The sequence below is a fragment of the Vagococcus proximus genome, assembly GCF_029143285.1.
Lineage (GTDB): Bacteria > Bacillota > Bacilli > Lactobacillales > Vagococcaceae > Vagococcus_D > Vagococcus_D proximus.
On record NZ_JAPDSH010000005.1, the window covers coordinates 115,343 to 173,013 of the forward strand.

The 57,671-nt window shown below is 34.9% G+C and carries 58 protein-coding genes (2 of these 58 running past the window's edge); 47 read left to right on the forward strand and 11 right to left on the reverse strand.

Annotated features, from left to right (window positions below; all coding sequences use genetic code 11):
• The 13 genes from OL233_RS07705 to OL233_RS07765 all read left to right on the forward strand — a co-directional run.
• Nucleotides 1-177, forward strand: partial view of a 1-propanol dehydrogenase PduQ gene (locus tag OL233_RS07705; protein WP_275471753.1) — the final stretch only. Its footprint begins 960 nt before the window's first position; 177 of the gene's 1,137 nt are visible here — the last part of the coding sequence; its start codon lies off the left edge, out of view; the stop codon is at nucleotides 175-177.
• Nucleotides 177-779 (forward strand): hypothetical protein, encoded by a 603-nt coding sequence (locus tag OL233_RS07710; protein ID WP_275471754.1) that lies wholly within the window; start codon nucleotides 177-179, stop codon nucleotides 777-779. The genes OL233_RS07705 and OL233_RS07710 overlap by 1 nt, the downstream gene beginning before the upstream one ends.
• Before the next feature lie 2 nt (nucleotides 780-781).
• Entirely contained in the window at nucleotides 782-1,627 is an 846-nt protein-coding gene (gene eutJ / locus OL233_RS07715) for an ethanolamine utilization protein EutJ (RefSeq protein WP_275471755.1), read from the forward strand.
• A gap of 15 nt (nucleotides 1,628-1,642) precedes the next feature.
• The gene (locus OL233_RS07720) at nucleotides 1,643-1,936 is read left to right on the forward strand and encodes a BMC domain protein (protein ID WP_275471756.1); all 294 of its coding nucleotides are present in this window, start codon (nucleotides 1,643-1,645) and stop codon (nucleotides 1,934-1,936) included.
• The gene (locus OL233_RS07725) at nucleotides 1,930-2,193 is read left to right on the forward strand and encodes a EutN/CcmL family microcompartment protein (RefSeq protein WP_275471757.1); all 264 of its coding nucleotides are present in this window, start codon (nucleotides 1,930-1,932) and stop codon (nucleotides 2,191-2,193) included. The genes OL233_RS07720 and OL233_RS07725 overlap by 7 nt, the downstream gene beginning before the upstream one ends.
• Nucleotides 2,194-2,221: 28 nt before the next feature.
• Nucleotides 2,222-2,809 (forward strand): cupin domain-containing protein, encoded by a 588-nt coding sequence (locus tag OL233_RS07730; protein WP_275471758.1) that lies wholly within the window; start codon nucleotides 2,222-2,224, stop codon nucleotides 2,807-2,809.
• A gap of 22 nt (nucleotides 2,810-2,831) precedes the next feature.
• The gene (locus tag OL233_RS07735; RefSeq protein ID WP_275471759.1) at nucleotides 2,832-3,425 is read left to right on the forward strand and encodes a BMC domain-containing protein; all 594 of its coding nucleotides are present in this window, start codon (nucleotides 2,832-2,834) and stop codon (nucleotides 3,423-3,425) included.
• Between the two features lie 19 nt (nucleotides 3,426-3,444).
• The gene (locus tag OL233_RS07740) at nucleotides 3,445-4,968 is read left to right on the forward strand and encodes an acetaldehyde dehydrogenase (acetylating) (RefSeq protein WP_275471760.1); all 1,524 of its coding nucleotides are present in this window, start codon (nucleotides 3,445-3,447) and stop codon (nucleotides 4,966-4,968) included.
• Between the two features lie 15 nt (nucleotides 4,969-4,983).
• Nucleotides 4,984-5,613 (forward strand): phosphate propanoyltransferase, encoded by a 630-nt coding sequence (gene pduL / locus OL233_RS07745; protein ID WP_275471761.1) that lies wholly within the window; start codon nucleotides 4,984-4,986, stop codon nucleotides 5,611-5,613.
• A 30-nt stretch (nucleotides 5,614-5,643) separates the two neighbouring features.
• Nucleotides 5,644-5,925: a BMC domain-containing protein gene (locus tag OL233_RS07750; RefSeq protein ID WP_275471762.1), complete on the forward strand. Its 282-nt coding sequence runs from the start codon at nucleotides 5,644-5,646 to the stop codon at nucleotides 5,923-5,925.
• A 70-nt stretch (nucleotides 5,926-5,995) separates the two neighbouring features.
• The gene (gene nox / locus OL233_RS07755) at nucleotides 5,996-7,327 is read left to right on the forward strand and encodes a H2O-forming NADH oxidase (protein ID WP_275471763.1); all 1,332 of its coding nucleotides are present in this window, start codon (nucleotides 5,996-5,998) and stop codon (nucleotides 7,325-7,327) included.
• A 109-nt stretch (nucleotides 7,328-7,436) separates the two neighbouring features.
• Nucleotides 7,437-7,868, forward strand: coding sequence for a hypothetical protein (locus OL233_RS07760; protein ID WP_275471764.1), 432 nt, complete (start codon nucleotides 7,437-7,439; stop codon nucleotides 7,866-7,868).
• A 211-nt stretch (nucleotides 7,869-8,079) separates the two neighbouring features.
• A complete protein-coding gene (locus OL233_RS07765; RefSeq protein WP_275471765.1) occupies nucleotides 8,080-8,691 on the forward strand; it encodes a Type 1 glutamine amidotransferase-like domain-containing protein in 612 nt (203 codons plus the stop codon).
• Nucleotides 8,692-8,762: 71 nt separating this feature from the next.
• Here the strand turns inward: OL233_RS07765 and OL233_RS07770 are convergent, their stop codons facing one another.
• The 3 genes from OL233_RS07770 to OL233_RS07780 all read right to left on the reverse strand — a co-directional run bounded on the left by OL233_RS07770 (nucleotide 8,763) and on the right by OL233_RS07780 (nucleotide 10,095).
• Nucleotides 8,763-9,119 carry an MmcQ/YjbR family DNA-binding protein gene (locus OL233_RS07770; RefSeq protein ID WP_275471766.1) on the reverse strand — a complete coding sequence of 119 codons (357 nt, stop codon included), beginning with the start codon at nucleotides 9,117-9,119 and terminating at the stop codon, nucleotides 8,763-8,765.
• A 70-nt stretch (nucleotides 9,120-9,189) separates the two neighbouring features.
• A complete protein-coding gene (locus OL233_RS07775) occupies nucleotides 9,190-9,630 on the reverse strand; it encodes a GNAT family N-acetyltransferase (RefSeq protein WP_275471767.1) in 441 nt (146 codons plus the stop codon).
• Nucleotides 9,631-9,654: 24 nt separating this feature from the next.
• On the reverse strand, nucleotides 9,655-10,095 hold the full coding sequence (locus OL233_RS07780; protein WP_275471768.1) for a MarR family winged helix-turn-helix transcriptional regulator: 441 nt from the start codon (nucleotides 10,093-10,095) through the stop codon (nucleotides 9,655-9,657).
• Nucleotides 10,096-10,333: 238 nt separating this feature from the next.
• On the opposite strand from OL233_RS07780, the gene OL233_RS07785 reads away from it, so the two are divergent.
• Nucleotides 10,334-11,590, forward strand: coding sequence for a hypothetical protein (locus tag OL233_RS07785; RefSeq protein ID WP_275471769.1), 1,257 nt, complete (start codon nucleotides 10,334-10,336; stop codon nucleotides 11,588-11,590).
• 54 nt (nucleotides 11,591-11,644) lie between these two features.
• On the opposite strand, the gene OL233_RS07790 is transcribed toward OL233_RS07785, so the two are convergent.
• Nucleotides 11,645-11,908 carry a hypothetical protein gene (locus OL233_RS07790; protein WP_275471770.1) on the reverse strand — a complete coding sequence of 88 codons (264 nt, stop codon included), beginning with the start codon at nucleotides 11,906-11,908 and terminating at the stop codon, nucleotides 11,645-11,647.
• Between the two features lie 60 nt (nucleotides 11,909-11,968).
• Nucleotides 11,969-13,444, reverse strand: coding sequence for a hypothetical protein (locus OL233_RS07795; RefSeq protein ID WP_275471771.1), 1,476 nt, complete (start codon nucleotides 13,442-13,444; stop codon nucleotides 11,969-11,971).
• Between the two features lie 277 nt (nucleotides 13,445-13,721).
• On the opposite strand from OL233_RS07795, the gene OL233_RS07800 reads away from it, so the two are divergent.
• From OL233_RS07800 to OL233_RS07815, 4 genes are all read left to right on the forward strand, one after another.
• Nucleotides 13,722-14,843 carry a DUF6287 domain-containing protein gene (locus tag OL233_RS07800; RefSeq protein ID WP_275471772.1) on the forward strand — a complete coding sequence of 374 codons (1,122 nt, stop codon included), beginning with the start codon at nucleotides 13,722-13,724 and terminating at the stop codon, nucleotides 14,841-14,843.
• 20 nt (nucleotides 14,844-14,863) lie between these two features.
• Nucleotides 14,864-15,706 (forward strand): hypothetical protein, encoded by an 843-nt coding sequence (locus OL233_RS07805; protein ID WP_275471773.1) that lies wholly within the window; start codon nucleotides 14,864-14,866, stop codon nucleotides 15,704-15,706.
• A gap of 211 nt (nucleotides 15,707-15,917) precedes the next feature.
• Entirely contained in the window at nucleotides 15,918-16,424 is a 507-nt protein-coding gene (locus OL233_RS07810) for a CD3072 family TudS-related putative desulfidase (RefSeq protein ID WP_367618498.1), read from the forward strand.
• The gene (locus OL233_RS07815) at nucleotides 16,411-16,971 is read left to right on the forward strand and encodes a CD3073 family putative ECF transporter S component (protein ID WP_275471775.1); all 561 of its coding nucleotides are present in this window, start codon (nucleotides 16,411-16,413) and stop codon (nucleotides 16,969-16,971) included. The genes OL233_RS07810 and OL233_RS07815 overlap by 14 nt, the downstream gene beginning before the upstream one ends.
• 40 nt (nucleotides 16,972-17,011) lie before the next feature.
• Here OL233_RS07815 and OL233_RS07820 read toward each other — a convergent pair whose 3' ends face one another.
• Both OL233_RS07820 and OL233_RS07825 read right to left on the reverse strand, forming a co-directional pair.
• The gene (locus OL233_RS07820; RefSeq protein WP_275471776.1) at nucleotides 17,012-18,343 is read right to left on the reverse strand and encodes a YjiH family protein; all 1,332 of its coding nucleotides are present in this window, start codon (nucleotides 18,341-18,343) and stop codon (nucleotides 17,012-17,014) included.
• Nucleotides 18,344-18,351: 8 nt separating this feature from the next.
• Nucleotides 18,352-19,269 (reverse strand): L-lactate dehydrogenase, encoded by a 918-nt coding sequence (locus OL233_RS07825; protein WP_275471777.1) that lies wholly within the window; start codon nucleotides 19,267-19,269, stop codon nucleotides 18,352-18,354.
• Nucleotides 19,270-19,416: 147 nt separating this feature from the next.
• On the opposite strand from OL233_RS07825, the gene OL233_RS07830 reads away from it, so the two are divergent.
• A complete protein-coding gene (locus tag OL233_RS07830; protein WP_275471778.1) occupies nucleotides 19,417-20,157 on the forward strand; it encodes an IclR family transcriptional regulator in 741 nt (246 codons plus the stop codon).
• A gap of 529 nt (nucleotides 20,158-20,686) precedes the next feature.
• On the opposite strand, the gene OL233_RS07835 is transcribed toward OL233_RS07830, so the two are convergent.
• Nucleotides 20,687-21,910, reverse strand: coding sequence for a serine hydrolase domain-containing protein (locus OL233_RS07835; protein WP_275471779.1), 1,224 nt, complete (start codon nucleotides 21,908-21,910; stop codon nucleotides 20,687-20,689).
• 157 nt (nucleotides 21,911-22,067) lie between these two features.
• Nucleotides 22,068-23,018: a helix-turn-helix transcriptional regulator gene (locus tag OL233_RS07840; RefSeq protein WP_275471780.1), complete on the reverse strand. Its 951-nt coding sequence runs from the start codon at nucleotides 23,016-23,018 to the stop codon at nucleotides 22,068-22,070.
• Between the two features lie 118 nt (nucleotides 23,019-23,136).
• Between OL233_RS07840 and OL233_RS07845 the strand changes: the two genes are divergently transcribed.
• From OL233_RS07845 to OL233_RS07855, 3 genes are read left to right on the forward strand one after another with little or no spacing between them, the layout of a single operon-like run.
• Entirely contained in the window at nucleotides 23,137-24,387 is a 1,251-nt protein-coding gene (locus OL233_RS07845) for a hypothetical protein (RefSeq protein WP_275471781.1), read from the forward strand.
• A 20-nt stretch (nucleotides 24,388-24,407) separates the two neighbouring features.
• Nucleotides 24,408-24,827, forward strand: coding sequence for a hypothetical protein (locus OL233_RS07850; RefSeq protein WP_275471782.1), 420 nt, complete (start codon nucleotides 24,408-24,410; stop codon nucleotides 24,825-24,827).
• Nucleotides 24,828-24,848: 21 nt separating this feature from the next.
• Nucleotides 24,849-25,568, forward strand: a complete 720-nt coding sequence (locus OL233_RS07855; RefSeq protein WP_275471783.1) for a hypothetical protein — start codon at nucleotides 24,849-24,851, stop codon at nucleotides 25,566-25,568.
• Nucleotides 25,569-25,585: 17 nt separating this feature from the next.
• On the opposite strand, the gene OL233_RS07860 is transcribed toward OL233_RS07855, so the two are convergent.
• Entirely contained in the window at nucleotides 25,586-25,993 is a 408-nt protein-coding gene (locus OL233_RS07860; RefSeq protein WP_275471784.1) for a GNAT family N-acetyltransferase, read from the reverse strand.
• Nucleotides 25,994-26,154: 161 nt separating this feature from the next.
• On the opposite strand from OL233_RS07860, the gene OL233_RS07865 reads away from it, so the two are divergent.
• From OL233_RS07865 to OL233_RS07975, 23 genes are all read left to right on the forward strand, one after another.
• Nucleotides 26,155-27,228 carry an ABC transporter permease gene (locus OL233_RS07865; protein WP_275471785.1) on the forward strand — a complete coding sequence of 358 codons (1,074 nt, stop codon included), beginning with the start codon at nucleotides 26,155-26,157 and terminating at the stop codon, nucleotides 27,226-27,228.
• A gap of 4 nt (nucleotides 27,229-27,232) precedes the next feature.
• Nucleotides 27,233-27,907 (forward strand): ABC transporter ATP-binding protein, encoded by a 675-nt coding sequence (locus OL233_RS07870; protein ID WP_275471786.1) that lies wholly within the window; start codon nucleotides 27,233-27,235, stop codon nucleotides 27,905-27,907.
• A 57-nt stretch (nucleotides 27,908-27,964) separates the two neighbouring features.
• Nucleotides 27,965-28,543 (forward strand): TetR/AcrR family transcriptional regulator, encoded by a 579-nt coding sequence (locus OL233_RS07875; protein WP_275471787.1) that lies wholly within the window; start codon nucleotides 27,965-27,967, stop codon nucleotides 28,541-28,543.
• 457 nt (nucleotides 28,544-29,000) lie between these two features.
• On the forward strand, nucleotides 29,001-32,462 hold the full coding sequence (locus OL233_RS07880; protein WP_275471788.1) for an L-type lectin-domain containing protein: 3,462 nt from the start codon (nucleotides 29,001-29,003) through the stop codon (nucleotides 32,460-32,462).
• Entirely contained in the window at nucleotides 32,449-32,832 is a 384-nt protein-coding gene (locus OL233_RS07885) for an EF2685/EF0750 family sortase-dependent surface protein (protein ID WP_275471789.1), read from the forward strand. The genes OL233_RS07880 and OL233_RS07885 overlap by 14 nt, the downstream gene beginning before the upstream one ends.
• A gap of 2 nt (nucleotides 32,833-32,834) precedes the next feature.
• Complete coding sequence (locus OL233_RS07890) at nucleotides 32,835-33,644, forward strand: WxL domain-containing protein (RefSeq protein ID WP_275471790.1); 810 nt, start codon at nucleotides 32,835-32,837, stop codon at nucleotides 33,642-33,644.
• Nucleotides 33,645-33,692: 48 nt separating this feature from the next.
• Nucleotides 33,693-34,721, forward strand: a complete 1,029-nt coding sequence (locus OL233_RS07895) for a DUF3324 domain-containing protein (RefSeq protein ID WP_275471791.1) — start codon at nucleotides 33,693-33,695, stop codon at nucleotides 34,719-34,721.
• Between the two features lie 222 nt (nucleotides 34,722-34,943).
• Nucleotides 34,944-35,924, forward strand: coding sequence for an acetylxylan esterase (locus OL233_RS07900; RefSeq protein WP_275471792.1), 981 nt, complete (start codon nucleotides 34,944-34,946; stop codon nucleotides 35,922-35,924).
• Nucleotides 35,921-36,622 (forward strand): N-acetylmannosamine-6-phosphate 2-epimerase, encoded by a 702-nt coding sequence (locus OL233_RS07905; RefSeq protein ID WP_275471793.1) that lies wholly within the window; start codon nucleotides 35,921-35,923, stop codon nucleotides 36,620-36,622. The genes OL233_RS07900 and OL233_RS07905 overlap by 4 nt, the downstream gene beginning before the upstream one ends.
• A gap of 83 nt (nucleotides 36,623-36,705) precedes the next feature.
• Nucleotides 36,706-38,019, forward strand: a complete 1,314-nt coding sequence (locus tag OL233_RS07910) for an extracellular solute-binding protein (RefSeq protein ID WP_275471794.1) — start codon at nucleotides 36,706-36,708, stop codon at nucleotides 38,017-38,019.
• Nucleotides 38,020-38,113: 94 nt separating this feature from the next.
• Complete coding sequence (locus tag OL233_RS07915) at nucleotides 38,114-39,001, forward strand: carbohydrate ABC transporter permease (protein WP_275471795.1); 888 nt, start codon at nucleotides 38,114-38,116, stop codon at nucleotides 38,999-39,001.
• Between the two features lie 68 nt (nucleotides 39,002-39,069).
• The gene (locus OL233_RS07920) at nucleotides 39,070-39,900 is read left to right on the forward strand and encodes a carbohydrate ABC transporter permease (protein WP_275471796.1); all 831 of its coding nucleotides are present in this window, start codon (nucleotides 39,070-39,072) and stop codon (nucleotides 39,898-39,900) included.
• A gap of 29 nt (nucleotides 39,901-39,929) precedes the next feature.
• A complete protein-coding gene (locus tag OL233_RS07925; RefSeq protein WP_275471797.1) occupies nucleotides 39,930-40,574 on the forward strand; it encodes a YesL family protein in 645 nt (214 codons plus the stop codon).
• 146 nt (nucleotides 40,575-40,720) lie between these two features.
• Nucleotides 40,721-43,450: a sialidase domain-containing protein gene (locus tag OL233_RS07930; protein WP_275471798.1), complete on the forward strand. Its 2,730-nt coding sequence runs from the start codon at nucleotides 40,721-40,723 to the stop codon at nucleotides 43,448-43,450.
• Nucleotides 43,451-43,466: 16 nt separating this feature from the next.
• Nucleotides 43,467-43,709, forward strand: a complete 243-nt coding sequence (locus tag OL233_RS07935) for a hypothetical protein (RefSeq protein ID WP_275471799.1) — start codon at nucleotides 43,467-43,469, stop codon at nucleotides 43,707-43,709.
• Nucleotides 43,706-44,257, forward strand: a complete 552-nt coding sequence (locus OL233_RS07940) for a signal peptidase I (RefSeq protein WP_275471800.1) — start codon at nucleotides 43,706-43,708, stop codon at nucleotides 44,255-44,257. Before OL233_RS07935 ends, OL233_RS07940 begins: the two co-directional genes overlap by 4 nt.
• Nucleotides 44,247-44,924 carry a TasA family protein gene (locus OL233_RS07945; protein WP_275471801.1) on the forward strand — a complete coding sequence of 226 codons (678 nt, stop codon included), beginning with the start codon at nucleotides 44,247-44,249 and terminating at the stop codon, nucleotides 44,922-44,924. Before OL233_RS07940 ends, OL233_RS07945 begins: the two co-directional genes overlap by 11 nt.
• A 117-nt stretch (nucleotides 44,925-45,041) precedes the next feature.
• Nucleotides 45,042-45,701 carry an HD domain-containing protein gene (locus OL233_RS07950; RefSeq protein WP_275471802.1) on the forward strand — a complete coding sequence of 220 codons (660 nt, stop codon included), beginning with the start codon at nucleotides 45,042-45,044 and terminating at the stop codon, nucleotides 45,699-45,701.
• Between the two features lie 586 nt (nucleotides 45,702-46,287).
• Nucleotides 46,288-46,800: a signal peptidase I gene (locus OL233_RS07955; protein WP_275471803.1), complete on the forward strand. Its 513-nt coding sequence runs from the start codon at nucleotides 46,288-46,290 to the stop codon at nucleotides 46,798-46,800.
• Nucleotides 46,801-46,835: 35 nt separating this feature from the next.
• Nucleotides 46,836-47,906 (forward strand): BsaA family SipW-dependent biofilm matrix protein, encoded by a 1,071-nt coding sequence (locus OL233_RS07960; protein ID WP_275471804.1) that lies wholly within the window; start codon nucleotides 46,836-46,838, stop codon nucleotides 47,904-47,906.
• 76 nt (nucleotides 47,907-47,982) lie between these two features.
• Nucleotides 47,983-48,636, forward strand: a complete 654-nt coding sequence (locus OL233_RS07965) for an LPXTG cell wall anchor domain-containing protein (protein WP_275471805.1) — start codon at nucleotides 47,983-47,985, stop codon at nucleotides 48,634-48,636.
• Between the two features lie 66 nt (nucleotides 48,637-48,702).
• Entirely contained in the window at nucleotides 48,703-49,365 is a 663-nt protein-coding gene (locus OL233_RS07970; RefSeq protein WP_275471806.1) for a hypothetical protein, read from the forward strand.
• 15 nt (nucleotides 49,366-49,380) lie between these two features.
• Nucleotides 49,381-52,977 (forward strand): RCC1 domain-containing protein, encoded by a 3,597-nt coding sequence (locus OL233_RS07975; protein ID WP_275471807.1) that lies wholly within the window; start codon nucleotides 49,381-49,383, stop codon nucleotides 52,975-52,977.
• 47 nt (nucleotides 52,978-53,024) lie between these two features.
• Here the strand turns inward: OL233_RS07975 and OL233_RS07980 are convergent, their stop codons facing one another.
• Nucleotides 53,025-53,594: an ROK family protein gene (locus tag OL233_RS07980; RefSeq protein ID WP_275471820.1), complete on the reverse strand. Its 570-nt coding sequence runs from the start codon at nucleotides 53,592-53,594 to the stop codon at nucleotides 53,025-53,027.
• A gap of 330 nt (nucleotides 53,595-53,924) precedes the next feature.
• Here OL233_RS07980 and OL233_RS07985 point away from each other — a divergent pair, with 330 nt between their 5' ends.
• Both OL233_RS07985 and OL233_RS07990 read left to right on the forward strand, forming a co-directional pair.
• A complete protein-coding gene (locus tag OL233_RS07985; protein ID WP_275471808.1) occupies nucleotides 53,925-57,137 on the forward strand; it encodes a YfhO family protein in 3,213 nt (1,070 codons plus the stop codon).
• A 23-nt stretch (nucleotides 57,138-57,160) separates the two neighbouring features.
• A protein-coding gene (locus OL233_RS07990; protein WP_275471809.1) for a glycoside hydrolase family protein crosses the window boundary here: on the forward strand, nucleotides 57,161-57,671 show its 5' portion. The gene runs 1,013 nt beyond the window's last position; only the first 511 of its 1,524 coding nucleotides appear in the window; its start codon is at nucleotides 57,161-57,163; the stop codon falls past the right edge of the window.

A 57,671-nucleotide genomic window follows, 5' to 3' on the forward strand; every position in this document is an offset into this window, starting at 1 on the left:
ATGGGTATTCCAAAATACATTAACGACTGTTCTGTGGATATGACAGACTTCATTAATGAAATTCCAGAAATGGCCCGATTGGCAATGGCAGACACGTGTACGTTAACAAATCCAAGAGTACCGACTGAAAAAGAGTTAGAAAAAATCTATCTTAGTTTATGCCAGGGGGGAGTTTAGTGAAATTTATTACAGAAATCGACTTACGCAATGAATTTCGAAAAAATCCATTTGAAACCTACTACTTAAATGACTCAGATAGGTTAACGTCAGAAGCGAGACAGTTTTTAAATGATAGGCATGTAACGATTACAAGAGAAGACCAAGTGACAGAGGTTGAGGAGAATCACTCAAACAGTGAGACAGAAACGTGTCAGACGGATGATGTAACTCGAAGTAAATGCCCTTGGGAAATGCGCGCTCTTGTTTTATATGCCGAATTCTTAGAAGTGATACTTTTAGCTAAGGAAAGTCAGGCACACCTCTGTGAAGAACTTTATTCGATGAGTTTAGTAATCAAGCAAGTTTCAGTTTTAGACTCAGTTCAGGAAGTTCAGCTTAATTATGCGGAACTTCCTGAAGGGAATAGACTGGATGCCATAACTTTAGCTCATCTCTTTAGTGAGAATGGTTCCTTGACAGTCCGCTTGTTTAAGTTAGAAGTAGCTATTAGGGCATTCAAAGAAGAATTCCAAAATGATTTACAGGCAGAACAGGTCGGACAATTAGAAAGAATAGGCTCAAGGTTAAGAGTTTTAATGGCACAATTGATAGGAGAGTAACTATGAAAAAATCCAATTATGATCTGTCACAATACGATCAATTCATCCAGACATTTGAAAAAGTAATCAAGACACCTAAACAAACAAACACAACGACTTACTATACAGGGGTTGATTTAGGAACAGCTTGTGTTGTATTAGCAGTTTTAGATGACTCGGGAGAGCCAGTAGCAGGCGCTTATGAATACGCAGATGTTGTAAGAGATGGGATGGTTGTTGATTATATAGGAGCCATTGAAATCGTAACGAGGCTAAAAAAATCGATTGAAGCGAACTTAGGTTGTGAGCTGCTTTATGCGGCGTCTGCTATACCACCTGGTACGGATTTACTTGATTCAGGCGCGATTAAAAATGTGATTGAAGCGTCAGGATTTGAGTTGGTTAGTTTACTGGATGAGCCTACAGCGGCCAATCAGTTATTGTCTATCCAAAATGGTGCTGTCGTTGATATTGGTGGCGGTACAACGGGTATTTCAGTAGTTGTAGAGGGTGAGGTTGTTAAGGTTGCCGATGAAGCGACAGGCGGCACTCATTTTTCACTGGTTGTATCGGGCTCCTATGGCATGACATTTGACGAAGCAGAGTTGTACAAACGAAGTGAAAAAAATCATAAAGAATTATTAACTGTTTTAAAACCAGTTATTGAGAAAATTGCATCTATTATTGATAGACAAATAATGGGTCATCAAGTGGAAGAGGTTTACCTTGTTGGAGGGACGGCTTGTTTAACAGGAATGGAAACGATTATTGAAAAATCTTTAGGGATTCCAACCTTTAAACCAATCAATCCAATGTTTGTCACACCGCTTGGCATTGCTAAAAATTGTTACAATAAGCAACTAAATTAAAAGGAGGCGCGTATCATGGATTGTCGAATTATTAAGGCTCCAGGAGAAAATACATTAGCAATATTAAATCGTAGAAAAGGGTCTAGAGGTGATATTGAAAAGCCAGGAGCGGTTGGACTTGTCCAAGGAAGATTGATCGAGATGGTGTGCGCCTCTGATATTGCTGAAAAAGCAGTCGGTGTCATTGTTGAAGATATTAAAGGAACGTGCCCCCAGAATATGATTATGCTGGCAATTTTTGGTGATGTAGCCTCTGTGACAGCTGCGATAGAGCAAATTAAGTTGAAAGAGAAGAAGCAGGAATGGTAATAGCTGAATTAATTGATACCGTTTGGGCGACACGCAAATCTGAACAACTTAATGGCCTAAAGTTTATGCTAGCTGAAATAAAAGGTGGGACAAACGAAGGTGAACGTCTAGTCGTATGTGATGTCATAGGAGCAGGGATTGGCGATAGAGTACTTGTGACAACCGGTTCTAGTGCAAGGCGCATGCTAGAGGATGATTTGATTCCTGTTGATGCAGCCGTTATTGGCATTATAGATGAAAGTTGTGAGTCTGTTTAAGGATGACGAAAAGGAAATGAGGATGTCCATGAAACGATTAATTTGTTATACAGATATTGAAGAAGCTCATACTAAAGGTGAAAACTATCTCATAATAAATGACGACACGATTGTGACACCTTTAGCTAAAGATTTAATTGAGGAGTATGAGTTGGAAGTACGATATGAACAAGCTTCTTATGAAGAGGAAGAATCATTAGGGTTAAATTTTTCCAAAGAAACCTTGATTGAACTGCTAAGAAAAGTATTAACAGAAGGAACTGAACTAGCATCAAATTTTGAGTATGAGGCACATGAAAATGGTTTAAAAGTGATTAAGGGTGATACGGTTCGACTAGAAAAGATGGCTACTGGTGAGTCTGTTTATTCGCAACAATTAGTTAGTGAAGGCGCAACTAATGCAGGAATAGTGGAGATGAAGGAGACATCAGTTGATCGGGTACTTGAAAATAATGAGATTAATTATGTTAGTTCAGGTAGTCTAACCATTCAAATAGACGGAAAGGAGTATCAGGCAAAAGCGGGGGATACGATTTATATTCCTAAAAAATCATGCATAACATGGAGTGTTCCTGAGCAGGCCAACCTTTTTTATGTGACCTGTCCTACTAATTAAAATGAGAGAAATTAAGGAGTAGATGATGAAAGAAGCAATTGGATTAATAGAAACGATGGGAATCATTGCGGCGATAGAAGCTAGTGATGTCATGTTAAAAACGTCTAATGTCAAGCTGATCAACAAGGAAATCGTTAAGGGTGGTTTAGTCACGGTTGTCATAACGGGTGATGTAGGTGCTGTGAAGACGGCTGTTGATTCAGCAGTTGCTGCTGTCACAAATTTAGGAACGGGTCTTTTACTGAGCTCTCATGTGATACCTAGACCAGATAGAAGTATCGACTGTCTTTTACCTAAAGAAAAAAAAGAGGATGAGACAATCTCAGATAGTTTACCAAAACCTATTGAAGAAGTCGGCTATCAAGAGAGTGATAAAGAAGAGACGATTGACAGTGTTGAGAAGTCAGGTGACTTGTCTCAAGAAACGCTAAGGGATTTTCTAAAAGATGAGAAGGATGAGTTGGTAAAAGAGTATTTACTCAATCAAACCGTTGCAGAACTTAGAGAATATGCAAAACAATACACTGATTTTGTAATTGAAAGAAAACACTTATACCGAACGCCTAAGGTTGAATTAGTCGAGGCTATTATGACGTTTTTAAGGGATAAGCAATAATTGAAATGGGGAAGTGTGAATGGTGAAATTAGATAAAGATTTATGTTCTATTCAAGAAGCTCGAGATTTGGCCGAAAAAGGGAAAGTTGCTGCAAATGAACTTGCTCAATTTTCTAGTGAACAAATAGATAAGATTTTAGTAAGTATGAGAGATGCCGCTGAGAAGCATGCCGTTTCTCTAGCTAAATGGGCAGTGACGGAAACTGGATTTGGTAAAGTTGAAGATAAAGCTTATAAAAATCATGCTGCGTCTAAATTGTTATACGACGAAATAAAAGATCAACAAACAATTGGTATTATTGATGAAAATAAGGAAAAAGGAACGATGGATGTAGCTGAACCAGTTGGTTTAGTTTTAGGAATTGTACCATCTACAAATCCAACCTCAACTGCGATTTTCAAAGCGATGATTGCAATAAAATCAAGAAATGCGATTGTATTTGCCCCACACCCAACTGCTGCAGAGTGTACAAAAATGGCAGCGGATATTATGAACCGTGCAGCGGTTGAAGCAGGAGCACCAGAGAATAGTATCAGTTGTGTCTCAACGCCAACGATGGCTTCTACTAACGAATTGCTTCATTCGCCACATATTTCGTTGATTATTGCGACAGGTGGACCGGGCATGGTTAAAGCAGCCTATAGTTCTGGGAAACCAGCAATCGGCGTCGGGGCAGGAAACTCACCAGCCTATATTGAATCGACAGCTGATATTAAAAAAGCGGTCGCAACGATTATTGCAAGTAAGACATTTGATAATGGAACGATTTGTGCTTCGGAGCAATCTATTGTTTGTGAAAGAAGAAATGAAGCGGAAGTTATCAGAGAATTTGAAGCGCAAGGCGGCTACTTTATGTCCGAAGAAGAGACGGATAAAGTGTGTCAACTCTTGTTCAAAGCAGGTAATGCGATGAACGCCAAATTTGTAGGTCGCACGGCTCAAGTCATTGCGGATGCAGCGAATATATCTATTCCTGCAAACACAAAAGTATTAATTGGTCGCCAAGGTGGGGTAGGACCGAAGTACCCATTATCTTTTGAAAAACTAACAACAGTCTTAGGGTTCTACGTTGTAGAAGACTGGGAAGAAGCGTGTCAGTTAAGTATTGAGTTACTCCAAAATGGGATAGGTCATACGATGAGTATTCATACAACGGATCAAGAGATGGTGATGAGGTTTGCAGCAAAACCTGCTTCTCGAATTTTAGTAAATACTGGGGGAAGCCAAGGTGGGACAGGAATTAGTACAGGATTACCGATTTCTTTCACATTAGGTTGTGGTACAAGCGGTGGTAGTTCTGTTTCTGATAATGTCAGCCCTAAAAATTTATTAAATATTAAAAAAGTAGCCTATGGTTTGAAAGATGTCACAACGCTTGTTCAAGATGATTCATCATTTAAACAAACAATGGGGTCTTGTCAAAACGAACAAAAAGTTTTAGAAAAATGCGTAGAAGAACTAGGAAACAGCTCTAAAGATCAAATTGATATGGCAGAATTAACAGAAGTTGTTCGCAACGTATTGATGGGGATGAAAAATTAGTAAAGAGGTTAAAGAATGGAAAATTATGAAGAGTTATTAAATTGTATTGTGAAAGAGATACAAAAAAAATCAACTAAAACTTCTGTACCAGTAGGAATTTCGAATCGTCACATTCATTTATCTCATGGCGCACTAACGAAGCTATTTGGTCAAGGGTATGAGTTAACTGAATTGAAGCCATTATCTCAAACAGGACAATTTGCTTGTAAGGAATGTCTAACATTATGCGGTCCAAAAGGTGTTATTGAGAAGGTAAGAGTGCTGGGACCAGTTCGAAAGGACACACAAGTTGAAATTTTGATGTCTGATTCGTTTAAATTAGGGATAAAAGGTGACGTGCGATTATCAGGAGATATCGCTGATACACCTGGGTTAACCTTGGTAGGTCCAAAGGGATCATACGAGTTAGATAAAGGTGTGATTGTCGCTGAAAGACACATCCACATGGCTCCTGCAGATGCAGTAGCATTTCAGGTTAAGGACGGAGAAAAAGTTGGTTTGAAAGTACCTGGTACTAGAGGTGGGATACTAGACAACGTCTCTATTCGTGTAGATGACAGCTTTACACTTGAGTGTCATTTGGATACAGAAGAAGCAAATGCAATGGGAATTACTCCAGGTTTAAACTTGGAGATAATAAAATAATTATACTAACTATTATAGGAGGAAATAAAAATGAAATCAGATGCACTAGGAATGGTTGAAACTAAAGGATTAATCGGATCAATTGAGGCGGCAGACGCAATGGTCAAAGCTGCAAATGTTACATTAGTAGGGAAAGAACTTGTAGGTGGCGGTATTGTGACAGTTATGGTTCGTGGTGATGTAGGTGCGGTTAAAGCTTCTACTGATGCAGGTGCTGCAGCAGCACAACGTGTAGGCGAGTTATTATCTGTACATGTGATTCCAAGACCTCATTCTGAAGTGGAAACAATTTTACCAGAAGCTAAAGCATAATTACATTTAAAAGTAACGCACTCCTCCTAATAAAATTAGTAGGAGTGTGTTTTTATTAGGAGGAAAAACAATGCCAAAAACAGTGATAATTGGAGCCAATCATGCAGGAATTGCAGCAGCTAATACTTTATTAGAAAAAGATTCAAAACATGAGGTCGTGATGATTGATCGAAATGATCATATTAGTTATTTAGGGACAGGGTCAGCACTTTGGATAGGCAGACAAATTGAGTCTTATGAGAGTTTATTTTATACAACACCAGAGGAATTTGAAACTAAAGGTGCTACAGTTTACATGAAGACAACAATTACCAAGATGGATTTTGAACGAAAACAAGTATGTTGTGAGTCAGATCAAAAAGGATCATTTACAGAATCATATGACCAATTAATAATAGGAACAGGTTCAAAACCGATTATGTTAGCTGTTCCTGGTAGAGAGTTAGCTAATATCTATTACTTGAAGACGTTTCAAGAAGCCCAGAAAATTGACCAGGTACTTGAGGACGATGCAACTAAAGTTGTTGCCGTGATTGGGGCGGGATACATTGGTGTAGAGATAGCAGAAGCCGCACGACTGAGAGGTAAAAAAGTAATGTTATTTGACGTAGCGGACAGATCTATTCCAAGTTATTTTGACCAATGGTTTACTGATGACATGGACGATACCTTGAGTAACAATGGGGTAGAGCTTCATTTTAATGAGAAAGTAACTTCTTTTGGAGGGATAGAAAAAGTCGAAACCTTAGAGACAGATAAGGGGGCGTATCAAGTTGACCTAGTTCTTAATGCGATAGGCTTTATTCCAAATAGTGATTTAGGTAGTCATTATTTAGAAACGTATCGTAATGGTGCGTATTTAGTCGACCAATACCAACGAACAAGTGAGCCTGATGTCTACGCAATAGGCGATTGTGCTACCGTATATTCTAATGCTATTAATGGCCCATCCTACATTGCTCTAGCGGCAAATGCAGTTAGAACGGGAATTATTGCAGGTTTAAATGCTGCCGGTATAAAGGAAAGATTTAATGGTGTACAAGGATCAAATGGTATTTCTATCTTTGGTCTAAATATGGTATCTACTGGCTTATCCGTCGGAGCAGCTTTAAAAAATGGATTAGACGTTGAGTATACAGATTATGAAGATTATCAAAAACCTGGTTTTATGAAAGAAAACGGGCTAGTTAAAATTAGAATTGTATTTGAAAAAGATAGTAGACGAGTAGTTGGGGCACAGTTATCATCTTATGAAAATATATCGGCAGTTATTCATATGTTTTCTTTAGCGATTCAAAAGAATGTAACGATTGATGAATTAAAATTACTAGACATCTTCTTCTTGCCTCATTTTAACCAACCGTATAATTATATAACGATGGCCTCTTTGGAAGCGAATTAAAAAAGGAAGAATATATCTTTCTATTAGAGATATCATTTAGTCGAATCAAGTGATAAGAGCTTTTATAGACGAGGTATGATAAAGTAAACGTATTATAAGGAGGTGCCCTATGGAAACAAATCAAGAGTATGTTGAAATCGGTGGTTGGACGTTTACAAAAGAAGAAGGAAGAATTTATTCAGAAAAACGTGAGGCTATGATGGAGTATCTCCAATTGAAATGTTCTGAACTATTCGAAACCGTTGTGATAGATGGAAAAGACAGTCAAGATGGGGATTATTTAAGTGCCTATAATGAGGAAAAAGATGAGGAAAGTATATTCATCCAATTTTCACCAGAAGAAGTGGAGGTCTTTCAATCGTTTGACACTAAAGAAGAGTATCTTGATATGAAGAGGTATTTATCAAAAGTAGATCATCACTACAATACATCTGGTATTGGGGAAGACTCTGAGGAAGAGGACTCTTACAGCCATTGGTTTAATTATATGAAAAAATCGTATGAAGATAAGTTTGGAAAAGACTATCCTTATTCAGTTTAACTGACTATTAGCTACTCGTTGGTAAAAATAAGAAAAGTACATCACTTGATAGAAAGGTGATGTATTTTTTTATTTATTTTTGAGAAAATGCTAATGATTATAAAAATAAGAGTCAAGTTTAGGAAGAGGTTATTAAGGAATTTGGTCAATCTACTTTACAAAAAGAACATAAGTTCGTATAATTGAAGAGTTAGAAAGTGAGGAATGTCTTGTGGTTAATATATATTTAGTATCATCATTAGTAGCAGTAATAGAGAAATTGGAAAGAGAGTTTGGGGAATCTTTAGTAGGAAAGACAATGACCTTTATTCCAACAGCAGGAAAAGTAGAAGAAATAAAATCATATATTGAAGAGGCTTTTAATGTGTTTAAAAGTAAAGGAATGGAAGTTACGGTATTAGATATTTCTTTAAGTAGCTTCGAAGAATGTCAAACCACGATTGAGCAAAATGACTTAATTTACGTATCGGGAGGAAATACATTTTATCTTTTAGAAGAGTTGCGGGACAAAGGTGTCGATAAGGTTCTTACAGATGAAATCACTAAAGGGAAAACATACATAGGAGAGTCAGCAGGGGCCATTATTTTAAGCCCAACTATTGACTATATCGAAAAGATGGATGATAAAACAAAAGCACCTCATTTAAAGTCTAGCCAAGGATTAAACGTGGTCAATTTTTCTCCATTACCACATGTGGGGCACAAGTATTTAGGTGAATATGCTAGTGATATTAGTGATAATTATCACGGTAAGGAAGAATTAGTTCCTTTTTCAGATGACCAACTTATTATTGTGAACTCAGAAAGTTACGCTATAAAATAAAAAGCACAATTTGTTCAATTCAGATAAGATGAATTAGACAAATTATGCTTTTATTTATTACATTTCATAGTCTATAAAGCATCAATTACCATTTTATTTTTCTTTGAAAGATTTGCATAGACTAACGTATAAGATTTAAGGATCATTTTTTCAATTTCTTCATGGGATAATTGATCAGTTGGAAGAACAATGGAATTCCAGTGTACTTTGTTTGAATAATAACCGGGTATCACATCACTGTACATGTCACGAAGAGCATTATTTTCTTCGGGATCACCCTTTAATGTAAGATACTCAGGTTTCAGCATACCGAATGATTTTCCTAAAAGAGAAAAGTAATAGCAACCCCAACTTTCTCGGTAGTAGATATCGGAACCTTTTAAAGTCTTAGCATAATTAATAAAACGATCGAGTTGCGTTTCTGTCATAATGATAGGCCTCCTCGTAAGTAGGTTAAGATTGTATTTCACTCAGTATAGCAAATCTATTATGAAGGAGCTAGTTAATAAGCTTGTCTGTTATTTCCCAATGCATTACATATTCTTTTTCGTTATTAATGGTATCAAGACCTTCTTCTATTGTGATAAATCCCTCGCGTTTGTAGAAGTTTATAGCCCCTTTATTTTTTTGATAGACAGCTAATTGTAGTTCTGATTTAAGTGTTTTTATGTCATCTAATAAAGCTTTTCCGATACCATTAGATCGGTGGCGTGGTGAAACGAATATCCCGGCAATATAAGTGCCATCTAGTCCGACGAATCCAGCTAATGTAGCGTCCTGCTCGTAAACATAGACCTCGGCTTGTGATAAAGCTTGCGCGACATCCTCTTTGTTGGTTAGCCAATAGCTTTGAGAGATAAAATCGTGTGCGTCTAGGTTAGCCTCTAGCCATAGTGCCACCACCTCTTGCAAATCATCCTGTGTCATTTTTCTAATCATGTTTAAATTCTCCATTCTGTTAAGTTATAGCATATTTTTATTTAGGTGATGACAAAATAGTGCCATTCCTTTAAGCATAATAAACCGTTCTTCTTCAGTTAAGCTTTCCATCGCTGAGATTTCTGCTTCTCTTACTTTGGGCAAAGCGTTTTGAACAAAGGTTTGTCCTTTTGGTGTAAAAATAATTGTTTTAGACCGTCTATTAGTAGGATTAACAATTAAGTCAATCAGTTCATCTTTATATAAAGAAGTAATAATAGAGTTGACTGTTTGTTTAGGTAAAAAGGTTAGCTCGCATATTTTTTTTTGCGTACAGTCTTCAACCTCATTTATTAAATTAATGAGTTGAAGCGTTGTATAAGAGAGATTATATTTTTTCGCGTAGGCTTCATAAGTCCGGTTCATCTCTTGTATGTAGGTTGAAAATTCGGTGATAGTTTGTTGTATAGTGTTGTCGTCCATCATTATATAGTCCTCTTTCCGGATAGTCTGTATACGGACTATTTTACCAAGTAAGGTAACCAGTGTCAAATTGAAGCAGAACTTAAACTGTAAGAGTTGTGATCAGTTGAATTTTATTCTAACTAAAGGGTATAGTAGTAGTGAACGAGTGAGTCGTAATAAAACTAACATCTATCAAAGGCTTATTAATGTTGCAATAGAAACGTTTAGATTAAAGATGTGAGTAATAGAGGAGAAACTGATGGCACGTATTATTATAAATTTAGAACGCTATTTATCTGAAAGAGAGTTAGCGATTAATTATTTGATGTATGACTATGCGAAACAAGAACCCTTAATCCCTGGTGAGAAAGTGACGATGCTCTCGTCAAATGATGGGCCATATTTTTCAGCGCCAGGTCGGTTTGATTTTTATAATCAAGAGGGCCAGTTGTATGTCATGGACAAGTCTATTGAAGAATTTGAGAAACTGTTACCGGAATTACTAAAAGAGTTACCAGAACCACTGACATTTGAAGTGGAGGATTTAGAGGGAATCATTAGTTTGGTTAAATCCGCTCAAGAAGTTGGTTATAGTGTGTATGGGTACCATCAAAAACTGGTAGACACTTGGGACGTTATTGACCCTCTTAGTTTAATTCAAGATACAACCGAAAAGGCTGAAAAAGGCGAGCATTTTAACCCAACGAGTTATTATACAGCTAGTCAAGAAGATGACAGATTGACATTAGTTAATAATGTTGGGACTAAATTGTTGTGTGAATCTGATGAAATGAAAACGCGGTTCCTATTGGAGAATTACTATTTTGAAGTAGTAGATAGTAAAGGCGAGTGTTTACTTAAACAAATTCCGTTAGAAGAGTTGGCGGGGGTTCTTTATAGTTTACTGAATGGAATGACGGTTTCAGAAGTGAAAAATCTATTCCTTAGTCCTTATAATATGACACGAAATCAAGTGGAAGAGTGCCTATTGGTCTACGACCGTTATACAATGTCTAAAAAAAGAAAGATTGAGACCCTTGACGATTTTAGCGCATTAGAATCTGTTCCTCTTGATTCAGACTATCAAGGCTATTATGGTGAGTATAGCTACTGGTTAGAAGAGGAGTGTATCCGTATCAGTCGATCAGTTGATGTCATGGATTTACCAAAAGTCTTTGAACTATTAAATATGGAGAAGCAGGAAGTGTTGGTAGGTCTTGGTGCAAACAAGGTATCGGATAAGCTTTTATCAGATGCTATTGAGTCGGATATTCTTATTTTTAGAGATGATCGTATTCAAACAAGAGTATGCGATACATCTGAATTAGAATATGAAGAGGGAACGATTGTTAATTTTATCTATGAAGAAAGAAAAAATGAAATTAGTCTATCAACATTTAGAGAAACACTCTTCACTGCTATTGATCAAGAAACAAGGGAAGAATTATTTAGGGAGTTGACGTTTAGTCAAAGTGTAGCTCGTCTGATAAGGCTTTGGGAGGAAAGAGATAAATAAAAAGCTTACCTCTACATGTTAATCAGTAGAGGTAAGCTTTTTTGATGTGAAGGATTAACTTTCACTAATCGTTTTATAAACTTTAAGTCCAGATTTAATTCCTATAGTCATTCCAATGATAGAAATAATAGCCATTGGAACATTGGAAATGAGAGAACGTTTGACACCATCAGCTGACATATAGGCATCATGTGATGTTTCTGGAATAATCAGATACGAAATACTGTCAAAAATACTTGATAAATTAAAGAGTAGAACAATGGTGAAGATTAAGGCTAACACTAACCAAAAAATAACGATAAAATTAGTTTTTTTCATCGAAAAGCACCATCCTTTCTTTATATTGTTATTATAGCATAGTAAAGGTTTAGAGAGAATTTAGTCAACACAATCGAATTGAGTTTGCTTTTCATTATATTTATCTGTAATAAAATTAAGTAATAAATTAATGGAATCTTTTGACTCCGCATCAACTAGTAGAAAGAAAGAAGTATCAGGTCTCTTTTTGATGAGATAATCACAAACGAATAGATCGGCTTCATCTGGATTATCGATAACCCTTACGCTGTCAGTTGAAAATAAACGAGAAATTCGTTTTATGATGTACTGCCTACGAGATGGTTGAAAATTAATGTTAATAAACAATTTAAGTGGTTCACTTTTAAGAGAAAAACTATTTTTGATATCATTTGTAATACCGTATCTATCAGTGAGTAACATATCTCGTGTAAGTGGCATAAGTTGCTCATCTTCTATTAAATCAGAGATAAAATTATCCACATCATTAACAGTAGGTAAAATTGTTTTTTTGATAAAGTTTGGTGTGAAATCAAGTGACTTTTCAAGGTTACATTGGAAAAGATGGAAATTAATCACTTTTAATGTAATCAAATAAATAATATCCAATTTAAATTTAGAGAATGAACGAAACGATGAATCGAATGTCTCACACGTTTTTTCAGAAATATAGATAATGTCATTTAATATTGGATTTGAGGTATCAGCTTGTTGACTTTCCAAGAGCGCCAAGCTGATTAACGCACGTTGTTCATCAGTATCTACTTGGCTAGAAGATAATCGTGTCAAAAGGTTAATAGCTAGGTTAACTTGTTCAGAGGAAAATTCCTCAAGTTTCTTACGGTTGACATCATTAATTTGTATAAATAAATTTAAAAGTTGAATAAGATGTGGATTCGTTATATAGTTTTCATTCGAATTATTATGAATTAATAGACACTTAGTTAAAAGGGTTGATTTATTTTGTTCGAATATATTTAGAAAAAAATTAAAAGGAACATCCAAATCTGATAAATTTTCTGTAGGCTCAGATTGAAAAAGCAAGATAAAGCGTTGAATTATATAATCAACATATAATTTATTTAATAACGGACCAGTATAGAATAACTTTCCTTTTCGTGTGATTAATTTGACGGATGTAGGAGCTAAAAAGATATTAATATGAGCCATGATTTTTGCCAGATAACTCTGAGAAATATGAGCTTTTTCACTGACTATTTGTTTATCTAAGACTGCGTTACAAGACATAAGGTTGAAGATAGTGTAAAAAGGTGATTTTTGAACGTAATCTCTGGTGACATCAAATAACAAGTTATCATAGATATCCTCCTTTTTACCTTCTAGAACAATTCTATTTCCTACTGAACGAATTTTTATAGTCGTGTGCCCCAAGCGTTTAAAGCTTTCATTTAATAATCTTAGATTATGCTGAATTGTATTTTTTTCAGATAAAATATGGTTGCTTACAAACTCTAAAGATGTGTCTAAATTATATATAGCTGAACCTAAAATATCTAAGTTTTCGATTTCATTCTTTTTAAAAAATAAATGTAACATAGAGCCCTCCTTAAAAAAATTAATTCTATAAAATAACTATATAACTAAATAATAAATAACGAAAGAAAAATAAGTGGTTAAAAATATCTTGTTTTGTCTTTTTTTGTATAAAAAGTATTATATCTTCACTTTTGTTTTGGTTGGTATACCTATTTATGTATATCGTGTTTTTAATAATCTTTAGGATGACAAGTAAAGGTTTACACGATGTTTGGTAAAGGTTATTCTAAATAATATATAATAATTAAAAATGTCAATTATCAGGAGGTAGTTATAAGTGAAAAAAGGGTTGTTGAGTACTGGGGGATTAGTGTTGACCATGGGTTTATTAGTGGGGTGTGGAGAGTCTAAAATTGAGAAGAACGACGCGATAGTACAAAAAACAGAACAAACGATAACAAAAAAGAAGAAAAATGAAGTAGCATCAAGTGAGGCAGTCAACGAAACAGAGAAACAAACAGAAGCAAAAGAGACAAGTTCGGAGAAAGAAATGACTGGAATGAATTTAGATCAGATTCAAAAAGGGGACTATACAAGTCTTGAGGGTGAGTGGAAGCAAATTGCTATTTCAATGAATCGTCATGACAGCAAAGGTGATACCTGGATGGAACCTCGAGGAGATAGTTTAACAGTAACAAAAGAGCAGTTAGAAAATGGTTACGCTAAATTAAAAGGAGAAACGTTGACTTACCGTGATCAAGAAGTCCCTATGACGTATCGAAATGACAATGGGATACTGTCAGGAGATGCAACAAGTGCATGGTCGATTAGTTTTTACCCAAAAGGTGTTCCGATGATAAATATGGGACCAGACATGCCAGATACCATTAAAGAAGAGACAGAGCGTGTGTTTATTCGTGAAGCTGGAAATAATTTTGTACAAATTTTTGAAAAGAAATCAGAAGCTAGTAGTGAGGAAACCACGGAAATAAAAGAAGAAGGGATGACTCTATCTGCTCTAAAATCAGGTGATTTTACAAGTATTAATGGCACATGGAAAAATAACCAAGGGGACACATTAGAAGTTAAAGATAACATTTTGACGTTCTCTAATATAGAAGGAGCCGAAGGACAATCAAAAAAAGGAACTGTTTCAGGCTTGTCATTGAATATTCCAGAATTAAATGAAGCTGCAGGAAGCCCTCAAAGCATCGATATGGGTGAAGGACGTTTGCTTTCGAAATATAAAAAAGAGTTAGTAGGGAATGAAGAGTCAGGGTTCTATTACCTATCTGGAAATATGGGAATGGCTAGATTTTATGTGGCCTTTTTGCCAAGCGGTGTGACGGGGAGATTAACAGATGCGGAACAAAATCAAGATAAGATAGTAGCGGGTGGGTCACAAAATGATGTGACGGCAGTGTCAGGTCAAACTGTTTACTATCGACTAGATAAGTAAGTGAACAGGGGGAAATACGCGTGAAGCGACATATTAAATTAATGGGGCTACTGGCTATGGGGGTAAGTTTAACCGCTTGTGGGACGAAAGAAGTTAAGAGTAATAAAGAAATTAAAAAAACTGAAACTGAAACTCGTGTCAAACAAACACTAGAGCAAAGTGAATCAATAGAAAAAAGTGAAAAAGTAGCAAAAAGTAAGAGTAAGGAAGAAACTCAAGAGTCGACGGTGGATTCTAAAGAATTAGAGGCAACCAGTTCAGACACTAAGTCTTTAACAAAAGAACAAGTGATGCAGTGGGTCCGTGCCGTTGTTGATGTTAATGTTAAACCTGATTCGGAAATGGCGAATTATAAGTTACGTTTTGAAGAGATGGGAAATGGTGACGGTTTAACTTATGTAGCAGTGGGACCTCCAGAAGGGGTACAGATTGATAACACGCTTGCTATTTATCGCTTAAATGGAGAAGGTAAGCTTCAACAAGCACAAGGCTTAGGACCTATGGCAGAATGGAAAACTATTTCCGAAGAGTTTATGGATACCTCAAAAATTGAGGTGATTAAAAGAGAAGCGAAGAAAGAAAAAGTTGATACGAAAAGTCTAACTAATGATCAAGCAATTGATTGGGTGAAACATTATTTAGTCCAAAATGGCGCCACTATTGAAGAACTTAATGAAGAAGTTGGATTTAAGGCAGATATGGTAGATGGCTATCTACAAGTCAGTGAATATCATCAAAATACCCCTTTTGGAAGCAGAACGCTATCATATATTTACAGAATCAATGCTGAAGGTGAATTGGAAGAAGGCTCAATCTATAATTCAGATGACTGGCATGTTATTAGTACAGAGTACATTGATTAATCATTATTAAAAAGGCTTCACTCTTTTTAGAGTGAAGCCTTTTTTTTAAAGTGAAATAAGCCATTATTAGGAACTTTTTACTAAAATAAAATATGAATGTGAAAATAATATCATTAGAAAAATGTTATTTAATTGGCTTGTTTGTTCGTTTTTTATAATGTATACTGTGTTAAATGTGAAAAAATGAACTTTAGGAGGTACAGTATTGGAAGTGAAGCGTTCTAAAAAAATAGTTTTAACATCTTTTTGCATTTTAAATCAAAATGCAGTCATTTCCGGATGGGAGAGAGCAGAGGGTGCTTTTTCTTTTGTTAAAAAAATTATTGAAAAAGATATCGGAATTATGCAATTGCCATGTCCGGAAGTAATTACTAAAGGTATGGCGCGAGGTCCGCTAAATTATGAAGATTATGATACTCCAATTCATCGAAAAAACTGCCAAGAAAGTTTAATGCCAACTTATAGGCAGATAGAAGAATTTATTAAGGAAGGGTATGACATTATTGGTATTATTGGAGTTTATAATAGTCCGAATTGTTCAATCACTGGTAAACAAGGCGTGTTTATGGAAGAATTTTTATCCGAGTGTCGTAAAAGAGAGTGGGAATTCCCTAATATTGAAGTACCAGATTATACTACAGAATCGGAGTTTACGATGTTCATAAGCAGGTTGGATAAATTTTTAGAGGGAGAGTGTAAAGATTGTGAGAGTAAATAAAACGTTAATGATTACCTATTGTGCAATAGGTGTAGCTTTAAATGTTATTTTAGGCGAAGCTGCAAGTATGTTGAATATTCCATTATTATTCTTGGATACGATTGGAACGATTTTTATTTCAGCTATGTTTGGTATACCTTATGGAATTATGACGGGCGTCTCTACTAACTTATTGATGGGGTTAATCTCTGGAATAACGGCTGTTCCTTTTGCATTGGTGAGTATAGCAGTAGCAATAATTGTAGGAGGAATGACGCGTAACGGTCTGACTTTAAAAAAATCTATTGTGATCGGAATTGTTTTAGCAGTGGTATGCCCCTTGATAGGGACACCCATTCGAATAGCTTTGTTTGGAGGATTAACAGGTTCAGGAACGGACGTAATCATTGTAGCATTGAGAGCTGCTGGAAAAGAGCTCTTTACCTCAACATTTATTGGAGCCATATCAGCAAATATTGTAGATAAAATTATCTCATGTATGCTTGTTTACTACATGATTCAACAGCCAATATTTAAAAAAGTTAGAGGGTATCGTTTGAATAGTTAATAAAAAAGGCTTCACTCTAAAAAGAGTGAAGCCTTTTTTATTAATACAAGATCTTAACAAAGATAATAACGAATGGTAATGCAATCAAGGTACGTTCAATGAAAATAATAATGACATCAGAGAATTTTTTAACCACATTACATGATGTCAATAATGTTGCAATTTCTGACATAAAAATAAGTTGTAAGATACTCATCATCGCAACAATTGTTTTACTTTCAATTGAAACAATATCTTTTCCTAAAATAACAGGTAAGTAGTTGTCAGCAAAACCTGACATAATCGCACTAGCCGTTAGGTGGGCGTCTTCTACATGAGCTAAGTTAAGAATAGCTTCAACAGGTAGTGAAATCCAACCTAGAACGGGTGTATATAATGAAATAGCTAAAGCTGCTGTTCCCCAAAAGATAATGATAGGTGTTAACCAAAAAACATAGAATAACATGTTATCAATTTTTGATGTAAAGTTTTTTAGAGTTAATGTATTTGCACGGTCGCTTGCACTAGTGACAGCTTTTTTTAAGCGACCAGTTCGTTCGTCAACAACCTGTTCTTTTTTAGGACTGCCATCAACGTAAACATCTGGGTAATTTTTAATTGGTGGAATACGCACACCAATAAATCCTAAGATAACACCAATTAACGTAATACCAAGGAAAATGGCACCGAATGAATCCATTACACCAAGAACTGAGCAGACTAAGACAACCCAACCAATACTAGACGTTGAAAATTGACTGCCAATAACAGCAGCTTCTCTTACCGTGAAATAGCCTTTTTCAAAAAGTTCTTGTGTCCCAATAATCGCAGCATTACCTGGGCCAACCCATGCACTGATGATATTAACTGCACAGATTTCTGATACTTTGAAGATAGGTTTGACGATAAATCCTATAAGTGATCCGATAAATTCCATTGCACCAAATTCTAAGATAAAAGTTTGGAAAAGTAACATAACAGGAACTAAGACCCCTAATTGTGTAGCTAAATCTAACATCGCACCACCTGTATCAGGTGAAATTAGAAATTCTGGACCGATTTTGAAATAGCAAGCTAATGTAATAGCAGCACCGAATAAACGGTTAATCGTATAAAAACGTGTTGTAGAGAAAAGTTTTTTTGTTAAACGGTTCTCAGAGATAAAGCTATTAGGTTTTACCTGATCGAAAAGAGCAAGTAGGGCACTAGCAACAACTGCTAGAACTAATAGTAATTGTAATGGGCCATGGAAAGCATTAATAAATAATTTTAAATAATAGAAAAGAACTGTATCCACACCATTTGAGAACTTAAAGGGAATCAAAACTAAGAAGATTCCCAAGAAAGTCCCAATTAAAAATTTAATAAAGCCGACTGTTTTGTTAGTTGTCATGATGGCACCTACAATTCTATTTGACTGGCAACATGTTTGATGTTGGCGTAAGAGTCATCGAATTTTTTTTGTTCATCAGCTGTACAGTTAAGTTTAACTTGTCTAGCTACACCGTTGCGGTTAATAACGGCAGGATAACTAATATAAGTTTCTTCAGTGAACGGTTGTGAAACGGGTAGAATTGTATTTTCATTGCGAGCAATAGCTTGAACCACACGTTCGATAGCAAGGGCTACGCAGTAACAGTTAGGTCCTTTCATTTCCCAAACATCAAAAGCGGTGTCTTTTACTTCTTGTGCTAAAGCTGTTTTGTAATCGTCATCTAAAGTAAGACCATTTTGTTTAACATACTCATCAAATGGAATTCCCTTAATTGTTGTTTGGCTCCAAGCAACAACTTGAGAATCGCCATGTTCTCCGATAACTAATCCGTTAATGTCAGTTTGAGCAATATCTAGATCTCTACCTAATAAGTAGTTTAGACGAGCTGAATCTAGAGTAGTCCCTAATCCGATGACACGAGTAGGGTCCCAACCTGAGATTTGTTGAGCAAAGTAAGTTAAAATATCTACGGGGTTGCTAACCATTAAAATTAAACCATTTTGGCTATTCTCAGTAATTTGAGGAATAATTGATTTTAAGATGTTTGCATTTTTTTGAAGTGGGACTAAGCGAGATTCGCCGATAACTTCAGGAACACCAACTGTAATAATAATAATATCTGAGTCCGTCGTTAACTCGTAGCCACCTGCATTTATTTTAACTGGATGAGATAAAGACAGACCATGGAGAATATCAAGGGCAACCCCCTGTGCTCTACGCTCATCTAAATCAACTATAGTGATTTCATTCACAAAAGTAGCTTTAGCTAATGAGAAAGCTGTTGTTGCCCCTACCTGTCCTGCACCAATAATACTTATTTTCATAATCTAACCTCTCCTTTTATAAAATGTGGAACATGTTCCGATTTGAATGTTACACTAGATTATATAAAAAGGCAACACTTTGTGTGGAAATTAACAAACGAAAATATGATACAATAATAATAAAGAATACGGTAAAAGGAGTAGCTTATGACAAAAAGTCCTATTATTAAAAATATAACGGATGCATTTGAAATTTTAGATTTATTGAATAACCATCAAGAAATGGGCGTTACAGAAATTACTGAACGCACAGGTTTATCTAAAACGACGGTTTTTAGATTGATTAAATCATTAGAAGCAGTTCATGCTATTAAACAAAAACCTGATCAAAAATATATTTTGGATTATCAAATTGCCAAGTATGCCCAAAATGCTGGGAAAAGTGACCAACTATCAAATTTAGCAGAACCTTTCATGAAAGAAATCAGAGAACAAACAGGTGAGAGTGTCAATTTGGGTGTAGAGTACGAGGATGAAGTTTTAATTATCAATACAATCGAGGGTGAGTTTTATCAGCTTCAGACTACACTATTACCTGTTAGTCCGTTATATTGTTCGGGAATGGGAAAGTTATTCTTAAGTCAGTGGTCGGACAACGATTTGGAAGCCTATTTTAAAACAGTCAGAGCACGTACCGTTAATACATTGACAGATGTGGCTAACTTTAAAAAGGAGCAACAACAAATTAAAGTAGAGAATATCGCAGTGGATAATGAAGAATATGAATATGGTTTATCATGTTATGCAGTGCCGATTTATAATAAAAATCAAAAGTTAGTTTGTTCTTTAAGTGTGTCTGGTCCGACTAGTCGCCTGAAGAGTAAAGGGATAGATAAATTAGTTAAGGTTCTAAAGGAACAAGCCGCGTTGTTCCAGCAAGTTATATAAAAAAAGTGATAACCATCGTACCGGGTTATCACTTTTTTTATATAACTAACTCAACTGTGTCGGTAGTAACCAATGATTTATCTTGAAGACAAACACATTGTTCTTTTGAATGAGGTGTTTGTTTTTTTTATAGTTAGAGAAGCGAAAGTAATTCTAAATTCATGTGCATTTTTTGTTTCCTATAGCATTAGTATATCGTAAGTCTTGACATTCTTTTGCTATTTCAAATAATTGCTTACTTATTTGCTTTCGAATCTCTTCGGGCTTATCCAAAGATACTTTCCATAAATGACTCGCAATAACTTTAGTTTTATTGCCTGATTGTTATATTTGCTAAGTAGTGGGGAAGTTGAATAGTTTATATTTTTTAAGTTAGGGCAAATATGCTGGTCAAAATATTCGGTATAGACGTAATCATTTTTATTGAAAAAACTTTCTTTGTTATGGAGTGTTTATAAGGTGAAACAGGTTTTTCATCATTTAAATCAGCTCCTTTTATCGATTCTACTGATAAAAGCAGTCAAAGTTTTTATTTATTCGCTGTTATTTTATTAAATAGTCCTTGAATTATTTTTTTTGTAGGGTGGTTTTTATTATAAGAATTACTTAAAAATATAATACCATTTTCACCATCTGACGTGAAATAAGCAGAGGATTCATAGCCTTTAAGGATGCCGTGAGAATAAAAATAACCATCATTATGGTAGACACCACTTGCATAAGTATAAAAGTAGTTTTGCGGTTGATTGGTCCATAATGTCTTTAGATTATTTTTTTTAAGAAGTTCTCCATTTATTAATTTTTTAAAATAAGTAAGTAAATCTAATGTCGAGGTATACATATTTCCAGTCCCAATTTCGGCAGTATAATATTGTTTTAGAATAGTGCTTACTTTTTTATAAGGCGAGCGGATTGTACCATAGTATGCTGTTGTTTTGTTAGGCAAGGTATTAAAGGTAGTGTAGAACCCTGTTTGTTTTAAATTTAAAGGTTGTAAAATGGCTTCTTCAATAAAGTCTTCGTAAGATTCATAAGTTAATTTGCTTATGATTCCTGCAAGTAAATTATAGTTAACAGCTGAATAATGCCATTTTAAAGAAGGTTCTTTATAACGAATATGAGTTATTATCTCGGCTAAAGCTTCTTCTTCATTGAGTGCTTTTTTTGGATAAGAGTCTACAACTAACCCGCTAGTCATGTCTAAAAGTTGTCTAATTGTAATCGTGTCACTATTAGGTATGTCGGGATAGAAGGTAGATAATGGAGTCGTGAGAGAAAGTTTATCATTTTCGACTAATAACATAATGGCAGTAGCAGTAAATGTTTTTTGGATAGAAGCAATCATAAATTCAGAGTCAGCCGTGTTTTTCTTTTTTAGTTCTTTATTAGAGTAGTTGAGACCTTCGTTTAAAAAAAGATGATTATTTTTAATGGCGAGAACAGTTCCGCTTGTATTTTCATGAGTTAATGTGTCTATAATTTCTTTTTTTAAATCAGGGTAATCAGTTGTTAAAGAGTTATCAATTGGCGTGTTAGCATTGCTAACGCCAGAAGGTGATGTCGATTGCTTTAATTGGTTGTTTTCAGTCTTTAGAGATTTAATATCATGATGTAATTGAGAGAGTTTTATATCATAATGATGGCGTTGCTTCTCTAAAAGGAGTTTACCTACTAAAAAAATAACTAGCATAAATAAAAGAAAAATAACAATTAATTTTCTTTTTGAAAAAAGTATAGTTTCTCGTTGTTTCATAAGCTCACCTTTCAAAATGACTTTTTTATAGTTATATCATAAAAAAATGAGTAAAATGAGTTGTTTTTTCTTATTTTTTATTTAATTTTAGTCAGAGATTTTCTTGAAGAGTTCAATTAAAAAAGGTGTGACATCTTATTAGGATGTCACACCTTTTTTAGGAATGATACAGTTGCTGCATTTTGTTTATCTCATCTATTATCTTATTTTTAAATCCGATAGGCCCTGTCACTTTGACTTGGCTTCCTTGGCTAAGCAGCCAATAGGTAACACCGGTATCGTAAACATAAGCTTTCACATCATAGGCGCCATCTTTAGGATTAAGGGTAATGGTAGCATCTGGAAATTTATCTTTGACAATTTCTTTAGCTCCCCAAAATTTGAATGTGACTTGGGTATCTCGACCTGAGAACATAAAAGGGGCTCGTTTTCGCAAATCACCATCTTCAACAGTGGCTCTAATTTTATCACGAGTCTCCAACTCTCTGGGGCTTATATCTATCAGACGGTCTAGTCTATAGTTGATAACTATCTCCTTTTCATAGACGTAAGTTCTGATATAGAAATAATGTTGATCAAACATCAAGGATAATGGGACGCCAATGATAGGTCTATCGTTCTTTTTATCCTCATGATGATAGACTGCGGTAAAGCCTAAGTTATTTTCTATTAAATCTAATAAAAAGTCTATTTTTTCTAATAGTTGTTGGCCGTGAGAGACTTGTTTATAGCCGTGGAGTTCACTAGAGGAGATGTTGTTAAATAAGAGTCGATCTTTCTGGTTCAATGAGGCCGAAAGTTGGTCGACTATTCGTAGTAACTCTGTCTTGTGTAGAGCTCTCACCGCTAGTAATATTTTTAAAATAGCAGTCGCATCTGCTAAATTAAGTTGCTCACTGTGACGCTCAAGGCGGTATTTTTCACCGAGAGTATCGGTAGTCAACGTATATTTTAAATCTGATTCTTCACAGGCCTCTTTAATTAAGGCTAAATCTCGTTGTGCTGTTCTTGTACTGATAGTGTAAAGCTCAGCTATTTCTGTAGAACTTAAACGTTTTTCATTTAAAAAATCTAAAAATAGTTCTAAAATTCGTGTTTGACTAGTCATAAATTGCCTCCTACGTCATAATATGTCGCCTTGTAATGTTAGTATAAAGGAGTAGGTAAGAGAAAGAAAGCCTTTTCTCATGAACATACTTAAGACAATGTTGAGGGGAGTGTCAGCAATGACCAAAGTTAATCTAGATTTAGAAAAATATCTTGAGGCAAGACGTTTAGAATTTAATTATTTAACGTACGACTATGCAGTTACTATACCTCTTATTAAAGAAGAAAGTGAACGTGTTTTATCTGCACAAAAAGCACCACTTGTATTCGAGGTAGACCGCTTTGAAGTATTTGATTATAACTCAAGAATGTATTTAGAAGATGTGACGAAAGACGAGTTAGAGAGCGAATTACCAAGGTTGCTGACAGAAGTACGTCCCGCTTTAACGCATGATGTTGAAAATCAAGAAGCTATTTTTTCCCTAGTTGAAAAAATTAATGAATGTGGGTATAAGTTAACGGGCTATACTCAAAAATATTTGGACTCATGGGAAACGATAAGTGGATTAGATTTGTTTGATCAAATAGCGTGTACGCCTCTTGAAGAGATACAAGATTATGATGTGATTCTTTCTAACCATGAGGAGGAAGATGAAGACGGTTGTGTACACATTTATGACGAATTTGGTAATTGCCTTCTACGTCAATCTGAAGTAAAGGAACACATGTGGTGGTCGGATGACCCTTATTTTGATTTAGAAAATGAAGCAGGTGACATTATCCTTGAGAAGATTGAATTAGAACAGTTAGCGAGTGTCTTGTATAGTTTCTTAAACGGTATGTCGGCACTTGAAATAAAGGAAACCTTCTTATTTCCATATGAATTAACTTCAGAACAACTAAATGAGAGTAGGTTTATTTACACACGTTATTCTCAGTCTATCAAACAAGAAATCACAGCGGTAGAAGATTTTGACTCTTTTAGCGATGAACCTGTAGATTTTGAATTAGGTGGGTTTCAAGGTCAGTTTCGCTGTTGGTCATCAAATAAGTTCTTTGGACTAAGTCGAGCGGTTACTGTAGAGGATTTTCCTAGTATATACGGTCACTTTCAATTAAAACTAGACTTAGAAAGTACAGGTGAAGGTGCTACCAAAGTGGGGGTAGCCATAATTGAATTAGCTGCTAAAAATGGAATAGAGTTGGCACGTGATGAACGTCTTTGTACAGGGATATTTAGAACCGCTAATCCAACTTATGAATTAGGAAAACTAACGAACTTTGACTATTGGACGAGTGATTCTGGTATTCCTTTAAGGTCATCAAGACAAATTAGCTATACAGGAATGACCAAGCGAACGCAAGAGGTTGCTTTTCATGAGTTGACTTTTTCTGAAACGGTTGCTGAATTGTTAACTTTAGGATTATAACTATTTAAGGAGGAGTTTCTATGACAGAAATCAGACGGATAAGATTTAATGGTGGTGAATCAAAAGTAGGTTCTCAAGATGTGACACTCATGACAAATGAGGAACTATCAAATTTTATTGACCCACATATGACTACTTATTTTACAAAACAAGTGGAACGAGAACTGACAGAACGAAGTCTAGCTGGTGACCGGGAAGCTTTTACGTTATTAAAAGGCAAGTGGCAACGACAAGTACCAGGGAAAATTAAAACAGATGGTCAGTTTACGTATACACCAACGTTGCAATTAGCTGATTATTTAACGGGGTGGACTATTCCAGAACGACTCTTGGCACGACAAGTTGAATTGGAGTTAAAAAAACGTATTTTTGAAAGTGATGACCAAGCTTACGATATTTATAAATGGTATGTAAACGAAATAAAACCAAGTAGACAATAGATACTTAAGGAGGAAAATAAAATGACTAATACTATAACCTGGGAGAATTATAAAAAAATAGAAACGAAATATCCTCATATTGCAAGTTTCGCGTATTGGACTGAGGAACATAAAGGAAATAAAGCAGAGCCATTATTAGTTGCAAATGAAGAGGAATTTCATGAAAAGTTAGAAGGTAAGTTGCATGCTAATGTCGTGATTGTTGGATTAAATTTTGGCATTAGTAATGGAATTGAAGCTTTACTTTTAGACAAGGAAAAAAATGATGATGAATTTTTGGAAGCCCTAAAAGGGATTAATTATATGAGTAACCAATATGGTGGAAGTTATGGAAAAAAAGCGCTGAATGATTCCTTTAAAGGAACATGTGTAGAAGGTGCTTACATGACTGATTTTTTTAAATTTAATAGTGATGACAAAGAGTGGAAAGCTATGGGGATTGCGACAAAAGACGGAAGTGGATTGAAGCCTTTATTGAAAGATTCTCCAGAACTCTATTTGAAAAATATAGAAGGATTAAAATACGAGTTGTACGATATTGTCGGCATTAAAGAAGACCCTATCTTTATTTTCTTGGGAAGTGATTTAAATAATGATAGAGAGATTAAACGGTTAATGACTTTGTATTTCCCTAACAGTTCTATTTATAAATTTAGCCACTATCAAAGACCAGGATTTGGAAAAAAACAATTTAAAGAAGAAGCGGATTTGATTATTTCACAGTTTGAAAAAAAGGACTAGCCTAGGCTAGTCCTTTTTTAGTTGAGTTGATACAGAACGAGTTCTTTTCCATCATTGTAAGGTACGAATCCAAGTGAGTCATAAAAGTTACCAAGGGTAAGAGTGGCTTCTTTTAGGAGGACATGTTGTTCTGCATCAGGATAGGCATCAAGCACTTCAGTTAGCAGTTGTGTGCCGATTCCTTTATTTTGATTGGAAGGGTCAACGAGAATTTCTTGTATATAGAGAATTGTTTCACCATCACCAACAGCTCGAATTAAGCCGACTGGGGTGGTATTATGCCAAGCGGTAATAACAATAAGTGATTTGGAAAGTGCTCGAGTCAATTTGTCTAAATCTTCAGTACAAGTGGCGTAACCAACGCTTGAATACAAAGTATCAAGTTGATTAGGTGTCAGGACGGCATTTGATTGATAGTAAATCATAGTGTGCTCACTCCTTTTTTGTAAATCTAAGGGTAGTGTACCATGAAATGAAAAAAATAAGGTTGGGGTGAGCATTTATTTTCATTTATCAAAAGATAAGTGATATCATCTGTTTATCACTTGATAAGTGAATTTTGTGGAGAACGAAAGGGGTACAATATATGTTTTTATCTATTAAAGAAATGGCCTATTCAAAAGGGAAGTTTGCCTTAATAATTTTTATCATGGTGCTGATATCATGGCTAGTATTCATTTTGTCAGGACTAGCAAATGGTCTAGCTCAGGGAAGTAGTAAAGAGGTTGATTCATGGCGGGCAGAAGGAATTATTTTGACGGATGAGGCGAATAAGAATTTACAAGCGTCTAACATCGATGAGAAGGTATTAAAAGAAGTAGATGCCAAAGTTGTGGAAGGCATTGTTCAAGGGTCATATGCCATGCAACATGAAAATGGAAAATCTGATGACAAAGAAAATATTTCAATTTTTGGATCATCTAATCAAAAAATAGTAGACCCTGACATTACTAAAGGGCGTCGTTATGAAAAGAAAAATGAAATTTTAGTCTCTCAATCCTTAGCTGATAAAGGCTATAAGATAGGCGACAAAGTTAAACTTGGAAGTAGTGAAGATACATTTACGATTGTTGGGATAACACCAACAAGTTCATACCGTATTACGCCAGTTATCTATGCGTCTGTTGCGACTGTAAATGATTTACGTTTTGGTGAGACGCCACCTAAAGGCACAATGTATAACGGCATTGTCTACAGAGATGCGAGTAATAAAGTGATAGATGATAAAAATTTAGTTGCGATTAAAACAACTGACTTTATCGAAGCGCTACCTGGATACAGTGAACAAAAATTAACGCTTAATGGAATGGTTTATTTCTTACTTGTTATCTCAGCGTTTGTTATTGGCGTTTTTATTTATGTGATGACGCTACAGAAAACAGAAATGTTTGGGATTTTAAAAATTCAAGGTGTTGCAACACGTTATTTAGCGAAATCAGTTTTGATTCAAACCTTTTTCTTAGCATTGATAGGTGTAGCAGTAGGGGCTGGTTTAACGTATCTAACAACCTTAGTATTACCAGCAAGTATGCCTTATGCTACGAATTTAACTGAAGCTGGAATTTATGGTATCGGCTTAATCATTTTCGCTATTTTAGGCGGTGTCTTCTCAACAATTACTGTAGCAAAAGTCAATCCATTAGACGCAATAGGAGGGTAATGATATGAAACGAGCAATCGAATTAAAAAATGTAAACAAAGTATTTGGGAAAGGTAAAAAACAAGTCAATGCTTTAACTGATATTAATTTTTATGTGAATCCAGGGGAATTAGTAGCCGTCATTGGGCCATCTGGTTCAGGGAAAAGTACGTTTTTAAAAGTCATTGCAGGACTCTTAGAGCCGACATCAGGTAATGTTATTATTGATGATCAAGATTTAAAAACAGTTGCAGCTAAAGATTTAGTTAAATTACGTTTTGATAAATTAGGTTTTATCCTACAACAATCTAATCTGGTCCCTTTTCTAAAAGTAGCGGAACAATTTAAATTAATCGAAAAAAATGACCGTTCTAAAAAAGACCCAGACTATCGTCAAAAATTAGCAGAGTTATTGGATATAGAAAAATTAATGAATAGTTATCCGAAAGATTTATCGGGGGGAGAACGTCAACGTGTGGCAATTTCTACAGCGTTGTACCATAAACCAGAAATAATCTTGGCGGATGAACCGACAGCAAGTTTGGATAGTGACCGTGCTTTCGAAGTGGCAGCCTTACTAGCTCGTTTAGCGGAACAAGAAAAAACGGGGATTGTCATGGTAACCCATGATGAACGGTTACTTAAATATTGTCACCGTGTCTGTCGCATTGAAGATGGTCAGTTAACAGAGGTGGTCTAGTCTATTTAGGTAAGGAATGGTACACTAGGTAGGAAAGAAAAGTGGAGGAGCGTACTTATGACAATGACGCGTAAAGAATTAGCAGATCAAACAAAAGCGACTATCTTAGATGTTGCCCGTCAGCTTTTTCTCAATCAAGGGTATCAAGCGACCTCAACCCGTGCAATTGCCGAGCAGTGTGGCATTACCCAACCTAATTTGTATCACCATTTCAAAAATAAAAAAGTGTTATTCAAATGCGTAGTAGAGGAAATTATTAAAGATATTGAAAAAGTTCAAGTGGAACTGTTAGCTAAAAAGTGTTCACCTGAAGAGAAATTAGTGGAAATGATGACAGCCTTGATGACAATTCATCCAGCGAATTTTTTTAGTATGTTAGAAGATTTTAAAGAAATTATGTCTGAAGAAAATCAAAAAGAGTTTTATGTCATGTATCAAACAGCATATCTTGCTCCGTTTATTTCAGTCTTTAAAGAAGCTGATTTAAGGGAGGATGTGACTCCAGAAGAGGCTACAACACATTTGATGTATCATTTAGGTGCTGTGATGAGTATTTCTCATCAGTATAAGAAAGAGAAAACAAAAGAACAACTCAGCCGAACCGTAGATCTACTTCTAAATGGTTTGGTGAAGTAAAGGTTTAAATAGAGTTAAAAAAGATGCGCATTTGCGCATCTTTTTTTTGTAATTAAACAGGATAAAAAGGAGGAATTGTCTCTTTAAAAATTGGTGACATGTAAAATCGACATGTTTTTCAGTCTGGTTCAATAAAGGGTGGGTATTGGATTTTATTTTCATTTTTGTGTTTTTGTATGAGTCAAATTCAGACTTTATATATATATATATGGCGTATTTAATACGTATTTTATAATAAATTAATTAAATATAGATTAAAAAATACTCATTTCACAGATGATAGATGAGGTGAAAACAGCGGTTTTTATATGAATTAAATAGATTATAATAAATCGGATAATTGAAATTAGTGTTATTTTTCTCATGAGTTATTGTTTGCAAAAATTAATTAATGGGGATAATATGAAAATATAATAAGTCGTATTTTGTGAATTAAAAATAAGGAAGGAGGGAAAATGTGTATAAAAAAATACTTAAAGGTTCGTTTGTTTTCTGTTTGTTTTCAAATTGCATGTTAAGTTCAGGTTCAGTTATGGCGTTAGCAGAAGATAATCTTAAAATTATCCAAGGTGAGGAAAAAGTAAATTCATCAGTTTCTTTTGAAAATGAAAGCAAAGAAAATCTTATTTCATTTTTCACAAAAATAGTAAAAAAATTAAAGAATCCACATAATTTCGAAAAGGAAAAAAACGAAATACTCGATTTTGTTTCAAAAACAGAAAAAATGTCTTCTAAAGATGTTTTTAAGAATGTTAGTTCAATTAAAATTGATAATGAGGATGATTCACAGTTTCAAGATGCTTATAAGCGATGTTTAGATTATGCGCGAGAAATTGATGGTAAATCAACGACTAATTTTTTGAAGAAGATGGATAACTTGATTGCAAAAGTGAATCTCGACACACCTTTACTTTATCCAACAAGAGTAGAAGAAGCGACTAAAATAAAAGAGATAGCTTCTCCTTCTAAAAAAAATGAAGATAAAATATCTCCAAAAAATAAAAAAAACACTAAAGGCATAGTGAAAGCAAGCGAAAAACCACTAGAAGAAATCGTTGCGGAAGCACCAGCCGGTCTTAGAACAGATGATATTTTTAGAAGAGCAGATACACAAAATAATAAAGCACAAGTTCTCCATAATGATAAAACGAATACGGATGTGGTAATCGTTACAGATGGTTCCCAAAGTCAGGTGGGATCAATTTGGTCAACGCCAGGCTATCGAATTGATTTAACGAAATCCTTTCATGCTAAGATGAAACTTTATTTCGGACAAAAAGAAGCAGATGCAGCAGATGGTATGGCGTTTGTCCTTCAAAATGATCCACAATTTATTGATTCTAACGGTAATAGTAATGCACTTGGTAAAGATAGTGGAGGAGCATCGCTTGGTTTGATGGGACGTTCATCGGAAAAAAAGGATAAGCCCTGGGAAAATGCCATACAAAATAGTTATGCAGTTGAGTTTGATACACATAAAAATAGTGGTGGACTAGATAGACCGACAGGAGAAGGCGCAGATCCAGCTGACTTTCATATCGCAGGTTATTACCCATCATTGATTGCTTCGTATAAAGGCAGCAATCCCCCTAGTTTGTATCACGCAAGGTACAGTAACAATTTCAAAACAATGAATTTTGATGCTAAACATCATCAGGCAAATGGATCGTGGCATGATTTTGAAATCAATTATGATAAGAAAAAGAATGATGATGGGACTACCAGTTATGCTTTAAGTTATACTTTTACAGATAATGATGGTGATAAACACACAGATACGTTATTTGAAGATAAAAATGAGTGGGCAACCGAGGAACTAAAAAATGAGTACCCAAATGATTCTTTAGAACTTAATCGTCTTGGTGTCAGTGAAGATAATCCGTATATATACTGGGGATTTACCGGTGCAACAGGAAGCAATGCCTCTGTTAATGCGATTGTTTTTGAAGAACTACCTGATTTAGGTGGGACGAAACAAGTACAGGATGTCAAAAAAGTTTCTAAAGAGGAAGAATCGGTTAATCACACAACAGATATCGTCAAGTCTGGCGATGAATTGTTTTATGAGTATCAAATTGATTATGACGGTGGAAAACAAAAGCTTAATAGGTTACATGTTAATGCGTCACTTAACGAATACAACAGTTTAGCTAAAGAGGGACTTACTCAAGAAGAAAAAGATAAAATTAAAGTGACGTATACACATTATGATGGCAGTAAGCTTGAAGCTAAGCCAGAAGATTTTGATGTGATAACGGATAAAGGGTCTATTCAGTTTGATGGGCTTGGTCCCCTTGGTCCAGAAAGTGATAAACATTACTTTAAGAGCATCACTATTAGAGTTCCTTTTATTGCAGATAAAACTTTAAAATTAACTGAGCCGACGGTTGTAAAAGATAATTTTAAAGTCAGACAAGATGGTTATAAAGGGGATTTAGTGAAGTCTATTGTTAAACAAAGTAGTGTCGAATATACAATTAATCCTTTTGAAGAAGGCTTTAAGCTCGCTACTATTTCTGATAGAAAAACGAACTTGAAAGAAGGCAGCGAAACCTCTCCGATTGAAAAGCCAACAACTCAACTAGATGGCATGGTAAGAATTGCTAATTTTAATGAATCAGAGAATTATAAAGTTAGAATCAGTGGCATTAAGACAAAAGCTGGAGAAGCAAAAGTAGTTGAAACGCCTGTAGTTAAGGAAGATACGGATTATTCATTCTTATATGGGTTACAAGAAGATGACCTTTTAATTGCAGATTCAACGGTAACGTATGAGTTAGTTAATGGCAAAGGTGAGGTTTTATTCTCAGAGAAGTTAGTTGTGCTAGATGGAACACCTCCTGAGGGAGAATTGCATCCAGAAGTCTTTACTGAAGTTGGAAAGGTTCCTGAAAAAGCGGCTATCTTTGTTAAAACTAAATCTGATTCAAATCCAAGTCTTACAGAGGATGATATTAAAGTGAGCTATCAAGATATGAGCAAGCTTGAAGAGGCTGTTAAGACGGCAACCGCTAAGGATGAAAAACGTCAAGTAGATGTAATCCTAACAGATAAAGCAGGGAATACTCGTAGTATTGGTAAAGAAAATTTAACGGTTCTCGATTTGGAAACAAATCCTTGGATGGAGACGAAAGATTTAACCCTACAATCGAAAGATTTAATCAAAAATGCTCCAGAAATAAACGAACCTAATCCAGATCGTGAATTGATTTCACCAGATGATTTGAGGGAAGTGTTATTAAAAGGGGTAACGGTTAAAATGTTAGACCCTTCTGTCGGGCAAATAGTAGATGTTCCAATGGATACTATTACTATTACAGGTTTGCCAGAAACGGGATACCAACCAGGAATATATATACTTACAGCTAAAGGGACGGTTAATAAAACAGACCTTGAAGGAACGTTTAAGCTCACTGTAACTGATGGTAAATTATCATTAAGTGTATCGAATAATCTGGATTATGAAGTAAAGATTAATTCGGAACAACATAAACGAATGCAAGCTGGTCAATCTTCTAAATTGACTGTTGAAGATGGACGTTATGCAGCGGACGGTTGGGGACTTTCAGTCTCAGCCACACAATTCTCAAAAGATGAAAAAAAAGTTGAACGTTCAGCTATTGATTTAATGGCAAATGATTTAACAACAGGTGAAATTAAAACAGACTCACTATTACTTGATGGCGGATATCGTTTAGAAAATCAAAGTATGAAGAAATTAGAGTCAGATTTAGCGAATCCGAACGATTTATTTTCTGTTGAACTAGAATTAACAAACCCAAGCTCATCTTGGGCGAGAGCAAATGAATCTTATAAAACAACACTAAATTGGAATGTGACACCAGTTAAGAGCAAAGAAATCGATCATTTAACATTTGCAACACCGGTTAAAAAGGGGGATCAACATGGAAAAGATTAGAACCTTTTTAATAAGCTGTTTAATGATTTTTGGGGTAGCGAACACGGTGATGATAGCACAGGCAGAAGAGCAGGACGGGGTAGCGACAGACGTAGGCGTTAGTTTTTTAAATGATGGTCCAACTTACCCGGCTCTGCCAACACCACCACCCGCTTTACCAACACCACCGAAAGGCGATGGAGGTTCGGGCCAACACTTGTCTTGGACTAATACAGGTTCGACTACTAATCGTCCCGGCTGGTTACCCCAAACAGGTGAAAAAGAATCAATGTATTGGATTATTATAGGGAGCTTGATCATTAGTGCGACTCTCTTCGTAATATATATAAAGAAAATTAAAATAAAAACTACTTATAAAGGATGGGATTAATTATGAAAAAAGTATCAGGATTATTTTTAGCAGCATCACTATTAGCAACAACAGCAGTAGGTGTGGTTTCACATGCAGAGGAAAATAAAGACCCATTTAATGTTAAAACAGATGCAAAAGTTAACTTTATTCAAGATGATGAAGGAGTTACGCCGCCGACAGATCCAGAAGAACCAGGTAAACCAGTTGATCCAGGTGAAGGCGGTGAAGGTGGTACAGGTGGTAAAGGTGCATTACGTATTGACTGGGCACCAAGTTTTAATTTCGGAACTCAAAAAATTAAAAATGAAGGTAAAGATTTAGTATTACCAGCTATTCGTACGGCAGAACAAAAAACAGCTCACTTTGTACAAGTATCAGACTTACGTGGTGAAGATAATCCAACTTGGGATTTAGGTGTAACTGCAACAACTCTTCAAAGACAAGCTGAAGAAACTCCAGCACCTAAAACAGATTCTAAAGAAATTACAGGAGCAACAATTACTTTCACATCAGCTCCTATCTTTGCAGTAGGAACGACTGCTACACCAACTGAAGCACCAAGCTGGTCAACTCAAGTAATGAAGTTAGATCAAGGCGATCGTCAACAGTTAGTAACTGCATCAGGCGATGGTGCTCGTGGAACATGGTCTATGGGGATGTCAACAACACCCGGTGCTACTGAAAAACGAGAAGATGATAAGATTAATTTAGTTATTCCACAAAGTGAAATCGGAAAAATCAGAAAAGGAAGCTATAAAGCAGACTTAAACTGGAATTTAACAGGTGATGTAAAAGTAGAAGACACATTCATGTCACCAGTATCTAAATAAATAAAAAAACGAGACTTAGTCTCGTTTTTTCTGATATAAGGAGAAGCCATGAAAAAGATAAAAACAATTCTAGTCACTGTCATGAGCGTTGCCTTCTGTACAATGAGTATAGAAAGTACACAAGCTAATGAAAATAAATTACAATTTACACCGAAATTAATCCAATCAAAGGAAAAAATGGATGATTCGGAAACAGATTTTAAACTGAAGGTAAAACCTAATACGGATGTTTCATTTTCGGTAGACGTAACAAATGAGAGTAAAGAGCCAATAAAAATGGAAGCAGCTATTAAAGATGCCGCTACTAATAATCAAGGTAGCATTAATTATGCATCAGATAAAAAAGTAATCAATGATAAAGTATCACTTGAAAAAATTGCAGATTATCATGAAGAATTTGAGTTGAAGAGTCACGAGAAGAAAACGCTAAAAGTATCATTTAAAACACCAAAAGAACCTTTTGATGGGATAATTTTAGGGGGCTTATACATCGAACAAAAGCCAGATGAAAAAAGTAAAGAGATGATTCGTAATGCCTTTTCTTACACGGTTCCTGTTATTTTAGTTGAGTCAGAAAAAAATATTGATGCAAACTTAACCTTCAAAAGTGTGACACCTGAGTTGACAGGCGGTCGCAATGCCTTGAAAGTAAGTTTAAATAATCCTGTATATAATATTTTACCTGATGCTTTCTACGAGGTAAATGTCACTAAAAAAGGTGAGGATAAGTCATTATATAAGGATGAGCTAAAAGGGATGAGTTTTGCACCGAATAGCACATTTGATCATTATATTTTAATGGGACAAGACAACTACCAAGCTGGTGATTATACAGCTCATATTAAGGTGAGTTCGGACTACGGCGAGTGGGAGTGGAATGAAGATTTCTCTATTAAGAGCCAAACAGCTAAGGATTTAAATGAAAAATCAGTAAGTGTTAAACGTATGAGTACACTAATGAAAGTCATGATTGGCTTAATTATTTTATTAATACTCATTATTATTATTGTAATTACTATGATGCGTAGAAAGTTAAAAAAAATCGAAAAAATTCGTGAAATTGAGACTGGTAATTAAAAAGAAACCGTTACGGTTTCTTTTTTTTGAATGAAATTTCGTTAACCGATTATTTGAACAAACAAACATGTTATATTGGCGTAGTGATAATAGAGCGGGGTTCTTTTATTTATATAACGACTCAACTAAGAAAAAAAATATCTCTATAAAACTATTGCAAAAATAATTTTCATGTTATATACTCCTAAGTGAAAGCGTTATCAAAAAATAAGGAGGGTGTAAATGATAGAGACAATGCCTCAACTTGAGATGGAAGGGTATAAGGGTCAAGACACAATACCACAAAATTTCTCTTTTTTTTGGGACGATGTAGTGTCTGCAATTAATCAATATGAATTAAGTTACAAGTTAGTTCCTAAGCCATTAGGATTCGATTTTGTAGATTGTTATGAGTTGTTTTTTAATGCGCTGGATGGTTCGGAAATTTATGCAAAAGTTAGTTTTCCTAAAAAAGAAAAGTGTCCGATTATATTTAAATTTCATGGCTATCAAGGTCAATCATCAGACTGGTCTGAAAGTTTTAAATATATCGCAGCAGGTATTGGAGTTGTAATGATGGATGTAAGAGGCCAATCAGGAAAATCAACTGACCATTCTATTCATAGTGGTAATACAGTTAAAGGACATATTATTAGAGGGGTGCAGGATGGGCCAGATAACTTGTTTTATAAAAATGTGTATGAAGATAGCTTAATTTTGATGAGAATTATTAGTCAACTTCCACAGGTAGATGAAACAAATTTAATGACTTTAGGTGACTCTCAAGGTGGTGCGTTAGCACTTGTATCAGCAGCTCTAAATCCAGAGATAAAGCGAGTATTCTCAGTTTACCCATTCCTTTCAGATTTTAGACGTGTTCTACAACTTAACTATGATACAGAAGCATATGATGAATTACATCGTTATTTTAAATTTTCTGATCCCTTATATGAGACAGAATCAATATTTTTTGAAACATTAGGATATATCGATGTGAAAAATTTTGCCTCTCGTATTAGAGGTGAAATAACGATGGTATGTGGTTTGCAAGATGATGTGTGTCCTCCTTCCACTCAATATGCTATATATAATAGGTTACGGTGTAAAAAGAAACTTTATATTTTACCGGAATATGGGCACGAGTCACTTAATGTAAAAATACCTGATTTGATTTTTAATTGGGCAGTCAACAAAGATAAGTTAAATGAGGAGGAAGTCAAATGAAGGAAAGTGTTATGGAATCAGTAAGAGGAGGATTGATTGTATCCTGTCAAGCTTTGCCTGAAGAGCCACTTCATAGCTCTTTTATAATGTCCCGTATGGCCAAAGCAGCAAAAGAATCAGGAGCAGTTGGTATTCGTGCCAATTCTATAGTAGATATCCAAGCTATAAGAGATGTCGTCACATTACCGACTATAGGTATTATAAAAAAAGTATACTCAGAATCAGACGTTTTTATAACGCCAACATTGAAAGAGGTTCGTCAAGTTTGTGCTACAGGATGTGAGATTGTCGCGATGGATGCTACTATTCATTCTCGGCCTAATGGTGAAAATCTTCAAGATATCGTGGGAACGATTCGTGAAGAGTATCCAGATACTATACTTATGGCAGATACCGGCTCAATTGAAGATGTTGAATTTGCGATTAAATTAGGTTTTGATATTATTGGGACAACATTATATGGCTATACGACTGAAACAGAGGGGTGTGATGTGTCGATGAATGATTTTGCTTACCTAAAAGAAGTGTTAGCGATAACTGATTTACCTGTTATAGCTGAAGGGAAAATTGATACCCCAGAAAAGGCGAAAAGAGTAATGGAGTTAGGATGTCTTGCTGTTGTAAGTGGTGGAGCGATTACTAGACCACAAGAGATTACTCGGAAATTTGTAGCTGCAATTGGTTCTGTTAATAATTAAATGTAAGCGATTAACCATTTGACTTTTAAGACAAGAAGAATGGTCGTAAATAAAAAGAAGTTAATAATAGGAGGTAGTAGGATATGAAAAAGTTAGTATCAGGTCTTTTATTAGGAACATTGGCGTTGACGCTTGGAGCGTGTGGTGGAGAAAAGCAGGAAGAACCTAAGAAACAAGCAAATGCAAATCAAACAGAAATTAGTTGGTGGGCTTTCCCGACCTTCACACAAGAAAAAGCAAGTGATGCAGTAGGAACTTGGGAAAAAAATATTATTAAAGCGTTCGAAGAAAAAAACCCAGATATTAAAGTGAATCTAGAAACCGTTGATTTTACAGCAGGACCTGAAAAAATAACAACAGCAATTGAAGCTGGGACTATGGCGGATGTTTTATTTGATGCACCAGGTCGTATTGTGACATATGGTAAAGCGGGTAAGTTGGCAAAATTAAATGATATGTTCACAGATGAGTTCGTGAAAGACGTTAATAATGAGGCTATTATCAAAGCAAGTAAAGCGGGTGATGATGCCTATATGTACCCAATTAGTTCAGCACCATTTTATATGGCATTTAACCGAAAAATGGTAGAAGATGCAGGCGTTTCAGATTTGGTTAAAGAAGGATGGACGACAGATGACTTTGTAAAAGTCTTAGAAAAATTAAAAGATAAAGGGTATACGCCAGGATCAGTTTTCGCAAATGGTCAAGGTGGAGATCAAGGACCACGTGCCTTCTTTGCAAACCTATATAGCAGTAGAATAACGAATGATGACATCACAGAGTATACAACAAATGATGAAAAATCTGTGAAATCTATGGAATTAATCCAAAAATTAATCAAAGATGGAAAAATGATGAATGGCTCTCAATATGACGGATCTGCAGATATTCAAAATTTTGCAAATGGTCAAACATCATTTACTATTTTATGGTCACCGGCACAACCTGCTACACAAGCACAATTATTAGAATCAAGTAAAGTAGATTACCTAGAAGTACCATTCCCATCAGAAGATGGTGTTCCTGAATTAGAGTACTTGGTAAATGGTTTTGCGGTATTTAATAATGGTGATGACAAAAAAGTAGATGCTTCTAAGAAATTCATTCAATTTGTTGCTGACGATAAAGAGTGGGGTCCTAAAAACGTTGTTAGAACAGGTTCATTCCCAGTCAGAGAATCATTTGGAGATGTTTATAAAGATAAACGTATGACAGAATTAGCATCGTGGACAAAATATTATTCTCCATATTACAACACAATTGATGGCTTTGCTGAAATGAGAACACTATGGTTCCCAATGGTTCAAGCTATTTCAAATGATGAAGTAAAACCAAAAGAAGCATTAGATGATTTTACTAAAAAAGCGAATGAAACAATAAAAAAAGCAGCAAAATAAAAAATTAAACTTCCTCACTTCTGATGACAAGAAGTGAGGAGATTTTAATAAGAGAGTTACTACAGGATGAAAACGAATGGGAGGTTCCCAAAGAATGAAAGTAAATAAATTAAAAATGCGCGAAACGATGGTGTCGTATGCCTTTCTGGCACCTATCTTGATCTTTTTTCTGATTTTTGTATTGACGCCTATGATCATGGGATTTGTAACAAGTTTTTTCAACTATACAATGACAGATTTTACATTTATTGGACTAGATAATTATGTTCGGATGTTCAAGGATGAGATTTTTATAAAGTCATTAATCAATACGTTGATTATAGTGGTAGGATCAGTTCCAATAGTTGTACTGTTTTCCTTATTTGTTGCCTCACAAACTTATGAAAAACATGTTATTACAAGAACATTTTTTAGAAGTGTTTTCTTCTTACCTGTGGTCACAGGGAGTGTGGCAGTAACAGTTGTATGGAAATGGATTTATGATCCAATGTCAGGGATTTTAAATTATTTATTAAAACAAACAGGTGTGATTGAACAGAATATAAGTTGGTTGGGAGATAAGCACTGGGCCTTATTGGCAATTATTATTATTTTACTAACAACTTCAGTAGGTCAGCCAATCATCCTTTACATTGCAGCTATGGGGAATATTGATGTTTCATTGATGGAGGCTGCTCGAATTGATGGTGCTAGTGAATTTCAAGTGTTTTGGAAAATAAAATGGCCAAGTTTATTACCAACAACGCTATATATTGTAATCATTACGACGATTAATTCGTTTCAATGTTTTGCCTTGATTCAACTTCTAACATCGGGTGGGCCAAACTATTCAACAAGTACACTGATGTATTACTTGTATGAGAAAGCCTTTAAACTTTCAGAGTATGGTTATGCGAATACAATGGGAGTATTCTTAGCTGTGCTAATTGCCTTTATTAGCTTTGCTCAAATGAAAATATTAGGAAACGATGTCGAATATTAAAAGATGCGTCTTATAAAAAAGAGTAATGTTAAGTTAACTTATACATTATTAGCAAGGAGGAATTAGAAATGACTAAGAAAAAAATGACGCCTTTTGACGTGCTTTCAACCATCATTTTGAGCCTGTTAACCATCATCTTTGTCTTCCCATTTTACTGGGTTATGACAGGGGCATTTAAAGCACAACCAGCGACAATTGCAATACCACCACAGTGGTGGCCAAGTGCTCCAACTTTAGAAAATTTCCAAAAATTATTGGTACAAAACCCAGCTGGAAAATGGTTATGGAACAGTATTGCTATTGCAGGTGCAACAATGATTTTAGTGTGTCTAACTTCGGCCTTAGCCGGTTATGTTTTAGCTAAAAAACGGTTCTATGGTCAAAAATTATTATTCTCAATGTTTATTGGTGCAATGGCACTTCCAAAACAAGTAGTTCTTGTTCCGTTAGTGAGAATTATTAATTTTATGGGGATACATGATACGCTAGCAGCTGTTATCTTACCATTGGTAGGCTGGCCATTTGGTGTTTTCTTAATGAAGCAATTCAGCGAAAACATACCAACAGAGTTATTAGAGTCCGCTAAAATTGATGGATGTGGTGAAATTAGAACTTTTGTTAGCGTAGCTTTTCCAATAGTTAAACCAGGATTTGCAGCACTTGCTATTTTCACATTTATCAATACATGGAATGATTATTTTATGCAGTTAGTGATGTTGAATTCGCGTGATAAATTAACAGTTTCATTAGGGGTAGCTACGATGCAAGCTGAGATGGCAACTAATTATGGTTTGATTATGGCAGGTGCAGTATTAGCTGCTGTTCCGATAGTTGCAGTTTTTCTAGCCTTCCAAAAATCCTTTACCCAAGGGATCACTATGGGAGCAGTTAAAGGCTAGGTTTATATTAAGTAGAGGGAGAGAGGCATATGATAAAAAGTGGTCAACGATTAGGTCAAAAATTATTCAGTGTTGACAATAAAGTCATGAGAGGATTTTCTGTTATTTTTGATTTGGTAATCCTGAATGTCCTTTTTCTTATTGGGTGTATGCCAATTTTCACGATTGGTGTTTCATTATCTTCGATGTATTCGGTTACATTAAAATTAGTGAAAAAGGAAAATGACTCAATCGTTAAGTTATTTATTAAAGCGTATAAAGATAATTTAAAGCAAGGGTTATTATATGGTATTTTAGCACTAGCTTTGATCATTTTCTTGTATATGGATCTCTTTTACCTTAGCTTATTATTTCCGACTTCCGTGGGAATGATTAAAATAATGATTATAGCATTAGCTATTATGATTTATCTTATTTATCTTTATATTTTCCCATTAATTGCAAGATATGAATTTAGTAGTAAAGAAGTTTACCAAACGGCTTTGAAGATTAGCTTGAGTAACTTACCTTGGAACCTTGTATTAGTGTCACTGAATTTACCGATTATCGCTATGTTTTTTATATCTGGTGTAAGCATGATAATCATGTGTTTAGTGATGATTGTCATAGGTTTTTCAGGATTGGCCTATAGCCAATCTGGAATATTTAGAAAGATATTTGAGAAGTACGAGTGATGCGTCAAAAGAATGCTAAAAACTTTAACCGCTTTTAACGGAGGGAAGGTTTTTGGCATTTTTTTTATAGATTGAAATGAGGTGATTGAGAGTTATATCGAGTACGACAAAAGGTAGTTGATTTTAAATTATGAAGGAGGTATTTTATGGCATCGCATAAAAAGAAGGCATTAGTTACACAAGGATTCGTTACACTTGTGAGTATGACACTCGTAGGAGGCGCAGTTAGTCCTCTCGTAGTTCTTGCAGATGATGAGAGAGTTAGTTTGACTAGTCATAGTTTACGAACCAACGGGACGATTTCTTCAAATGAGAAACTAGAAGTAAAAAATGATACTATTTTAGCGATTACTGAGAAAACACCGGTCAAACAACCTATTTCATATCCTGAATTGGTTGAGAAGACACGCTCTCTAAATGATATTACAATCAAGGTTCAATTTGTTCAAGAAGTAAGCGGTATAGGTTCAATCATTAGTTTTTCAAATAGCCAAGCAGGAAATGAACATTTTCATTTATACGCTAATGGGAGTTCAATTGGATATGAGTTGCGGGGATTAAAAGAGAGTGCAGATATCAGCGCTAGTGCATCAGGAATAAGAAGTACAGGTTTAAATACAGTGGCACTTACGGCCGATAGTCAATCTAAAACGTTTAAATTATTTGCTAATGGCAAACTAGTCTCAACACGAGAACTAACAAATGAGACATATCGTATGATTAAGGACATGGCTACTGGAGTAGATAGTGTTACAGTAGGCGCTACGCCAAGAATTGGTAATAATTATCCTTTCACAGGAACACTATTAGACTTAGAAGTAGTCGGGCAAGCATTAGGAGAAGAAGAGCTTCTTGCTTATACAAGTAAGACTGTTGGTCAGGGGGAAGATGAATTTGATTTCCCACATATTTTTGAAGCGACGGGTTCTGATTTTTACAGAATTCCGGCACTCTACACGTTGAATGATGGGACTGTAATGGGAGCAATCGATGCACGATTTGGAGGAGCTGCAGATTCACCAAATAATCTAGATACAGCAATAAATTTTTTAGACCCTAAGACAGAAGAGTGGGGTAAGGCAACGTTACCATTACATTTTGAGGATTATACAGATGAGCCTGGTTATGCTAAACCGAGTGCTTCTTTTATTGATCCAGTTATAGTTCAAGATGAACAAGATAAAATTTATATGGCAGTAGATGCATTCCCGTCAGGATTTGGTTATCCAAATGCCGCAACGGGATCAGGGATGAAAACAGTTAAAGGTGAAAAAGTTCTAGGGCTAGCTAAAAAGGGGAAAGATGTTAGAAAGTGGGCTAATTTTGAATACTATGTAAAAGATGGAATTGTATATGATAATGAAGATAAAGAGACTGAATATTCAGTTGATGAAGAGTTCCATTTATCAAAAAATGGAGTGCTTCTTTATGTTGATCAAAAACGACCAGATGGCTCATTAAGTGGTAAAAAGGTTCCGATGAGTATTTTTTATGCAGATGCAGAATTTAAAGTTTACGGAACATCCTATTTCTTTTTAGTAAGCAGTGAAGATGGTGGGAAAACCTGGAGTAAACCTGAGAATTTAAATTATTTAAAACGAGAACAGGATCGTTTTTGGGGGACAGGCCCGGGAAGAGGCCATTTAGTTAAGGTGGGTAAATATGCAGGTCGCATAATTATGCCAACCTATGATAGTCAAGATGGAGAACGTGTAAGTACAATTTACTCTGATGATCACGGTGAGACCTGGAAAAGAGGAAATCGTACAACTATGTCTAAAATAAATAGTCCAGGTAAATCAAGTGAATCTCAATTAATAGAATTGCCGGATGGAACGCTGCGCCTATATGCTCGAGGCAGTACGGGGTTTATTGGATATGGCGATAGTTTCGATGGAGGAGAGACATTCGAACCTTTAAAAGAAGATAAAGGGTTGGCCTATTGTGGTAATGTTATGATTTCTGTGATTAATTATGAGGGACTGATTGATGGTAAAAAAGCTCTTATCGCTTCAGCACCAGAAGGGGGAGGACGTAATAATGGTATAATCCGCATTGGTTTGATTAATGAGCCAAGTAAAGATGGGGAAGAATATACTGTTGATTGGAAGTATAAATACGCTGTTAATAAGGGCGGATTTGTATACAGTTGTCTCACTCAATTACCCAATGGAAAGATAGCACTTCTTTGGGAAAATGATCCGAATACGAAACCAGCGATTTACACAGAATATACGATTGACGAGTTAAAAAAAGGGAAGAGTGACATTTCAGAATTTAAGGTTTTGAATGATAAAGAAATTGAAGCAGGAAGTGAGATAGAAGTCTCGCTAATTTTGAAAAAGAAAATGGTTCCAGAACTTTCAGATTTTGAGTCGAGTCATTTAGAGTTACGAGCTCTTAATAGTGAAAGTAATAGAAGTAAGTTGGAATTTAGCTCATTTGATGAAGTGTCAAATCGTTTGATTTTTAAAGGACAAACCCCACAATCATTTACAGATTATACAGGGTCTATAAGACTATCAGAAAATGCAAAGCTCTTTACTTATAATGGCCTGTTTGTACCAAATGAAATGGATAGTTTGACTGTAGCTATTACAGGGAAAGAAGTAGTTGAAACTATTGATGTAGAAGCCGTTAAGTTAAATGTTGGCGCACTGACAACTTTGAAAAAAGGGAAGGACCTATCATTAAAGGTGGATATATCTCCTAAGAACGCAACTAATCAAAAAATAGATTGGGAAGTTGAAAAAGAAGAGATTATTAAGGTATCAGAAGAGGGCTTAGTAACAGGATTAAAAGCAGGAACTACGAAACTAACAGCAAGAAGTCATAACGGTAAAGAAGCGAGTGTTGTAATTCGTGTGACAAGATAAGAAGGAGGGGAAAAGCATGTCTAAAATAAAACGTATAGCTTTGGTGATTATAGTAATGAGTATAGGGTGTTTTTCCCCTTTTGTTACTCAAGCTATAGGCTTCTTTAGACAAGAAATCACGATACCATTAGTAGAATTAAAAGTGCCTAAAATTACAGAGTTTGATGATGATAGCCTTACAACTTCATCAGAGAGTATTGAAACTAAGCCTTCTATTTCAGACGAAGGATTTGAAGTAGAGGAGAGTATAGACCAGTGATTAATCAAGAAAGTGCTGTTATTAAAGGGGTAATTTTTGGTTGGAGAATATCAAAAGTTATTTATTTTGTTCTAATATCTTGTTTAATTATTGTATCAATTAGTATCAAACTGTCACTCTTTACAAGTTATTTTGGTTATCAAGGCCGTGTTATTTTAAGCAATAGTATGTCACCTCGTATATCAAGTGGCAGTTTAGTGCTTACAAAAGAAGTGACCATTGATGAAGTGTCTGTAGGAGATGTAATTGTGGTAGCTATCGGAGAGGTTTCTGTTGGTCATAGGGTGATTGAAAAATTTGATGATAGTAAAACAGTACGCTTAAAAACGCAAGGTGATGCTAATAAATCTCCAGATGATTTTTGGGTAACGGATGCAACCCTTAAAGAACAAGCGGTGTTATCTATTCCTTATTTAGGAATGTTTTTACTTAAACTGCAAACAGTTCGAGGAGGAATCGCAGCCATTTGTTTTCTACTATTTATGTATGTATTGGATTATTTTATTAAATTATTAGTTGATAAAGGAGATGGACAGTGTGATAAATAAAAAAAGAATGATAAGCTTAACCGCACTTGCCTTAATTTTACTAGCAATAGGCGGTACGTATGCGTGGTGGACAACATCAGTTTCAACTGACCAAAAAATATCAAATGGGAAGATGAGAATTGAAGCTGATTTTCCGGAATTACAAAATGAAGAGAATTATGAACCAGGGTTAACATCAGAAATTACTGGGAAAATAACAAATACAGGAACAATTGAAGCGATTGCTCGTGTTGAAAATAGCAGTTTAATAAAATTTGCTTATGCAGATGATAACCTGACACCTACGACAAATTCAGAATTTGTTCAAGATAAAGAGGGTGCAATTGGTTTAGCATTTGGTCCGGGTAATGATCAAGGTGTTTATTGGTTTAAAGATTCATCAGGTAATGCCTACGTATTATTTGAAGTGGGTGGCTATATAGATACGACGTTTACAGCACAATTTAACGGTGAGGTAATGGGGAATAAATATCAGGAAGCTGATATAAAAGTGGGAGCGAAATTAAAAGCAACTCAAGTTTTAGACGATGCAATGAAAGCTGAATTTGGTGTAACTTCCTCTGATTTAACAGATTATAGAGCAGCGAGACGTGCACGTTCATTGGGGCAGACATCGGTTGAAACAAAAGGGCAACAGAGGTTGAAAGAGTTAACAGCTAGGAAATAAGAGAAAAAACAGATTCTTAATTTAAGAATCTGTTTTTTTGTTGTTTATCTGTACGAGAATCAAGGAATAGGTCTATAATAAATATAGACTATAAGGCTAATTGAAAGGTAATAAATTATGATGAAATTAAATAAAAATGTTATAGAGTATGTAAAAAAAGAATTGGCTCATGATGTAACAGGACATGATTTTTATCATGCGGAACGTGTTGCTAAAAGAGCGGCTCGTTTGTATCGAGAAGAAACAAAGGAGGCACCTAATGCTGAGGGCGAAATGATAGTAGGGCTTGCCTCATATTTACATGATGTTATTGATGAAAAAGTAGTGGAAGACACAAAGGAAAATAGTAGAAAAATCACAGAGCTTTTAAAAGAAGAGGGGCTAAGTACGCCTCAAATTGACGATATTTTTTACATTATGGAGCACATGTCTTATTCTAAAAATTTAGATAAAAAATGCAAACTTAGTATAGCAGGACAATGTGTTCAGGATGCGGATAGGTTAGATGCATTAGGTGCTATAGGAATAGCTAGAGCTTTTTCTTATGGTGGTAGTCATAATAGAAAGATATATGACCCAACTGAAGAGAAGAGTAAAAATGAAACCTATGAATCGTATCGCAATCAGACTAGTTCATCTGTTGCTCATTTTTATGATAAGTTACTAGGGCTAGCTGATACGATGAATACACGATCAGGAAAAAAGTTAGCAGTTAAAAAAACAGAATTTATGACATCTTATTTAGCTCAGTTTATGGCTGAGTGGGATGGTGACTAGAAGAGCTACCTTTAGAGGTAGCTCTTTTTGTTTCACAAATTAAAATGATTTGGAATGAATACTCTAAATGAATCTGAAATGTTAGAAATTATTGGAGATAGCCTAGTAATAACAGTTGATAATCATAATGTTATGGGGGGATTGGCTCACGTATGGCAGAATTTGTAGAAAATGATTCCCCACGTAGAAGTAGCTCGATTGGGTGTTAAAGAATGCTTTACTCAAGTAGGTAAGATGGATTACCTTAAAAAGAATACGGTATGACAAGCCAAGATATCATCGATGCTGTGAAATCAGTAGTAGGGTAAAAAAGGGAAAATTTGGTTTTGTAGTGAACAATTGTGAGTTTTCCTTTAGTACAAATCGTTACAATAAACATAATTATTGTAAAAAAATATATTTTTAATAATTAAATAATCATTAGAATAGCATAGAAACAGGGAATATAGCTCATATTATATTTTTAAATGCTTATTTTTTGTTCAAAAAAAGAGTTTTTGTTATTTGGTTTAAAGGAGTAAAATCTTAATCAAATAAATGGTGCATCAAGGAGTTGATAGGATTGCCTTTTAGGGTGAAAAAGATAATGAATTATTTTGTTTTGGTATGTTTTATAGTGATTATCTCAGGTGTCTTGTTTTTTAAATTAGATTCATCAAGCCAACGTTCATTCTTTGGTTATCGTTTTTATTCAGTATTAAGTAACTCAATGAAAAAAACGAAGCCAGAACAACAAGGCAATTTTATTGCAGGAGATATGCTGATTGTAAAAATCACACCTCCAGAGGACATAAAGTTAGGAGATATCATGACATTTTATCCAAAAACAAAAGAGGAAAATTATGTGACTCATAGAGTTATAAAAGTAATTCCTCCAAAAAAAAGAGGAGAAATTAGCCATTTCATTACACAAGGAGATGCGAATAATTTAGCGGATGATGAGATTTCAGGTGAACAAGTTGTTGGGAAAGTCCTTTATACAATACCAAAGTTAGGATTAATGATGACTTTTGTTCAAATAAATATCGTTAAAATAATTATTTTCGTTTTATTTATGTGGGTAGCTATCGCCTTACTTAGATACTCTGTTTCTAAGTAGCGTTTTAGTATATAAATTGTAAGGGAGAGAATCAAATGAAGAAAAATGTAAACAAAAAGAAAGTAGCAGCAGGTGTAACAGGAGTAGCCGTTGTAGCATTATCAGCAGCGACATTTGCATGGTTCACATCAGAAGATGGCGTAGTCAATAAATTTAAAACAGGGGGAATTCCTGAAGATTCTGTCAAAATTTGGGAGATCTTTGATGAGCCTGATGAGTGGTTACCAGGACAAGATGTAGAGAAAAAAGTTGGTGTTGTTAATAATGGTAAAGGGGACGTTGTTGTACGTTTAGCATACAAAGAAGCGATTCAAAAGCTAATGGTGGATGCAGAGAATAAAGGTAAATTAGCTAAGAAATATGTAACAGATAAATCTGAAGTAACAAAAATGGATATCCAAATTCCATCTACTGATTATACACAAGCCAAATTAGGTTATAAATCATTAGAAGATTTAGGTCTTACTCTTGAAGGAGATGCTCTACCAGAGGGTGTCACAGTTTATGGTAAAGAAGTAGCGACTGGAAAAGAAGGCACTAAGAAATTCGTATTTGTAATTAATGAAGCTGTTTCAGGAGAAGAAGGAACTAACTATTACCTAATCGATGCTGACATTTCAATGAATGAAGATGGAAGTACGGTAGTTGTTAAATCACCAAAATATGTATACTATACTCAAAATGTATTAGTGGAAAAAGATTGGACAAAAGCACCAACACCAACAGATGCTAACACATCAGCATTAGATAATTTATTACATTATACGTATTCAGCTGACTTCTCAGGAACAACACCTGAAGTGGGTAAATGGGTTTATGATAGTGCCAAAGGTCAAAGTGGTGGTGAAGAAAAAACTCCAAAAGGTGAAAAATCTGATGGTGGTTGGTTCTACTATATGGATGTTCTTAAGAGTGGTTCTAAAACACCAGCATTGCTAGAATCCGTAACGTTAGATAAGTCTGCAGACAATACATACCAATTTATGGAATATGCTTTAGAAGTTCATATTGAAGCACTTCAAGCTACAAAAGCAGCAGTTGAAGATGCATTCAATCCAGTTAACCAATCAATCAAAGATACCTTATTATCAACAATGTCTGAGTAAGTTTTAGTCTATTTTATGGTCAGTACAGAAGGAGATGAGTGGTCTGTTTTTATTTAAAAAAAGCTACTCACTAATAATGCTTACGTTGTCAGTTTTATTTGTTTCTTTGGCATTTGGGACACAAGTAGAAGCGGCAACATTACCAGATGGTTTTTTAATAGGTGATGAATCAGGAATTAAGGTTAGTAAACAGGGGGGGTATTTTTTTAATTTAGAAAATATTCGTCCAGGTGATACAACTGATAAAAAATTAATTATTAAAAACCAAAACAAAGAGCCGTATCGGTTACATTTAGAAATCAAACCTAAGAGTCATCAAGGAAAAATTAACTTGATAGAAGCATTGCATATGACTATGGAAGATAATAATGGTCTTTTATACGATGGAAATTTATGCAGCAATTCAGATAATATAACCTTGTCGTCAAAAGACCTTGATTTTGGAATTATTCAGCCGTCAGAGGAGCGAACAATTTCGATTCATTTAAAAATGACTTCGGATAGTTCGTACTGGGATTTTTATTCTGGCGAAAGTTCAGCGGAAGTTCTTTGGCAGTTTGCGGCCGTCACAGATATTGACGCGACTACCAATAAAACTGATCCACCTAAGAAACAGGGGTGGTTGCCACAAACAGGAGAAAAAAACTTAACTATTTTGGCATTGATAGGCGTAGGGATTTCTTGTTTTGTAGGACGTTGTTTTATGAAAAAAAGTCAGAAGACTGAATAATGACATGTGGCATTAGAAGTAAATCTTCTAATGCCCTTTGTGGTAATAAGAGGGGGAAGGAAATGTATGAGTGAAAGAATAGAAAGCACGCTCTTCTTCATCAAAAAGCATGTTAAATGGTGGGTCATAACACTACTTGTAGTGATGCTATCGATTGTAAGTGCCAGTTATGCTTGGGGGACAGCAAGCGATAGTAAAGTTAACCATTTTAATACGGGGAGTTACGATTTTAATATAGGCTTGGTAGATATTTTTGATACACCAAAGGAAACAATTATTGGTGACAGTATACCAAAAAAAGTATCAGCGAAAAATAATAGAAATACAGCAGGTTTTGTTCGGCTGATGGTCCATCCTAAAATTGAGAAAAAGACCCCAAATGGAATAGAATTACTACCAGCAGAAATAGGGAAACAAGTGACACTATTAGAAGGCGCAACTAAAGAGTGGCGAGCAGGGGGAGACGGTTATTTTTATTATGTAAAAAAAGTAAACCCTGGTGAAGAAACGTTGCCATTATTTAAAGCAGTCAAATTAACAGTATCAGATGAGGAAAAGGAAAAATACAAAGGCAGTAAGTTGTCAATTTTGGTTAAAACAGAGGCAAGTGGTATTCCGACTGAAGATTACCGTTTATCGTGGTGGGGAAGTAAAGATAGTCCCTCATCAGATTCGCTAAAAGAGATTGACGAACTACTTCAAAATGAACGACCAAAATCTAAAAAGTAAAGGGAGGGCAGGATAATGAAACATAAACGTAAGAGAGTAACACTTTGGTTCATGGCATTAACACTGTTTTCTCTTTTTCTTTTTGGAAAAGTTGACAGTGGATTTGCATCAAAGCTTAATGTAAGAGATGGAAATACAGATTATACCAAGGTAGGTGTTAGGTCGCTTTTGAAGAATGCGGGTGACCACCCAGCATGGGTACCACCGCAACAATCCATCATTAAATTTGCAGATGCTGGAACAAATTATTTAGCTGGTAAAGCAGTAGATGTTTCAGGTAAAGTTTGGACGTGGGGTTACAACCTATATGGTATGCAGGGTTCTAATAATGGAAAGATGTACAATGGTGGTATGGTTAGGATACCCTATTTTGTTGATAATGATATTGTCATTAAAAAGATAGCAACAGGATATCACCATACTTTAGCATTAGATGATAAGGGACAACTATACGGTTGGGGACTTAATACCAATGGTCAACTCGGTGTTGGTAATTTAACCAATCAGAGTATACCAAAACCTGTAGTAGGATTAGAGGATGAAAAAGTTACAAAAGTAATATCAGGTTCAGAAGCTTTAACAGCTAGTTTTGCTTTAACTGAGAGTGGAAAGGTATTTGGTTGGGGATATGGTGCTTTCCATATGATTCCTGGAAGTCTCGGAAATGTCACAAAACCTAAAGATATTACCAGCGCGTTTAATGAAAAAACGATAGTGGATATTGCTCCAGGAGGAGACCATGTTTTAGCATTGGACAGTGAAGGTAAAGTTTACTCTTGGGGGACAACAGCTTCTGGGCAAACAGGAAGACCAGGTGCAGGATTTCAAGATAAAGTAGAAGAAATTCCTTTTTTTAAAGATAAAAAAGTAACACAAATATCTGCAAATTCGACGACGAGTTTAGTACTAACGGATGATGGTAAAGTTTACCAATTTGGGATGGTTGAGAACAGTACTGGCAAGTCGCTTAGTTTTGATGAAAATGAGCGAACACTACTGCCTCAAAGAACACCTAAAGAAGTGGAATATGATTTAACATCGGCAGACTATGTTCCTAAAGTTATGAAGATTGTAGCAGGTAAAATTACCCATTATATTTTAGATACAAATGGACGAGTGTGGTCATGGGGATTTAATCAGTATTATTCTAATGCACAAGATGGGCCGCTAACAGGCAAGCTAAATTATCATACGGCTAAAGCAACTCAGTATATTAAAAACTTAGGGGACGGAGATACCCAAAACTTAAGTAGTTCTCCTAAAGCACCAGTCTTTAAAGATATGAAGAGTGCAACAGCCGCGAATCTTGTATTCACGAGTTATCAAAATTATGGGCAGTGGAGTGAGATGGGAGATGGGTTGCATCCCACTATCTATGATAAGAAATACATGCAGACAGTAGATGAGCGACCAGCAGGAGAGAAAAGTCATAAACACATATATCCGATTAACGAAAAGGGACAAAAATTAGTTTATGTGATTAATCAAATGCCAAAAGTGGATGCAACATTATATCAAGGTGATTTTTATGTAGCAGATCCAGATTATAAAGGGTCTTGGATTATCAAAACAACCAATACAGATAAATTACCAGAACTAGTGACGTCTGAAACAAGTTATCCTGCTATTAATCAAAAGGAACAAGGCTGGATTAATTTAACAGGTGATCCTAACGATTATACAGGATTAAACTTGAAAGAGATGCCTTTTGTTTCTGATATAAAAACGTATCAATCAGCCGCATTATTTATGGATTCTTCAGGTAATCTATATAAACAAAGTTTAGATGGCTCAGGATCAATCGCTTGGGGTTGGGATTACAACTCCATGTATGAGCCAAATCCAGCATCGGCTCAGCCTCCAGTAGGATCAAATGGACTGTATAATTTTTATGCGTATGAAGTCATGTTTATGCGCGGGGCACCAACATTACCACCACCAGAAGTTGTTGTGAGTGGACCGATAGATAAAATATATAAAGAAGAAAAAGAAAATGAAGAAAAGGTTACTATCAAGATTAAATTAGACGGCGCGATTGATGATGAAGACTTGAACTTAACTGTTGAACCTGAATTAAAGAATGCCAAATATGTTGTTATGCCTTATGATAATTCAGATAAAAATACATTAGTTAAAGAGCCATCTGTTGAAGAATTTACTACCGCTTATAATACAGCGACTTCTTCAGAAGGGACAACGGATGGTAGTTATTATCGTGGCGATTTATTAGTCAAGCATGCAGATGATTGGCAAACGGTTCAACATATCAATGAACCACCAGTTGTGCTAGAAGATGATGAGATGGCAACGATTAAAGAGAATTCAGTTGTGTGGGTCTATACAGAAGTAGATGCTTATACTCAGAGTGTTGAATCAGTGAAACGAATGGTCTATGATAACTTTTATGATGAAATGAAAATGACTCATCAAGGTGTCAATCATGAGCGTGTTGATCAAACACTATACGATAAACAACAAACACACATCAAAAAAATAACACAAGATAAAATCCCTAATTATTTTGGTTTCCCGGAAGATACGAATGGTGACATTATCTATCAGGGACAACAAGGGGAAGAAGGAAAATCATTAGTTCCTACCTTTGGTTTTGATGAAGTTTCGGTAACACCTTTAACTAAAGATGAGTTTGATAAGGTAACAGACAATCCGAATCCTAAATTTGATTACTGGAAATGGTACTCACCTCAAACTAAAGAAAAGAGATATGTATTAAATGGAATAGAGAAGCCAAACAATGAAGGTGATAAGATTGCTCTAAATCAGGGTACATTAGGTGTGACAAAAGAGTTTAATCATTTGTTCCACTATAGTCAAAATGAAGAGATGTGGGCTAAGTTACATTATATGTCTGTGGCAAATGATGGGAGTGTATTAGAGAATTATCCGGAACTTGAGGAAGTGATGAAGGAACAACATCTTGTTAGAAAAGTTATTCCGCTAAGAGATGAAGAGCTAGCTGAAAAATATTCAGCTAAGGAATTTGTTGTCTTTAAAGGGACACCACCAACATCTGGAAAAATAGATGTTGAGGGTGCTAAAGTACTTTCTAAAGAAGGGAATGCAGAATTCACTATTTCATGGGATAAAAAAATAAAAGCTAAAGAGTTAGATGATTACACGTTAGCATTTGTTTATTATCCTAAGAGTATGAAACTAAACATCCGACAAGTTATTTTAGAAGGAACTCGTTTGATACCACACCCAACAGATGGGTTTGTTACGATTAATCAAGTTGATAAAAAGGAAGCAACTAAACCGATTGAAAGTCTAAATTTGAGCATGATTAGTGGTGAAGATAAGTTGAAATTGTTCTATGATACCTATACTTTTAATTACGCTAAACAAGTCAAAGGTGGATTGTATCATCTAATCGTACCTCAGTACTATAAACAAGTGGGCTATACGCTTACAACGAATGAAAAGGAAGCGTGGGCTGACTTGCCTATAGTTAAAGAAACGGATGCGTACCTTGACTATGGTCAGGCATCAGAATTTTGGTTAACTGAGTTTATTAAACCAGTAACAGATAAACCTGCTGATTATACATGGGGTCAGGCGAATAATTTATTTGGTGAGATAAAGTGGAAGTAAGATAGAAAAAGAGTAGTGAACCTAAAATTTGGTTCAATACTCTTTTTTTAGTGAGTTAATAAATGTTTTGTCACACATAGCCCACATGCAGCGACAGCACCATTAATGTCGGCGTAGTTTTTCACCTCAACAGTTAGAGGAAGTTCTGTGCTTAAAAGTGTATTATTTTTATTTAACAAGTCTGTCATTAATAAGCTGAGCTGAGGCTCTGTAAAGAGCTCACCATGAAGTATGATACGGGTAGTGTCAAGCATGAGTGATAGATTATTAATCGTTATAGCTAAGTATTTGATAACGTGTCCAATCTCTCCTACAAGATTATTGTTCTTTCCATAAAGACTTCCATCATAAATACAGGAGCAAAACATCCCTCGCCCAACATGTAAGATAGCAAAATTACGATCATGGGAATCTTTTCCGAAAAGTCGTTCAGACAATGTTAAACACTGGACGTTATTTTCAAAATAGATAGGGATAGAGAGATTATCTATTAATGCATTAAATTTAAATTCTTTCCAAAAAGCATTATTTGTAGAAATATTTTTTTCCATCTGATTATAATGTCCAGGTAAAGCGATTCCGATTGCAGTAGGAGAGTAGTTTTGGGTAGTAGCAATAAATAGATAAACTTTTCTTCAAAATAGTAAGAAAAGTTTATAGAGTTATACAAGTGCCATATTCTCAATTTTAACAATTATAAATTAATAAAGAGCTCACAATAATAGACATAATACAGTAAATTTCCTAAAAAGATAGTGGAACTGTGTTTGAGCAAATAGTATAATAGGTAGTTAGTAGAAAGTTTTATTTTATATAAAATTGTCTTTCAAAGTGGTAAGAAAGTTCAGTGAAAAAGTTACAGTTATTTATGTAGAGAAAATTAAATATATAGTTGAATTTTAATATAAAATAAAGAGTTAATAATAAAGATGTCAGGAGAATTAAACATGACGAATAAAGAAGTAATAAGTAGTAGAGTGACTCAAAAAAAAGCTACAATCAATTCAAGGGCTGTTATTTTGGTAGGTGCCTTATTACCAACAGTTATTTTTTTTACCATTACATTCTTTTCAAACCTGGCTTATCAAAGTGTGAATACTTTGAGTTGGGTTGTTGGGATAATAGGTACCTACTTTATTTATAAAACAAAGGTGTTACAGAATACCGAAGTTAATCCAAATAAGTCTCCTTTTTACTATTGGTTAGGGCTGTTGGTTTTACTCTGGCTAGTAGACATGAGTGTGATGTATGGTGGGGTTGTTCTAATAGAAGCAAATCCATATATTTCTAAGATTCTTTCATTATTTGTGATAAGCATGATAGGGTATAGCCTATTAACTATATTTGGAAATAAACGATTTACAAAACAGAGAGGTTTGGTACCGATTTGTTATACTATTTTATTTATAGGTATAGTACTTCTTTCATTCTTTGCGTTTTTCTTCGGTCATTATGCATTAGTATATGATGGAGATGGTTTTAGCCAACATTACACATTATTTAAAAATTTTAGAGAAGAACTATTAACGTTGATTAGGACAGGTACTTTTCCGTCAATGTGGGACTGGTCATATGGAATAGGGGCAAGCTGGTTCTCTAAATATATTTATTATAATATAGGCGATATTTTCAGTTATCTATCGATTCTATCGCCAACAAAATATTTAGCACAGTGGTTTAGTATCATAGTGTTGCTTCGTGCTTACTGTGCGGGTTTGGCTTATTATAGTTATGCAAAAAGAAGATTAAAGAGCCAAACGGCATTAATTGTTACTTCGTTAGCGTATGCTTTTTCACCGCTCGTGATAATGAATATTACTCGTCATCCTTTTTTTATTAACGTTATGATTATTTTTCCGTTATTGTTATTAGGTATAGATAGAGTAATGGCTGATAAGAAAATCGGATTATTTATTGCTATGACTGTCTGGGCTATTGTAAATAATTTTTACTTTGCTTGGTTACTAGCTATTGGAGGATTTGTTTATCTTATTTTAAATTACATTACGGTCTATAGATTTAAAGAATCGTTCCTATCATTTTTAAAGCCCTTTTTATTAGGTTTAGTTGCAATAATTGGATTAGTTTCAGTGTATATTATTCCAGTTCTGATAAATGTTAAAATGATGAGTCGCGGAGAAGACATTTTTGCGAATGATTTAATAACATATAATTTACGATATTATTTACGCTTGCCGTTTGATTTGATAAGTATGAATGGTGGTCGAGATTATAATTTATTTGGAGGATACAGCGTTGTATTTGTGTTGGCTTTGGCTTACTTAATCAGAAGAAGAAAAGCCTATGGCGTTTTATTGATGAGTTTAGTGTTAGGAGGACTTGTTTTGATAAGTCCAACTCTTGCAAGTATAATGAGTGGTTTAGGTTCGCCTATTCATCGCTGGATGTTGCTATTGAATTTACCAGTAGCACTTTCTATAGGTTATTTAATTGAGAATTTTAAAACGATTACTGCGAAAGATATTTTAAGTTCTATTTATATTTATGGTTTTGCAATTAGTTTAGCAATCATTGGTGAGAATTTTAAAACAGCTAATTTCAATATGACCATTCCATTGTTATTTATAGGCTTAAGTCTTATCTCAGTATTTTGTAGTTATTCAAAGATAATAGCTGTTCGACCGGCACGCTATTTATTAGCATTTATAGTAATCCTTAATGTGTTTGCTAATGTGTGGTCTTATCATTCGATAAAGAGTTTAGCTAGGATTGATAAATCAACTCATACAGTAGAATATTTAGAATCAAGTATCAAAGATTCGTTTGCAGGAGCAGATCGTGTAGTTAAGACTAGCCCTAGTGAGAGGTTGCAACTTTCAAATGAAAATCGTATAATGCCGGCTAAATTATTCAGAGGAAATACTTCTAGTTTATTGGATGTTTATCAATTGAACTCTTATAACAGCATTCAGAATAAATATATCAATGAAATGCTCGTCAATGATTTCGGAAATGTAAATTATCCAGCGGCACCATTTGTTGTAGCAAAAGATAATCCAATGTTATTGCGCTTTATGGGAGTTAAGTATTATGTTTTTAAAAATAAAAGCTATATTCCAAGTGGGTATAAACCTATGAAGTCTGCTCAACTTGACAATAATGTGAGGATTTCAGAAGCGCCAAGTGTGGTTCCGTTTGCCTATGCTTCAAGTACAACACTTTCAGAAGAACGTATGGCTAATTTTTCACAACCTGAAAAATTAGGAGTTTTATTAGATACTGTGGTGACATCCGAATCTTCAAAACTTGAGTCCTATAAAAATAAAATAGATATTGAAAAAGTGCCATATGAAATTAAAGATGACACTACTAACGAACTAGTGAAACCAGCAAAAAATAAAAAATACTATTTTTTAGCAGGGCATAGCTACAGTGTCATATTCAAACCAGAAGTAGTTAAAAATTATCAAGAAGTATATGTTTCATTAAATTCTGCAACCCCTAAATTTGTGGAGTTAGATGAGCGTTTGAAGCGTCAGATAAATCAGGAGAACCTTGTAGCCTATGACAAGGGTGAGTTACCGAAAGAAATAACACCATATAATCGTTTGAAGTTTTATAATACTCATGCATTTTCTTTTGATGATAAAAAAATTAATTTTAAAATACGCGGTAAAAGAATGAGCCAATTAGTAGCAAGTGAAGGGACTATATCAGGAAATGGTTACCGTGAAATAACGAATCAAAGTTACTATTTAGGAAAAGGAAATAATAAAATAATTCACCTCCAGAATAAAAGTGCGAATGATTTAATTGTGTCAAAATTAGAATTTTTAAAAGATAATACAGTTAATAGTAAAAAAGAAGAAAAAATTAAAGTATTGAATAAGAATCGAATGAGAGCCCTTCGTTTTGAAAAAAATAGAGTAAGTGGTACGATTGAAAATGAGTCAGATACAATTTTAGCAACAAAGATTCCGTATCAACCTGGTTGGTCTGTTAATGTTAACGGAAAAGAAAGTGAGTTGGAACGTGTTAATTATGGTTTTGTAGGTGTGAAGTTAAATTCTGGAAAAAACAAGATAACATTTAGTTATAAAGAACCAGGATTATTTATAGGAGGAGTTATAACAGGTAGTACGATTTGTATTCTAAGTGTGATATGTATTGTTACTAAAATCAAAAGAAATGATGATTAATGTAAAAATGAAAGAGGTAGGATATGAAAAAAATTATTATAGGTATATTGTCAGTGTTACTACTATTAGAATGTGGTGTACTGTTTATGCCGCAAGAGAAGAAGAATGAGTTATTGAATAAATTTACAAGAAATTCAAAAAATTTAATGCCAAAAGAGTTAGAATCTGGTCGTTATATCATAACATCGGATAGTCCTACAAAATTAACAATTGAAGATAAAAAAGGGAAAGAATTTATTAAACCATTCACTGTGACTAAAAAAGGGTATGTGACGTATTTAAACCCGGAATTAGTTATTAAAGGAGAAAATTCAGGTCAATTAAAGTTTGAACGTATAGAAAATATGAGAGCACAATTGGAGAAAGAAGATGTTTTACCAGGAGTTTATTTTACAAGTCATAATGAAATCTCAACAGATGCTTATAAAATAAAAAATACAACAGGGAATTCTGTTACTATTTTCCAAGATAATCTTGGGTCTCTAACTTCGGATACAATTTTACCTGGTAAAACTGGCTTGGTTAATATTGATA

Coding starts and splice junctions, on each gene's coding strand:
- eutJ (WP_275471755.1), top strand. CDS start 782: ATGAAAAAATCCAATTATGATCTGTCACAATACGATCAATTCATCCAG.
- OL233_RS07720 (WP_275471756.1), top strand. CDS start 1,643: ATGGATTGTCGAATTATTAAGGCTCCAGGAGAAAATACATTAGCAATA.
- OL233_RS07725 (WP_275471757.1), top strand. CDS start 1,930: ATGGTAATAGCTGAATTAATTGATACCGTTTGGGCGACACGCAAATCT.
- OL233_RS07730 (WP_275471758.1), top strand. CDS start 2,222: ATGAAACGATTAATTTGTTATACAGATATTGAAGAAGCTCATACTAAA.
- OL233_RS07735 (WP_275471759.1), top strand. CDS start 2,832: ATGATGAAAGAAGCAATTGGATTAATAGAAACGATGGGAATCATTGCG.
- OL233_RS07740 (WP_275471760.1), top strand. CDS start 3,445: ATGGTGAAATTAGATAAAGATTTATGTTCTATTCAAGAAGCTCGAGAT.
- pduL (WP_275471761.1), top strand. CDS start 4,984: ATGGAAAATTATGAAGAGTTATTAAATTGTATTGTGAAAGAGATACAA.
- OL233_RS07750 (WP_275471762.1), top strand. CDS start 5,644: ATGAAATCAGATGCACTAGGAATGGTTGAAACTAAAGGATTAATCGGA.
- nox (WP_275471763.1), top strand. CDS start 5,996: ATGCCAAAAACAGTGATAATTGGAGCCAATCATGCAGGAATTGCAGCA.
- OL233_RS07760 (WP_275471764.1), top strand. CDS start 7,437: ATGGAAACAAATCAAGAGTATGTTGAAATCGGTGGTTGGACGTTTACA.
- OL233_RS07770 (WP_275471766.1), bottom strand. CDS start 9,119: ATGACAGAAACGCAACTCGATCGTTTTATTAATTATGCTAAGACTTTA.
- OL233_RS07775 (WP_275471767.1), bottom strand. CDS start 9,630: ATGATTAGAAAAATGACACAGGATGATTTGCAAGAGGTGGTGGCACTA.
- OL233_RS07780 (WP_275471768.1), bottom strand. CDS start 10,095: ATGATGGACGACAACACTATACAACAAACTATCACCGAATTTTCAACC.
- OL233_RS07785 (WP_275471769.1), top strand. CDS start 10,334: ATGGCACGTATTATTATAAATTTAGAACGCTATTTATCTGAAAGAGAG.
- OL233_RS07790 (WP_275471770.1), bottom strand. CDS start 11,908: ATGAAAAAAACTAATTTTATCGTTATTTTTTGGTTAGTGTTAGCCTTA.
- OL233_RS07795 (WP_275471771.1), bottom strand. CDS start 13,444: ATGTTACATTTATTTTTTAAAAAGAATGAAATCGAAAACTTAGATATT.
- OL233_RS07820 (WP_275471776.1), bottom strand. CDS start 18,343: ATGACAACTAACAAAACAGTCGGCTTTATTAAATTTTTAATTGGGACT.
- OL233_RS07825 (WP_275471777.1), bottom strand. CDS start 19,269: ATGAAAATAAGTATTATTGGTGCAGGACAGGTAGGGGCAACAACAGCT.
- OL233_RS07830 (WP_275471778.1), top strand. CDS start 19,417: ATGACAAAAAGTCCTATTATTAAAAATATAACGGATGCATTTGAAATT.
- OL233_RS07835 (WP_275471779.1), bottom strand. CDS start 21,910: ATGAAACAACGAGAAACTATACTTTTTTCAAAAAGAAAATTAATTGTT.
- OL233_RS07840 (WP_275471780.1), bottom strand. CDS start 23,018: ATGACTAGTCAAACACGAATTTTAGAACTATTTTTAGATTTTTTAAAT.
- OL233_RS07845 (WP_275471781.1), top strand. CDS start 23,137: ATGACCAAAGTTAATCTAGATTTAGAAAAATATCTTGAGGCAAGACGT.
- OL233_RS07850 (WP_275471782.1), top strand. CDS start 24,408: ATGACAGAAATCAGACGGATAAGATTTAATGGTGGTGAATCAAAAGTA.
- OL233_RS07855 (WP_275471783.1), top strand. CDS start 24,849: ATGACTAATACTATAACCTGGGAGAATTATAAAAAAATAGAAACGAAA.
- OL233_RS07860 (WP_275471784.1), bottom strand. CDS start 25,993: ATGATTTACTATCAATCAAATGCCGTCCTGACACCTAATCAACTTGAT.
- OL233_RS07865 (WP_275471785.1), top strand. CDS start 26,155: ATGTTTTTATCTATTAAAGAAATGGCCTATTCAAAAGGGAAGTTTGCC.
- OL233_RS07870 (WP_275471786.1), top strand. CDS start 27,233: ATGAAACGAGCAATCGAATTAAAAAATGTAAACAAAGTATTTGGGAAA.
- OL233_RS07875 (WP_275471787.1), top strand. CDS start 27,965: ATGACAATGACGCGTAAAGAATTAGCAGATCAAACAAAAGCGACTATC.
- OL233_RS07885 (WP_275471789.1), top strand. CDS start 32,449: ATGGAAAAGATTAGAACCTTTTTAATAAGCTGTTTAATGATTTTTGGG.
- OL233_RS07890 (WP_275471790.1), top strand. CDS start 32,835: ATGAAAAAAGTATCAGGATTATTTTTAGCAGCATCACTATTAGCAACA.
- OL233_RS07895 (WP_275471791.1), top strand. CDS start 33,693: ATGAAAAAGATAAAAACAATTCTAGTCACTGTCATGAGCGTTGCCTTC.
- OL233_RS07900 (WP_275471792.1), top strand. CDS start 34,944: ATGATAGAGACAATGCCTCAACTTGAGATGGAAGGGTATAAGGGTCAA.
- OL233_RS07905 (WP_275471793.1), top strand. CDS start 35,921: ATGAAGGAAAGTGTTATGGAATCAGTAAGAGGAGGATTGATTGTATCC.
- OL233_RS07910 (WP_275471794.1), top strand. CDS start 36,706: ATGAAAAAGTTAGTATCAGGTCTTTTATTAGGAACATTGGCGTTGACG.
- OL233_RS07915 (WP_275471795.1), top strand. CDS start 38,114: ATGAAAGTAAATAAATTAAAAATGCGCGAAACGATGGTGTCGTATGCC.
- OL233_RS07920 (WP_275471796.1), top strand. CDS start 39,070: ATGACTAAGAAAAAAATGACGCCTTTTGACGTGCTTTCAACCATCATT.
- OL233_RS07925 (WP_275471797.1), top strand. CDS start 39,930: ATGATAAAAAGTGGTCAACGATTAGGTCAAAAATTATTCAGTGTTGAC.
- OL233_RS07930 (WP_275471798.1), top strand. CDS start 40,721: ATGGCATCGCATAAAAAGAAGGCATTAGTTACACAAGGATTCGTTACA.
- OL233_RS07935 (WP_275471799.1), top strand. CDS start 43,467: ATGTCTAAAATAAAACGTATAGCTTTGGTGATTATAGTAATGAGTATA.
- OL233_RS07950 (WP_275471802.1), top strand. CDS start 45,042: ATGATGAAATTAAATAAAAATGTTATAGAGTATGTAAAAAAAGAATTG.
- OL233_RS07955 (WP_275471803.1), top strand. CDS start 46,288: ATGAATTATTTTGTTTTGGTATGTTTTATAGTGATTATCTCAGGTGTC.
- OL233_RS07960 (WP_275471804.1), top strand. CDS start 46,836: ATGAAGAAAAATGTAAACAAAAAGAAAGTAGCAGCAGGTGTAACAGGA.
- OL233_RS07965 (WP_275471805.1), top strand. CDS start 47,983: ATGCTTACGTTGTCAGTTTTATTTGTTTCTTTGGCATTTGGGACACAA.
- OL233_RS07970 (WP_275471806.1), top strand. CDS start 48,703: ATGAGTGAAAGAATAGAAAGCACGCTCTTCTTCATCAAAAAGCATGTT.
- OL233_RS07975 (WP_275471807.1), top strand. CDS start 49,381: ATGAAACATAAACGTAAGAGAGTAACACTTTGGTTCATGGCATTAACA.
- OL233_RS07985 (WP_275471808.1), top strand. CDS start 53,925: ATGACGAATAAAGAAGTAATAAGTAGTAGAGTGACTCAAAAAAAAGCT.